The organism is Testudinibacter aquarius, assembly GCF_004342725.1.
Classification (GTDB): domain Bacteria; phylum Pseudomonadota; class Gammaproteobacteria; order Enterobacterales; family Pasteurellaceae; genus Chelonobacter; species Chelonobacter aquarius.
On the sequence record NZ_SMCP01000014.1, the window covers coordinates 1 to 57,671 of the forward strand.

General features: G+C 47.1%; 52 protein-coding genes (1 of these 52 running past the window's edge). 29 read left to right on the forward strand and 23 right to left on the reverse strand.

Annotated elements, in window-relative coordinates; genetic code table 11:
- Nucleotides 1–308: 308 nt before the first annotated feature.
- The 3 genes from malM to malK form a co-directional block, all read right to left on the reverse strand.
- The gene (malM, locus tag EDC16_RS11600) at nt 309–1,163 is read right to left on the reverse strand and encodes a maltose operon protein MalM (RefSeq protein ID WP_132968017.1); all 855 of its coding nucleotides are present in this window, start codon (nt 1,161–1,163) and stop codon (nt 309–311) included.
- A gap of 65 nt (nt 1,164–1,228) precedes the next feature.
- Nucleotides 1,229–2,512 carry a maltoporin gene (locus tag EDC16_RS11605; protein WP_132968018.1) on the reverse strand — a complete coding sequence of 428 codons (1,284 nt, stop codon included), beginning with the start codon at nt 2,510–2,512 and terminating at the stop codon, nt 1,229–1,231.
- 171 nt (nt 2,513–2,683) lie between these two features.
- The gene (malK, locus tag EDC16_RS11610; protein ID WP_132968019.1) at nt 2,684–3,802 is read right to left on the reverse strand and encodes a maltose/maltodextrin ABC transporter ATP-binding protein MalK; all 1,119 of its coding nucleotides are present in this window, start codon (nt 3,800–3,802) and stop codon (nt 2,684–2,686) included.
- Nucleotides 3,803–4,176: 374 nt separating this feature from the next.
- Here malK and malE point away from each other — a divergent pair, with 374 nt between their 5' ends.
- The 6 genes from malE to EDC16_RS11640 all read left to right on the forward strand — a co-directional run bounded on the left by malE (nt 4,177) and on the right by EDC16_RS11640 (nt 9,445).
- Nucleotides 4,177–5,364 carry a maltose/maltodextrin ABC transporter substrate-binding protein MalE gene (gene malE / locus EDC16_RS11615; protein WP_132968073.1) on the forward strand — a complete coding sequence of 396 codons (1,188 nt, stop codon included), beginning with the start codon at nt 4,177–4,179 and terminating at the stop codon, nt 5,362–5,364.
- Between the two features lie 83 nt (nt 5,365–5,447).
- Complete coding sequence (malF, locus tag EDC16_RS11620; RefSeq protein ID WP_132968020.1) at nt 5,448–7,034, forward strand: maltose ABC transporter permease MalF; 1,587 nt, start codon at nt 5,448–5,450, stop codon at nt 7,032–7,034.
- Nucleotides 7,035–7,044: 10 nt separating this feature from the next.
- Nucleotides 7,045–7,935, forward strand: coding sequence for a maltose ABC transporter permease MalG (gene malG, locus EDC16_RS11625; protein ID WP_132968021.1), 891 nt, complete (start codon nt 7,045–7,047; stop codon nt 7,933–7,935).
- Between the two features lie 453 nt (nt 7,936–8,388).
- Nucleotides 8,389–8,748: a hypothetical protein gene (locus EDC16_RS11630; protein ID WP_132968022.1), complete on the forward strand. Its 360-nt coding sequence runs from the start codon at nt 8,389–8,391 to the stop codon at nt 8,746–8,748.
- 98 nt (nt 8,749–8,846) lie between these two features.
- Nucleotides 8,847–9,101, forward strand: coding sequence for a type II toxin-antitoxin system HicA family toxin (locus tag EDC16_RS11635; protein ID WP_132968023.1), 255 nt, complete (start codon nt 8,847–8,849; stop codon nt 9,099–9,101).
- Nucleotides 9,071–9,445: a type II toxin-antitoxin system HicB family antitoxin gene (locus EDC16_RS11640; RefSeq protein WP_232517238.1), complete on the forward strand. Its 375-nt coding sequence runs from the start codon at nt 9,071–9,073 to the stop codon at nt 9,443–9,445. The genes EDC16_RS11635 and EDC16_RS11640 overlap by 31 nt, the downstream gene beginning before the upstream one ends.
- Nucleotides 9,446–9,493: 48 nt before the next feature.
- Here EDC16_RS11640 and malT read toward each other — a convergent pair whose 3' ends face one another.
- The gene (gene malT / locus EDC16_RS11645; RefSeq protein WP_132968024.1) at nt 9,494–12,208 is read right to left on the reverse strand and encodes an HTH-type transcriptional regulator MalT; all 2,715 of its coding nucleotides are present in this window, start codon (nt 12,206–12,208) and stop codon (nt 9,494–9,496) included.
- 192 nt (nt 12,209–12,400) lie between these two features.
- Here malT and malP point away from each other — a divergent pair, with 192 nt between their 5' ends.
- The 5 genes from malP (at nt 12,401) to EDC16_RS11670 (ending at nt 18,323) form a co-directional block, all read left to right on the forward strand.
- Nucleotides 12,401–14,815 carry a maltodextrin phosphorylase gene (gene malP, locus EDC16_RS11650; RefSeq protein ID WP_132968025.1) on the forward strand — a complete coding sequence of 805 codons (2,415 nt, stop codon included), beginning with the start codon at nt 12,401–12,403 and terminating at the stop codon, nt 14,813–14,815.
- 10 nt (nt 14,816–14,825) lie between these two features.
- Nucleotides 14,826–16,922: a 4-alpha-glucanotransferase gene (gene malQ, locus EDC16_RS11655; RefSeq protein ID WP_132968026.1), complete on the forward strand. Its 2,097-nt coding sequence runs from the start codon at nt 14,826–14,828 to the stop codon at nt 16,920–16,922.
- A 147-nt stretch (nt 16,923–17,069) separates the two neighbouring features.
- Nucleotides 17,070–17,369, forward strand: coding sequence for a tetratricopeptide repeat protein (locus EDC16_RS11660; RefSeq protein ID WP_132968027.1), 300 nt, complete (start codon nt 17,070–17,072; stop codon nt 17,367–17,369).
- Between the two features lie 2 nt (nt 17,370–17,371).
- On the forward strand, nt 17,372–17,575 hold the full coding sequence (locus tag EDC16_RS12945; RefSeq protein WP_368656011.1) for an SEL1-like repeat protein: 204 nt from the start codon (nt 17,372–17,374) through the stop codon (nt 17,573–17,575).
- A gap of 85 nt (nt 17,576–17,660) precedes the next feature.
- Complete coding sequence (locus tag EDC16_RS11670) at nt 17,661–18,323, forward strand: NAD(P)H-dependent oxidoreductase (RefSeq protein WP_132968028.1); 663 nt, start codon at nt 17,661–17,663, stop codon at nt 18,321–18,323.
- A gap of 31 nt (nt 18,324–18,354) precedes the next feature.
- Here the strand turns inward: EDC16_RS11670 and EDC16_RS11675 are convergent, their stop codons facing one another.
- The 10 genes from EDC16_RS11675 to dmsD all read right to left on the reverse strand — a co-directional run bounded on the left by EDC16_RS11675 (nt 18,355) and on the right by dmsD (nt 28,091).
- Complete coding sequence (locus EDC16_RS11675; protein WP_132968029.1) at nt 18,355–19,449, reverse strand: aminotransferase class V-fold PLP-dependent enzyme; 1,095 nt, start codon at nt 19,447–19,449, stop codon at nt 18,355–18,357.
- A gap of 37 nt (nt 19,450–19,486) precedes the next feature.
- Nucleotides 19,487–20,365, reverse strand: a complete 879-nt coding sequence (locus tag EDC16_RS11680) for a phosphotriesterase family protein (protein ID WP_132968030.1) — start codon at nt 20,363–20,365, stop codon at nt 19,487–19,489.
- A gap of 8 nt (nt 20,366–20,373) precedes the next feature.
- On the reverse strand, nt 20,374–21,714 hold the full coding sequence (locus EDC16_RS11685) for a YhfT family protein (RefSeq protein ID WP_132968031.1): 1,341 nt from the start codon (nt 21,712–21,714) through the stop codon (nt 20,374–20,376).
- Between the two features lie 31 nt (nt 21,715–21,745).
- Nucleotides 21,746–22,105, reverse strand: coding sequence for a DUF2620 domain-containing protein (locus tag EDC16_RS11690; protein WP_132968032.1), 360 nt, complete (start codon nt 22,103–22,105; stop codon nt 21,746–21,748).
- An 8-nt stretch (nt 22,106–22,113) separates the two neighbouring features.
- A complete protein-coding gene (locus EDC16_RS11695) occupies nt 22,114–23,340 on the reverse strand; it encodes a phosphopentomutase (protein ID WP_132968033.1) in 1,227 nt (408 codons plus the stop codon).
- Nucleotides 23,334–24,503, reverse strand: a complete 1,170-nt coding sequence (locus tag EDC16_RS11700; RefSeq protein ID WP_132968034.1) for a YhfX family PLP-dependent enzyme — start codon at nt 24,501–24,503, stop codon at nt 23,334–23,336. The genes EDC16_RS11695 and EDC16_RS11700 overlap by 7 nt, the downstream gene beginning before the upstream one ends.
- Before the next feature lie 2 nt (nt 24,504–24,505).
- Complete coding sequence (locus EDC16_RS11705) at nt 24,506–24,907, reverse strand: hypothetical protein (RefSeq protein WP_132968035.1); 402 nt, start codon at nt 24,905–24,907, stop codon at nt 24,506–24,508.
- 138 nt (nt 24,908–25,045) lie between these two features.
- Nucleotides 25,046–25,615, reverse strand: coding sequence for a ferredoxin-type protein NapF (gene napF, locus EDC16_RS11710; protein ID WP_132968036.1), 570 nt, complete (start codon nt 25,613–25,615; stop codon nt 25,046–25,048).
- 565 nt (nt 25,616–26,180) lie between these two features.
- Nucleotides 26,181–27,314, reverse strand: coding sequence for a Fic family protein (locus EDC16_RS11715; protein ID WP_132968037.1), 1,134 nt, complete (start codon nt 27,312–27,314; stop codon nt 26,181–26,183).
- A 159-nt stretch (nt 27,315–27,473) separates the two neighbouring features.
- Entirely contained in the window at nt 27,474–28,091 is a 618-nt protein-coding gene (gene dmsD, locus EDC16_RS11720; RefSeq protein WP_132968038.1) for a Tat proofreading chaperone DmsD, read from the reverse strand.
- Between the two features lie 120 nt (nt 28,092–28,211).
- Between dmsD and EDC16_RS11725 the strand changes: the two genes are divergently transcribed.
- The 3 genes from EDC16_RS11725 (at nt 28,212) to EDC16_RS11735 (ending at nt 29,721) form a co-directional block, all read left to right on the forward strand.
- Nucleotides 28,212–28,571 carry a DUF488 domain-containing protein gene (locus tag EDC16_RS11725; RefSeq protein ID WP_132968039.1) on the forward strand — a complete coding sequence of 120 codons (360 nt, stop codon included), beginning with the start codon at nt 28,212–28,214 and terminating at the stop codon, nt 28,569–28,571.
- A gap of 470 nt (nt 28,572–29,041) precedes the next feature.
- The gene (locus EDC16_RS11730; RefSeq protein ID WP_132968040.1) at nt 29,042–29,347 is read left to right on the forward strand and encodes a type II toxin-antitoxin system HigB family toxin; all 306 of its coding nucleotides are present in this window, start codon (nt 29,042–29,044) and stop codon (nt 29,345–29,347) included.
- A gap of 5 nt (nt 29,348–29,352) precedes the next feature.
- Nucleotides 29,353–29,721, forward strand: a complete 369-nt coding sequence (locus EDC16_RS11735) for a helix-turn-helix domain-containing protein (RefSeq protein WP_132968041.1) — start codon at nt 29,353–29,355, stop codon at nt 29,719–29,721.
- A 49-nt stretch (nt 29,722–29,770) separates the two neighbouring features.
- Here the strand turns inward: EDC16_RS11735 and EDC16_RS11740 are convergent, their stop codons facing one another.
- The 3 genes from EDC16_RS11740 to argF form a co-directional block, all read right to left on the reverse strand.
- A complete protein-coding gene (locus tag EDC16_RS11740) occupies nt 29,771–31,105 on the reverse strand; it encodes an NAD(P)/FAD-dependent oxidoreductase (RefSeq protein ID WP_132968042.1) in 1,335 nt (444 codons plus the stop codon).
- A 199-nt stretch (nt 31,106–31,304) separates the two neighbouring features.
- On the reverse strand, nt 31,305–31,694 hold the full coding sequence (locus EDC16_RS11745) for a RidA family protein (RefSeq protein WP_132968043.1): 390 nt from the start codon (nt 31,692–31,694) through the stop codon (nt 31,305–31,307).
- A 65-nt stretch (nt 31,695–31,759) separates the two neighbouring features.
- Complete coding sequence (argF, locus tag EDC16_RS11750) at nt 31,760–32,764, reverse strand: ornithine carbamoyltransferase (RefSeq protein WP_132968044.1); 1,005 nt, start codon at nt 32,762–32,764, stop codon at nt 31,760–31,762.
- A 244-nt stretch (nt 32,765–33,008) separates the two neighbouring features.
- On the opposite strand from argF, the gene EDC16_RS11755 reads away from it, so the two are divergent.
- The 10 genes from EDC16_RS11755 to purT all read left to right on the forward strand — a co-directional run bounded on the left by EDC16_RS11755 (nt 33,009) and on the right by purT (nt 44,908).
- Nucleotides 33,009–34,022, forward strand: a complete 1,014-nt coding sequence (locus EDC16_RS11755) for a Fe(3+) ABC transporter substrate-binding protein (protein ID WP_132968045.1) — start codon at nt 33,009–33,011, stop codon at nt 34,020–34,022.
- Between the two features lie 86 nt (nt 34,023–34,108).
- On the forward strand, nt 34,109–35,779 hold the full coding sequence (locus EDC16_RS11760) for an ABC transporter permease (protein ID WP_132968046.1): 1,671 nt from the start codon (nt 34,109–34,111) through the stop codon (nt 35,777–35,779).
- A gap of 16 nt (nt 35,780–35,795) precedes the next feature.
- Nucleotides 35,796–36,830 carry an ABC transporter ATP-binding protein gene (locus EDC16_RS11765; protein WP_132968047.1) on the forward strand — a complete coding sequence of 345 codons (1,035 nt, stop codon included), beginning with the start codon at nt 35,796–35,798 and terminating at the stop codon, nt 36,828–36,830.
- Nucleotides 36,831–37,010: 180 nt separating this feature from the next.
- Complete coding sequence (locus EDC16_RS11770; protein WP_132968048.1) at nt 37,011–39,524, forward strand: class I adenylate cyclase; 2,514 nt, start codon at nt 37,011–37,013, stop codon at nt 39,522–39,524.
- 60 nt (nt 39,525–39,584) lie between these two features.
- Nucleotides 39,585–40,214 (forward strand): response regulator, encoded by a 630-nt coding sequence (locus EDC16_RS11775; protein ID WP_132968049.1) that lies wholly within the window; start codon nt 39,585–39,587, stop codon nt 40,212–40,214.
- 49 nt (nt 40,215–40,263) lie between these two features.
- Nucleotides 40,264–40,869 (forward strand): beta-phosphoglucomutase family hydrolase, encoded by a 606-nt coding sequence (locus tag EDC16_RS11780; RefSeq protein ID WP_132968076.1) that lies wholly within the window; start codon nt 40,264–40,266, stop codon nt 40,867–40,869.
- Nucleotides 40,866–41,351, forward strand: coding sequence for a YqaA family protein (locus tag EDC16_RS11785; protein WP_132968050.1), 486 nt, complete (start codon nt 40,866–40,868; stop codon nt 41,349–41,351). Before EDC16_RS11780 ends, EDC16_RS11785 begins: the two co-directional genes overlap by 4 nt.
- 17 nt (nt 41,352–41,368) lie before the next feature.
- Complete coding sequence (gene gshA / locus EDC16_RS11790; protein ID WP_132968051.1) at nt 41,369–42,964, forward strand: glutamate--cysteine ligase; 1,596 nt, start codon at nt 41,369–41,371, stop codon at nt 42,962–42,964.
- Nucleotides 42,965–43,160: 196 nt separating this feature from the next.
- Nucleotides 43,161–43,667, forward strand: a complete 507-nt coding sequence (gene luxS / locus EDC16_RS11795) for an S-ribosylhomocysteine lyase (protein ID WP_132968052.1) — start codon at nt 43,161–43,163, stop codon at nt 43,665–43,667.
- A gap of 59 nt (nt 43,668–43,726) precedes the next feature.
- On the forward strand, nt 43,727–44,908 hold the full coding sequence (gene purT, locus EDC16_RS11800) for a formate-dependent phosphoribosylglycinamide formyltransferase (RefSeq protein WP_132968053.1): 1,182 nt from the start codon (nt 43,727–43,729) through the stop codon (nt 44,906–44,908).
- Nucleotides 44,909–44,988: 80 nt separating this feature from the next.
- Here purT and EDC16_RS11805 read toward each other — a convergent pair whose 3' ends face one another.
- Nucleotides 44,989–45,870, reverse strand: a complete 882-nt coding sequence (locus tag EDC16_RS11805) for a DUF808 domain-containing protein (protein ID WP_132968054.1) — start codon at nt 45,868–45,870, stop codon at nt 44,989–44,991.
- Nucleotides 45,871–46,020: 150 nt separating this feature from the next.
- On the opposite strand from EDC16_RS11805, the gene EDC16_RS11810 reads away from it, so the two are divergent.
- From EDC16_RS11810 to EDC16_RS11830, 5 genes are all read left to right on the forward strand, one after another.
- Nucleotides 46,021–46,902 (forward strand): homocysteine S-methyltransferase family protein, encoded by an 882-nt coding sequence (locus tag EDC16_RS11810; RefSeq protein WP_132968055.1) that lies wholly within the window; start codon nt 46,021–46,023, stop codon nt 46,900–46,902.
- Between the two features lie 118 nt (nt 46,903–47,020).
- A complete protein-coding gene (locus EDC16_RS11815) occupies nt 47,021–48,508 on the forward strand; it encodes an ABC transporter substrate-binding protein (protein ID WP_132968056.1) in 1,488 nt (495 codons plus the stop codon).
- A 48-nt stretch (nt 48,509–48,556) separates the two neighbouring features.
- Nucleotides 48,557–49,513, forward strand: a complete 957-nt coding sequence (locus tag EDC16_RS11820) for an ABC transporter permease (RefSeq protein ID WP_132968057.1) — start codon at nt 48,557–48,559, stop codon at nt 49,511–49,513.
- 12 nt (nt 49,514–49,525) lie between these two features.
- Nucleotides 49,526–50,383: an ABC transporter permease gene (locus EDC16_RS11825; RefSeq protein WP_132968058.1), complete on the forward strand. Its 858-nt coding sequence runs from the start codon at nt 49,526–49,528 to the stop codon at nt 50,381–50,383.
- On the forward strand, nt 50,380–52,401 hold the full coding sequence (locus EDC16_RS11830) for a dipeptide ABC transporter ATP-binding protein (protein WP_132968059.1): 2,022 nt from the start codon (nt 50,380–50,382) through the stop codon (nt 52,399–52,401). Before EDC16_RS11825 ends, EDC16_RS11830 begins: the two co-directional genes overlap by 4 nt.
- Before the next feature lie 89 nt (nt 52,402–52,490).
- On the opposite strand, the gene fruA is transcribed toward EDC16_RS11830, so the two are convergent.
- The 5 genes from fruA to EDC16_RS11855 form a co-directional block, all read right to left on the reverse strand.
- The gene (gene fruA / locus EDC16_RS11835) at nt 52,491–54,167 is read right to left on the reverse strand and encodes a PTS fructose transporter subunit IIBC (RefSeq protein ID WP_132968060.1); all 1,677 of its coding nucleotides are present in this window, start codon (nt 54,165–54,167) and stop codon (nt 52,491–52,493) included.
- 4 nt (nt 54,168–54,171) lie between these two features.
- On the reverse strand, nt 54,172–55,113 hold the full coding sequence (fruK, locus tag EDC16_RS11840) for a 1-phosphofructokinase (protein WP_132968061.1): 942 nt from the start codon (nt 55,111–55,113) through the stop codon (nt 54,172–54,174).
- A 2-nt stretch (nt 55,114–55,115) separates the two neighbouring features.
- Nucleotides 55,116–56,633 (reverse strand): fused PTS fructose transporter subunit IIA/HPr protein, encoded by a 1,518-nt coding sequence (fruB, locus tag EDC16_RS11845; protein ID WP_132968062.1) that lies wholly within the window; start codon nt 56,631–56,633, stop codon nt 55,116–55,118.
- A gap of 241 nt (nt 56,634–56,874) precedes the next feature.
- On the reverse strand, nt 56,875–57,297 hold the full coding sequence (locus EDC16_RS11850) for a hypothetical protein (protein ID WP_232517257.1): 423 nt from the start codon (nt 57,295–57,297) through the stop codon (nt 56,875–56,877).
- A 75-nt stretch (nt 57,298–57,372) separates the two neighbouring features.
- A protein-coding gene (locus EDC16_RS11855; RefSeq protein WP_232517258.1) for an Abi family protein crosses the window boundary here: on the reverse strand, nt 57,373–57,671 show its 3' portion. 799 nt of this gene lie beyond the right edge of the window; only the last 299 of its 1,098 coding nucleotides appear in the window; the start codon falls outside the window, past its right edge; it ends in the stop codon at nt 57,373–57,375.

Below are 57,671 nucleotides of genomic sequence, written 5' to 3' on the forward strand. Positions count from 1 at the left end.
TCAGAAGTGAAATGCTGTAATGCCGATGGTAGTGTGGGGTCTCCCCATGTGAGAGTAGGACACCGCCGGATTTTACCGAACACGAAAAATACAAAAAATACGAAAGTAAGTAAAGTGAGAACCCCTAGCAGTGATGTTAGGGGTTTTTTGCGTTTGTGGCTACTATGCCAATTGAGGCCAATGAGGCTAATCGTGGTTAAAGTGCGGTTTTGAGAGCGCTGTGGAGTGTCGTTCGATTACAAAAATACCCCACAGTAGTCACAGTGGGGTGAACAAGGCAAAATGAAAAAGGAAGATGATAGTTAAAACTATTTTTGTGATACCAATCCGATAAATGTTTTACGCGGCGAGCTGAGACCGAGCTGTTCGGCTTCATTAACTAAATTCATCGCTCGGTTAACATCATTGTTTTTCATTGCATTGCGAATTGCATTATTAAAATATTGTTCGGTTTCTTGTTCCACGGGTTTTGTTAATGGTTTCCCGGTTTTTGTATTGCGACCGACAGCTTGTGGTTCGACTGTGCTTTTAGCTTTAAATTCAGGCAGTGCCAAGCCGATAAACTGGGCACTTTGTTTTCCGTCAACCTCGATATGAATTTTCCCGTTAAGGCTGTGCTTGGCTTGCAAATCATCAATTGCCGGTGGTTGGTTGCCGCGGGCTTTAGCATACAGCTTTGCCGGATGTGGCACAGTGGTACTGCCTTGCAGATCTTCACTAGTGGTATAAACTAACAAATAGATGTAATCCTGATTCGGTGTTGGGGTCAGTTGCAGTGCTTTGCTTAAGCGGTTGCTTTGCAATCCGCTCTCGTTTTGAAACTGGAAAGTATTTGCCGGATAAGTGGCTGCTAGATTGAAATTGGCATCCAAAACGGCGACATTCGGGACAAAAATATGGTCGTTGTCTTCAACCGAGCTGCTAATCGTAATATCCAACGTTCCCTGATTGGCAGGTAGACGGTAAGCGGCGATCGGGCTGTCAATACCGCTGAGATTGCGTTGTTGGGCATCAAGTGTGGTCGTTTGTTGTTGTGACAAGCCAATTTCTTGCCAAGCCAGTTTGCTGACTACTTGTGGATTGATGTGTGGTTGTGCTGCATAGCTTGCAGCGGAACAGAATAAACCGAAACTTAATACGGTTGAGCTAATCCATTTTTTCATATTGACCTCAGATTTTGATAAAAAAGAACCGCTCTTTGAAGGTCCAAAGAGCGGTAGAAAGTGAATTACCACCAAGCTTCGAATTGAACACCGTAGACAAATTCATGATCATTGGCTTTTGCAGTACCGACACGATCACCGAATTTATCATTCCAGTCGGCATAAGTGCCGAATACGCGAATGGCAGGGCGTGCCCAGATGCTGTCACCGGCTTGCCATTGTTGGGCTAAGGTGACTTTTTTTAGGTCATTCTTTTTACCGCTGGCTTGGTCTTTAACGCGATCATAGCCAAATTCAACTAATGTACTCATGGTATTATTCCATTTATACATCGGGCGGATGCCGGCAGAGTACCAAGTGTTACCTTTATTGTTATCTAAGTCGGTTTTTTGGTAGATTAAAGCATACATTGCTTCGATGCGATCACTGAATTTCACTACTCCTTGGTCAATTAAACGTAGCATATGACCATTGTTATTAATCGAACCACCTTGCGAATGCCCGGTATTCCAAGAAGTCATCGAATCGGTCGCATATTGCACAGTGAATTTGTTGAAGCCACCGAAAAATTCATTTTGAGTATGTTCCGCCGTCAACATATAGCCACGTTTGCTGGCACCATTGGCAAATGTTGCACCGTCTTTGGTGTGTGCATTACCGAAATCAACACCAAATTCCAGTTTTCCGTTTTTATTGACATTGAGATCGGCTAAACGGACATCAAACACATCATTGTAAACATCGGCTTTATTTCTTTCGGTGATATACTCAATTTTCCCTGTGCTGGAATTGAAGCGGTAGAAACTAGAATAGCCGAACGCATCGGCACCACCGGCCTCGGTGTTGCGGGTGACCGCCAATGACAATTTCCCAAAGCCCAGATCGATATTTTCCACCCCGGCACCCGGACCGGAAATATCCCAATAGTAGAAATCGTTCATATGTACGTCGTGACGTTGATAAAAACGTTTACCTGCCCATAGTGTCGCGCCTGGCAGTGAATCGGCAAAGTTTTTAAATTGAACGTTGACTTCGCGCAATGCCGGATTGGTGGATTCCCAATCATTTTGTTGGCTGACGGAATAAGCAACATTAGTATCTAGATAGATGCTTTTCTCACCCTGCTTGAATAATTCCTGCCCTAATTTCAGTTCGGCATAGGTTTCGGCTTCATTACCCAAACGATACTTCGCCGGAGCACCGGTTGCGGTGAAAGTAGTTTGTTCTCCGCCGCCGGATGTCCAACCGATGCCGGAACGGGCATAACCGTGGAAATCAACCGCACTTGCCGTACCGGCAAGCAACGTGCTGCCGATGGCAATGGTGAGCAATGTTTTTTTACTGTTCATAATGTTGGCCTCTTTTATAGGTTAAAGTTACTACATTTTAAGTGGCTTATTTTCCCTGAAGCACTATCAGTGCAATAAGCCGGATTTTACAGACAAAAGTATCCCGTCCGACTATGTTTAAAATAGTCGGAATAGTTAAAATGGATTTAAAAACAGAGCGTTATTGGGTGATTACACGCCGATTTCTTTATATAGCCGTCGGCAGGCAGTACCATCATCTTTAAATAAATGGCAGCGTTCCGGTACAATCCCGATATCCATCACCTGCCCTTCTTCGACCAGCACTACATCGTTTTGACGGTAGACCAAGGTCGGTTGTTTGATTTCCGGAATTTCTAGATGGATTTGGGTTTCGTTGCCTAGCAATTCGACCACGGTGACGATGCCTTTCAATTTGATCTCCGCCTTGTCTGCCGGAATCAGATGTTCTGGGCGCACGCCTAAGGAAAGATTTTCACCGACCTTGACCCCGGTTCCTTCCACCGGAATCCAAAAATGATGATGATGAGCATCCGGCAGTTCAATTTGTACCCGTTGCTTTTCAACAGCGGTGACTTTCACCGGTAAGAAGTTCATTTTAGGTGAGCCGATAAACCCGGCGACAAAGCGATTCGTCGGATAGTGATACAGCTCCAACGGTTTACCGACTTGAGCGATGCCACCGGCGTTCAACACCACAATTTTATCTGCCAAGGTCATGGCTTCGATTTGATCGTGGGTAACATAAATCATAGTGCGGTTGAGTTTTTTATGCAGTTTTGAAATCTCGACTCGCATTTGTACCCGTAATGCGGCGTCTAGATTGGAAAGCGGTTCGTCAAGCAGAAAGACTTGTGGTTGCGAAACTAAGGTTCGTCCGATTGCCACCCGTTGCCGTTGTCCGCCGGACAAGGCTTTGGGTTTACGATCTAACAAATGTGCCAATTGCAGAATTTCGGCAACTTGATTAACACGTTTGTTGCGCTCTTCTTGGTTGACCCCAGCTAGTTTTAAACCGAATGACATATTTTCCGCCACATCCAAGTGCGGGTACAGCGCATAAGATTGGAATACCATGCCGATGCCGCGCTTGGCCGGGGGCACATTGTTCATCAGGGTATCACCGATATACAGCTCACCGGAGGTGATGTCTTCCAAGCCGGCAATCATGCGTAATAGTGTCGATTTTCCGCAGCCGGAAGGTCCGACAAACACCACAAATTCGCCTTCTTCGATCTCTAAATTAATATCTTTGGAAATGTGGATATCACCATAAGATTTATAGACTTTGCGTAAAGAAAGACTCGACATAATTTTTCCCCTGTGCAGGTTTTTATTCTATTATATTTGCTATAACCCAATAGTTAATGGTGGTTAGTATGCCGAGAGAAAGCAAGAAAAAAATCATCCTTTGCAGAATTTTTTTAGGCGGAGGTGAAAAATAGGTCTAAAACAAAGAATATTTTTTATACGTTTATATTGTGATCAAGATCAGGTTTATACGCTTATTTTTTGTGATTACTATCGCAAAAAGTGCGGTTTATGTGATCAGGATCACCGTTTGTGCGGCAAGGGAGGAGTAACAGGGATGATGCCCTCCTGATATTAAAACGGCAATATTAGTGAAAATACTGGCGACAACCTGTGTTATTCAAATCATTTTATTCAAATAAGGACTGGTTATGATCAAAAATAAATATTTAACCCTGACACTAAGTGCGGTTGCCGCATTAGTCGTTTCAAGCAGCAGTCTGGCAAAGCTGGAAGCCGGTAAACTTGTCATTTGGATCAATGGTGACAAAGGATATGACGGTTTGGCGGAAGTGGGTAAAAAATTCGAAGCCGAGACCGGTATTCCGGTGTTGGTCGAACATCCGGATAAACTGGAAGAGAAATATCCGCAAGTCGCTTCAACCGGCGACGGCCCGGATATTGTTTTTTGGGCGCATGACCGTTTTGGCGGCTACGCACAAGCCGGATTATTGTCGGAGTTACACCCAAGCCAAGCATTTAAAGATAAGTTCGTTCCTTTTGCGTGGGATGCTGTCAGTTACAACGGTAAAATCATCGGTTATCCAGTGGCAATAGAAGCCCTATCGCTGATTTATAATAAAGATTTGCTGCCAGAAGCACCAAAAACCTGGGAAGAGGTAACGGCATTGGATGCAAAACTGAAAAAAGAAGGCAAAAATGCAGTGATGTGGAATTTGGCAGAACCGTATTTCACTTGGCCGATTATCGCAGCAGATGGCGGATATGCGTTTAAGTATGAAAACGGGCAGTACAACACTGCTGATATTGGAGTCAACAATGAAGGCTCGCAGCGTGGTTTGCAATTTGTGGTCGATTTGGTGAAAAATAAGGTGATCAATGCCGATACCGATTATGCCATTGCTGAAGCTTCTTTTAACAAAGGACAAACTGCATTGACGATTAACGGTCCTTGGGCATGGGGCAATATTGAAAAGAGCGGTATCAATTACGGCGTAGCCGTGCTGCCGACCTTGAATGGTCAGCCGTCAAAACCCTTTGTCGGTGTCTTGAGCGCAGGCATCAACTCCGCCAGCCCGAATCAGGATTTAGCGGTCGAATTTTTGGAAAATTACCTGTTGACCAATGAGGGGCTGGATAGCGTCAATAAAGACAAACCGTTGGGTGCGGTGGCGTTGACCTCTTATCAAACCGAATTGGCAAAAGACAGTCGGATTGCTGCCACGATGCAGAATGCGGAAAACGGCGAAATTATGCCGAATATTCCGCAAATGTCTGCATTCTGGTATGCGGAGCGCAGTGCGATTATCAATGCGGTCAACCAACGGCAAAGCGTCAAACAAGCGTTGGATGATGCGGCAGGACGGATTAAAGCGCAGTAAAAATCGGGTGTAATTATTTTTTGTTTTAACCGCACTTTGCCTTTTTAACAAAACAAAGTGCGGTCTATTGTTCAGGTGGTGTTATGCAACCAACAATCCCTCAACCAATCCCACAGCCAATCCCTCAACCAGGTACATATTCTGCGGATGGTGCTTTCGCCAAGTATCTTAAATGGGGAGTGATTGCCCTTGTGCTGCTGATCGATTTTTATCTGGTCTCCGTAATGTATCTGCAAGGCGAAATTCTGTTTGCGATTTTGACCTTGGTGGTGATCAGTTCCGGTATTTATGTGTTTGCCAACCCTAAAACCTATGCGTGGCGCTATGTTTATCCCGGCATTATGGGCATGGGCATTTTCATTCTGTTTCCGCTGATCTGCACTATTGTGATTGCGTTCACCAATTACAGCGGTACCAACCAGCTGGCATTTGAAAGAGCGGTCAGCGTGCTGTCGCAGCAACGCTATTTCTCCGGTGAAAAATACGACTTCAAGCTGTTTGCGCAAGCGGATAACCAGTGGCAAATAGAAGTGACATCGGCGCAGGGCGAGAACTATCTTTCCAATGATTTTCGCTTTGGCAGTGAAACGATCGCACTACACCTCGAAAGTGCGGTCAGCGCACAGCCTGCGGTGCCGCTAAAAACCGTGATTGCAAACCGCAATCTGTTGCAGCAAAGCCGCTTGGTTCTGCCAAACGGCGCTGAACTGAGCATGAGTTCGCTACGCCAATTTGCCCAGCAAAGCCCGCGTTATCAGTATAATAATGAAAACGCAGAGCTGATTAATCTGGAAAACGGCAAACGTTATAAAGCCAATAACGAAATCGGTTTTTTTCAACTGATTGATAACCAAGGCAATTGGCAAGCGGAAACGTTGGAGCCGGGTTATACGGTGCTGACCGGTTGGAGCAACTTCATTAAAATCTTCAGCGATGAGGGCATTCAAAAACCGTTTATCCAGATTTTTATCTGGACGATCCTCTTTTCGGTGTTGACGGTCTTGTTCACCGTGATTATCGGCATGATTTTAGCTTGTGTTGTGCAGTGGGAGCCGTTGCGAGGCAAAGGGGTTTACCGCTTGTTGCTGATTCTGCCTTATGCCGTACCGGCGTTTATCTCAATTCTGATTTTTAAAGGCTTGTTCAACCAAAGTTTCGGTGAAATCAACCTGATTTTAAATCAGGTGTTTGGCATTCGCCCGGAATGGTTCAATAGCCCGACGTTAGCCAAAGTGATGTTGGTGATTGTCAATACTTGGTTAGGCTATCCGTATATGATGATTTTATGTATGGGTTTGCTGAAAGCGATTCCGCAAGATTTGTACGAAGCCTCGGCGATGGATGGTGCCAGCACCTGGCAGAATTTCAGCAAAATCACAGTGCCGTTGCTGATCAAACCACTCACGCCACTCATGATTGCTTCGTTTGCGTTTAATTTCAATAATTTCGTGTTGATTCAATTGTTGACCAACGGACGTCCGGATATGATCGGCACCTCAACCCCGGCAGGTCACACCGACTTATTGGTCAGCTACACCTACCGCATCGCCTTTGAAGGCAGCGGCGCACAAGATTTCGGTTTGGCGGCGGCGATCGCCACGATTATCTTCCTGTTGGTTGGCGGTTTGGCGCTGCTCAATCTGAAAGCCACTAAGTTAAAACTGGATTAGGAGAAACAATATGGCAATGGTGCAACCTAAATCGATGCGTTACCGTTTGTGGGCAACCCATCTGTTGTTAATCGGCTTTTTGGCGCTTATCCTGTTTCCGCTGCTGATGGTGATTGGGATTTCATTGCGGCCGGGCAATTTGGCGATCGGTGATCTGATTCCACAACAAATTTCGTGGGAACATTGGCAGCTGGCGTTGGGTATGGAAGTGACCAATGCGGACGGCTCAATCAGCAAACCCCCGTTTCCGGTGCTGCTGTGGCTGTGGAATTCGGTCAAAATCGCCAGCATTAGTGCGGTCGGGATTGTCGCGCTGTCCACCACTTGCGCTTATGCCTTTGCCCGCATGAAATTTAAAGGCAAAAAAACCATTTTGCAAGGCATGCTGATCTTTCAAATGTTCCCGGCGGTGCTGTCGCTGGTGGCGTTGTATGCCTTATTTGACCGCTTGGGCATCTATGTGCCGTTTTTGGGATTGAACACCCATGGTGGGGTGATCTTCGCCTATCTGGGCGGCATTGCGCTGCATGTCTGGACGATTAAAGGCTATTTCGAAACCATCGACGGCTCGTTGGAAGAAGCAGCGGCACTGGACGGTGCGACGCCGTGGCAGGCGTTCCGCTTGGTTCTTTTGCCGTTGTCGGTGCCGATTTTGGCGGTGGTGTTTATCCTGTCGTTTATTGCTGCCATCACTGAATTTCCGGTGGCGTCACTGCTGCTGCGTGATGTCAACAGCTACACCTTGGCGGTCGGCATGCAGCAATATCTCTATCCGCAAAATTACCTGTGGGGCGATTTTGCCGCCGCCGCCGTGTTGTCGGCCATCCCGATCACCATCGTGTTTTTACTGGCGCAACGCTGGCTGGTCGGTGGTCTAACTGCTGGCGGGGTCAAAGGCTAGGCTTAGGCCGGGACTGATTGTTCAACCGCACTTTTTGTTGATGACCAAAGTGCGGTTTTTTCAGATAAAAATAGGGTCTGTTGATGTTTGTTTATAATTTGAGCTATAGACACTTTTTTGCCACTCTTTTTGCAAATAAATAAGGCAAAAGTTGTGAAGTTTAGTGGTTCTAAACGAACGGCTTTTAACGCCGCTGTAGTACGAAAAGTAATGGCGAAAAAGCGTCATAGTCCTGCGGATTGTGTTTAAAATAAGCACACTCGTCGTTGCAACCCTCATCAATATAGTCCCACTATTGATTTCGGCTTACGCCTAGATTGTGCTTATTTTAAACGACAACTCAAAATATAAACAAACATCAACAGACCCTAATAAACTTGTGATCTCTATCAGTTTTTTCAACGGCTTTTTTGTTATAACTATTGGTCAATGAAAATAAACAAGAGGCTTTAAATGAAAGCGGTAAAACACATTCCAGCACAAGATATTAATCCCAACAATATCGAAACACTGATCGATTTACAGGAAAATTTTTGTATTGTCGACGCGCAGCAGCCGGCTCAGTTGCACAATTTGATTGTACGCAGCTTGAATAATAAAAAAATCAGCTATAAATTGATGACCGGCAATGTTGATCTGTTAATCAATGAGCCGTTTAACCTCGGACACACCCAAGGCAGCAGCGGCTTTTTTTCCGGACTGTTTTATTATGTTTGGCTGAAAATTCATAATCTCACCGTCGGCAAAAAGCCACATATTGCTCTCAATTTTGAAACCGCTAAAAATCAAATTTCCCTGACGTTTGTGGTGTGATGGCTTAAATTTACGCTAAACCGAACTTTTGATGTAACGTATAAAGTTTTCCTTTAAATAGTACTAAAACATGGTACTATTCGCTTGGATGGAATAGTATGAAAAAGAGATCAAAATTAACATTGCAGCTTATTTTTAAACGCCCTGTTAGTGGCAACATTCGTTGGAAAGATATTGAATCTTTGTTTTTAGATCTCGGTGCTGAAATTGAGGAAAGAGAGGGATCGCGTATAGCTGTTATTCTCTTTCAACAAGTGAACGTTTTTCATCGTCCACATCCCAACCCTGATACCGATAAAGGTGCGGTTGCCAGTGTAAGAAAATGGCTAGAAGAGAATGGAGTAATCCCTTGATTAATATAATGACAATTGAAGGACATAAGGCTGTTATCGCTTATGATGATGAAATTGGGCTGTTTCGCGGTGAATTTAGCGGCTTAAATGGCGGTGCGGATTTTTATGCAGAAGATGTGGAGAACTTGCGCAAAGAAGGGGAAATTTCACTACGGGAATTTTTAGCAGTTTGTAAAGAGAAAGGTATTGAACCGTATAAACACTATTCTGGGCGTTTTAATTTACGCTTGGAACCAGCGTTGCATGCAGAGATTGCCGCATTTGCTAATGCTGAAAATTTGAGCCTGAACGAATGGGTGATAAAACGTTTAAAAACAGATATTCAGCAATTAGATAACAAGTGATAGCGCTAAACCGCACTTTCACTTATTTATTGCAAAGTGCGGTAGCAATCAGTTGGAATAGCCCATTAAGGTTAATAAATGCCGGGTGTATTCAATCGATTCGGCGCGGTTGTTGACGCCGATTTTTTGATACAGGTTGCGGATATGGGTTTTGATGGTGGTGGCGGCGACTTGCAGTTCGGTGGCGATTTGTTCGTTGCTGTAGCCGGAGTAGATCAAGCCCAGTACCTGCCATTCCCGTTGGGTCAATGGGCTGATGCGCAGCAATTCCGGCACTTGCGGATTTTGCAGCAGTTTTTCAACAAAGGTTTCATCGAAATGGGCGAATTTATGCCGATAGTACTGGTTGATGCTGCGCAAAATAAATTGTGCTTTATGGGTTAACAATTCGTCTAAAATGTTTAATTGCAACAGTTGGCGCAGCTGTTGTGCCATGATTTCGCCTTCAATCACAAAAATACTGATAAAATTAGTCTGTTTGCTGAGCTCCAGCGCTTCAAGCAGACTTTTTTGTGCGGCGACCGCATTGCCTTGTAGGAAACAAATGCGGTTGTACAGCACCAAATCTTTATTTAACTCACTGATAAAGTTATAAGTCCTGGCAGTGCTGATCAATTTCTCGCTGAGCAGTAATGCGTCTGCATATTGCTGCAAAATAATGTTGGCACGCACGATATTTCGCCATTGGCGGTGCGAAAAATGGTTGGTATCTTGTGCCGGTCGGTCGCTTTGCAGCAGCCAAGAGCGGGTTTGCTGCCGGTCGTCTTTCATCTGCCAACACAGCAGTTCGGCTTCATTGTGGTGCGACAGCCAATCATTGTGATAATGGTGGGTTTGCAGCAGGTTGCGTTGGTGGCGCAGGATTCGTTCGGCATTGTCCAGATTGCCACGGGTAATTGAAATTTTTGCCAATAGCGATAGGCACTGTAATTTATCCGCTTCGTTGGCCAACACCTCCAATCCGGCTTCTGCCATCGCTTCGGCTTTGTCCAGTGAATACCATTCCCATAAGATATGCCCTTTCAGACGCAATAAAAATTCATACATCGGCAGTTTTTGCAGATGTTGTTTTTTTACCAGCAGCGTGGCCTTGTCCAGAATATCGTAGGCGGTTTGCAGAAACCCCTGCGCCAGCAGAATTTCCGCCTGCTGCAACAGCGACCACAAAATATGGTGATAGGCTTGGTTTTGTTGCGCCAGTTTTTCCGCCTCACGCATCATTTTCAGCGCTTGGTTCAGCTGGCCGCGACAATGTTGTGCTTCGCCGATCACTGCGGTGGCGACAATATGAGCGTACTGTTTTTCTTGCGGCAGATATTGCAAGGCGGTGGTTGCCAGTTGCAATGCGGTTTGATCATCACCGGCATTGATTGCTACTTGCGCCCGCAGCGCATCGAATTCTGCTTGTAGTTGCCGATCAATGTCGATATTTTGCTGCTGGATCGCTGCGCTAAATTTTTGCAACAGTCCGCCCACTTCATGGTGTTTGTGCTGGCTTTGCAGCAACCAGGCTTGCAACAGCACCAAACGGGGATAGGTTGCCAATTGCTGAAATTGCACCGCACTTAGGCTCTCTTCCAATAATTTCAGTTCACCTTGGTGATAGAGCTGCCAGCCGATTTGTTGCAACAGTGCCAACAGGGTTTCCGGCTGTTGCAGTTGCATGGCGTGGTACAGCGCTTCGGTGCCATAGCCGATTTCCAACCAAGCATCGGCGGCTTGTTGATGTAAATGTTGCAGTTCCGGCAGTGTCAGTTCGCGTGAATGGGTTAAAAACGAGGCGAACAGCGGGTGAAAACGCCACCACTGCTCTTGTTGATCGATATTGATCGGATAGACAAACAAGCCCTGTTTCACCAAATTATCCAAGCGTAGTCGGCTGTCGGATAAGCCGGTGATCTTCTCCACTAAAAACTCATTCATCGAACGCAACAGTGAACAGCGCAGTAAAAACAGGCGAGTATCCGCATCAAGATTGTGAAACACTTCATCGTTCAAATATTCGCTGATGTGGTTGCTGTTGATTTTGGTGATTGACTTTGCCGCTTCGTGTAACGATGTTTGATGTTGGCGGGCATACAAATTGACCAGTTGCAGTGCGGTCGGCCAGCCTTCGACCTGATCGCAAAGCCGATGAATTTCCTGTTCTGACAGTGCTTCTTGCTCAGGTTCCGGATCGATTCGTCCCTGAAAAAACTGGCGACTTTCGTCATGCGTGAACGGCAATTGAGTGATGTCCAGCTCCAACAGCAGCTCTTGCACGCGCAGATTGGCAAGATTCAGCGGCGGCATACTGCGTGAAATCAAAATCAGGGTCATGTTTTGTGGCTGGTTTTTAATCCAGAATTTAAGTCCTTCGTGGATGTCATGGTTATCAATCAAGTGGTAATCGTCAATCACCACAAAAAAGTGCGGTTTGAAGCGATTGCTTTCCACTAATAATTGGCTCAATGCCGCCAGAAAATTGGTTTGTGCCGGATTGGTGGTGGAGCAGTTTTCCTGATGGGTTGCCCGTGCCAAAGCGGCACGAAAATAGGCGATAAAACGCTCACTTTCATTGTCGCTTTCATCAAGCGAATACCAGCCGAGATTTTGCTGGTTCTCTGCCCACTGTGACAGCAACGTAGTTTTGCCGTAACCGGCAGGGGCATTGATCAACACTAACGGATACTGTGCTGCTTGTTCCAATACCGCCAGCAAACGCGAGCGGACAACGACATGCTGTAAACGTGACGAATGGCTGAGCTTAGACGGAATAAGCATTATTTTTCCTGAATAGTGTGGTAAAAAAGTAATGATAAAAGCTATTTTCGGTGGCGACAAGCGCTAATCCGCTTACGCCTCAATTATCCTCCTACAAAGATTGCAACAAGGAGGAGTAAAAATCATCAGGTTGTTGCATAATAGCGTTAAATCATTTATTGACGTTTTATTACTATTTAGGAGACAGGTTTCATGTCAGTGACACAAACAATTGCGTTCAATCATCAACAGTTTGATTTGGCGATTAAAAAACAGTGCCGTTATTTAGGTTTCGACAACCCGCAGCAATTAACGTTAGCCCAGTGGTATCACGCCTTGTCGCAAGCGGTGTTGGATCTCTCCTATTGTGAAAGCAAGCCGTTAGCGTCTGAACAGCGCCATGTCAATTATCTCTCGATGGAGTTTTTAATCGGGCGTTTGACCGGTAATAATTTGCTGAATTTGGGCTGGTATCAGCCGGTGCGCTCGTACTTGCAACAATATCAAATCGAATTGACGGATTTATTGGAACAGGAGCGCGATCCGGCGCTCGGCAACGGTGGTTTGGGGCGTTTGGCGGCATGTTATTTGGATTCGATGGCGGCAATTGAGCAGCCGGCGACCGGTTACGGTTTGCATTACCAGTACGGCTTGTTCAAACAGTCGTTTGCCGAGGGGCGCCAAGTGGAAAACGGCGACAGTTGGTCACGCAATCAATATCCATGGCAGGCTTACAACAGTGGCAGAAGCTGCCAAATTGGTTTTGGCGGCAAAAGCAAACGGCTGGACGGCGATAAACACCAATGGCAACCGGCCTTGCTGATCAAAGGTGAAGCCTATGACTTGCCGGTATTCGGTTACCAAAACGGCGTGGTACAACCGCTGCGTTTGTGGCAGGCGGATAACGAACAGTCGTTTGATTTGGCTTTGTTCAACGACGGCAAATACCTGAAATCAGAAAAACAGGTGGTCGATGCCGCCAGTCTAACCAAGGTGTTATACCCGAACGATAACCATCAAAACGGGCAGAAATTGCGCTTGATGCAGCAATATTTCCATTGCGCCTGTTCGGTGGCGGATATTTTGGATCGCCATTTCAGTCAGGGCTACAGCTTGCAACAACTGCCGCAACAGCAAGTGATTCAGCTGAACGACACCCACCCGACCTTGGCGATTGTCGAGTTGCTGCGTCTGTTATTGGATAAATACAATTTGTCGTGGCACGAAGCGTGGGATATTTGCAACCGCACTTTTGCTTACACCAACCACACCTTGCTGCCGGAAGCCTTGGAACAGTGGGATCAACGCTTGTTCAAACGCCTGTTGCCACGCCATTTCCAAATTGTGGATAAAATCAATAGCTTCTTCCAACAGCAAGTAGCGGAGCGTTTTGGCGATGACAACGAAGTTTGGCAAAAAGTCGCCATTTTGTATGATTATCGTGTCAGAATGGCGAATTTGTGTGTGGTGGCATGCTATGCGGTCAACGGGGTGGCGCAAATCCATTCGGATTTAATCGTCAGTGATCTGTTCCCGGAATACCACCAACTGTTCCCGAACAAATTTTGCAATGTCACCAACGGTATCACACCACGCCGCTGGATTCGTTTGGCGAATCCTAACCTCGCTGATCTGCTTGACCGCACTTTGCCAAATAGCGGCAACCGTGACTGGGCGCGCGATCTGTCGTTGATTGGTGATGTTGAAAAGCACGTCAACGACAGCGGTTTTCGTGAAGAATACCTGAAAATCAAGCAAGGCAACAAGCAGATTCTGGCGGAGGAGATCGAGCGCAGTTTAGGGTTGCAGGTCAATTGCGAGGCGATTTTTGATATTCAAATCAAACGTTTCCACGAATACAAACGCCAACATTTGAACCTGCTGAATATTATCCACAGCTATCAGCAGCTGAAAGATAACCCGAATAGGGATTATACCCCACGCCTGTTTGTGTTTGCCGGCAAAGCGGCGCCGGGCTATTATTTGGCGAAAAACATTATTCATGCCATCAACAATGTGGCGCAGGTGATCAATAACGATAAAAGCGTGAAAGATAAGCTGCAAGTGGCGTTTTTGCCGGATTACCGCGTCAGTTTGGCGGAAAAAATCATCCCGGCAGCTGACATTTCCGAGCAGATTTCGATGGCAGGTAAAGAGGCATCCGGCACCGGCAATATGAAATTGTCGCTCAACGGCGCACTCACGCTGGGTACGCTGGACGGCGCCAATGTGGAGATTGCGGAAATGGTCGGTGCCGACAACATCTTTATTTTCGGGCATACGGTGGAGAGTGTGCGTGCCTTGCTGCAAGCAGGCTATGATCCGAAAAGCTACTATAAACAGAATAAAGCCTTGAAAAGTGCGGTCGATTTCTTAACCAAAGGTAAAGTCTGTGGCGGCGATAAAACGATGTTCCGTATGTTGTTGGACAGCTTGTTGCAACGTGATCCGTTCTTGGTGTTTGCCGATTTTGACAGCTATGTGGCGGCGCAGCAGCAGGTCGGGTTGCGCTATCAGGATCAGCAAAGCTGGTTGAGCAGCGCGATTTTGAACACCGCACGTTTGGGGGCGTTCAGCTCTGATCGCTCAATTCGTGATTATCAACAGCGGATTTGGCTGCCAAAATAGGATGGGTATCATGACGAAACTTCAAGCAAAACGGCAATTGGAACGGCAGTTTGCTAACGCCGGGATTCATCGCTATTTTTTTGATGAGCGTGGTTTGCGCAAATATGCGCCAAGTGCGGTCAAACAGCAGATCTTAGCCAGTTTTGGCGGCAATGTTCCGCAAAATATGGCTACAGGCTTGCTGCCGACGGTGAAGGTGTTTTACCACAACAGCCCGGCGTATTTGCGCTTAAATCAGCATAACGGACAGCGTTATCATGGCGAATGGCAACTGCAATTGGAAAACGGTGACACACTGGTTGGCAAAGTGAAAAACAATGTGCTGAACTTTCCGCGTGATTTACCACTCGGCTATCATCAACTCAGCCTAAAGTGCGGTCAAATCCAGGCGGACAGCTCGATTATTGTGGCGCCTCGTCAGTGTTATCAACTGCCGCAAATTCAAAATAAGCAAAAACTGTGGGGCAGTTGTGTTCAACTTTATACCCTAAAATCGGAAACGAACTGGGGTATTGGCGACTTTGGCGATTTGCAGCAATTTTTAGCCAAATTTCAGCAAAACGGCGGCGATTTTGTCGGTTTAAACCCAATTCATTCACTGTTTCCTGCCAATCCGGAAGGCGCCAGTCCATACAGCCCTTCTTCACGCAACTGGTTGAATATTATCTATATCGATGTGGCAAGCCTGCCGGAATTCCGGCAAAGTGCAGCAGCGCAGCACTGGTTTCAATCGGCGGAAGTGCAACAGCAGTTGGCTGATTTGCGCCAGCGGGATTGGATCGATTACAGTGCGGTGATGGCGCTGAAATTGCAGGGTTTGCAACTGGCGTTTGCTGAATTTGAACAACAGGCTGCCAGCGAACGCCAACGGCAGTTTCAGCAGTTTGTGCAACAAGGTGGAGAAAGTTTGCAAGTGCAAGCGACTTTTGATGCGCTGCATGCGGATCTTAGTCGTCGTTCGGAGAATCAATGGGGCTGGGATTGTTGGGCAGCAGAATATCAGGATTATCATTCAGCAGCGGTCAGCGAATTTCAACACAGCCATGTTGAGCAAGTGCGGTTTTATGCCTGGCTGCAATGGTGTGCCGCAGAGCAGATCGAGGCGTGTTACCAATTTTGCCGTCAGCAACAGATGCCAATCGGGTTATATCGTGATTTGGCGGTGGGCGTGACCCCGAACGGCGCAGAAACCTGGTGGAATAAATCACTGTTTTGTTTGACTGCTTCGGTTGGCGCACCACCGGATATTTTGGGACCACAGGGGCAAAACTGGGGCTTGGCGCCGATGAATCCGCATGTGTTGCAACAACAAGCTTACCGCCCGTTTATCGAGATGATCCGTGCCAATATGCAAAGTTGCGGTGCATTGCGTATCGACCATATTATGTGTTTGTTGCGCTTGTGGTGGGTGAAGTGCGGTGACAGTGCGAAAAACGGCGCTTATATCGGCTATCCGGTGGACGATTTGATTGCGATTCTGGCGCTGGAAAGCCAACGTCAGCAGTGTATGATTATCGGTGAGGATTTGGGTACCGTGCCGAAGGCGATTGTCAGCAAACTGAAAAACGCCGGTATTTTTTCGTATAAAATTTTCTATTTTGAGTTTGATCAGCAAGGGCAAAGCCGAGCCTTGGCGGAGTATCCGTATCAGGCGATGACGACGTTAAGTACCCACGATCTACCGACGGTCAACGGCTACTGGCGTGGACACGATTTTGAGTTGGGGCAGCAATATCAGGTTTATCCCGACCCGAAAATTTTGGCAAGATTGCAACAAGATCGGGTCAACGCCAAGCAGAAAATTTTGCAACGCTTGCAACAGGCGCAGCTTGAGATTCCGCCCGGGGTTGATGCCAGTCTTAGTTCTGATTGTCCGCTGGAATTCAACCACGCTCTGCAACGCTATGTGGCAGCGGTCAACAGCGCATTATTTGGTTTGCAGCCGGAAGATTGGCTCGGCATGACCGAACCGGTCAACATTCCCGGCACCAGCACCCAATACCCAAACTGGCGCAGACGCTTAAACCGCACTTTAGATGATATTTTTGCTGATCCGGCAGTATTAGCGTTGCTACAAACCGTTAGCCATGCCCGTAAAATGGTTTGAGTTACAAACTTGCACTATCAGTAGTATTATATTACCGAACAGATGATTGGAAATTGAGCCAATACGTAATTTACTCTCGACTTCACAAAGGAGACAGCATGTTATTAACCCCCCCCACAGCGATTCGCACGTCTGTGCGCTACATTCATGACCGCACTTAGCCTGTTCTTTGTCGTCCTGCCTGTAGCCGCCGCAACGCCAGAGGAAATCACAGAGCAAGGTCTTTCCGCCCAAAGAAATGGCGACTACGACCTCGCTAAATTCTATTACGAAGAGGCCGCCGCACAAGGATATGACGAGGCACAAAACAAACTCGGGTACATGTACCAACAAGGACTAGGGGTCAAAACAGACTACGCGCGCGCCAAATTCTATTACGAACAGGCTGCTGCACAAGGAAATGCTGACCACACAACTATCTCGGGTTCATCTATGAAAATGGACTAGGAATCAAAAAAGACTACGCCCGTGCCAAATCTTATTATGAGCAGGCCGCTGCACAAGGAGATCCCAATGCGGTACACAATCTCGGGGTTCTGTATGTCCAAGGACTAGGTGTCAAACTAGACTACGCCCGCGCCAAATCTTATTATGAACAGGCTGCCGCCCAGGGCGATAAGGACGCTGCCGAAGCATTACGCGAGTATTTCTAAGGGGTTTAACCCGATGGATAATTGGGGTATCGGTGGCAAAACTGTCACCGAGTGGTGGAAAATAACTTAAACCAAGGAAATCAGGATGAGCAATATCACAAAACAACAGGTGTTAGATGGCTTTTATTTTCGGGCGGCGACTCGCCGTTATGATCCGCTGAAGAGAGTCAGCCGTGAGGACTTTGAGTATATTTTAGAGCTGGCACGCTTGTCGCCCAGTTCGGTCGGCTCAGAACCCTGGAAGTTTCTGGTGCTGCAAAATCCCGAACTGCGACAACAATTGAAACCGGTGAGCTGGGGCATGGCAACGCAGTTGGATGATGCCAGTTATCTGCTGGTGATTTTGGCGAAGAAAAATGCCCGTTACGATTCGGACTTTTTCCGCCAAGGCCTGCTGAGACGTGGTTTAAATCCAGAGCAGATCAGCAAAACCTTAGCAAGATATCAACAGTTTCAGGCTACGGATATTGACGTGCTCGACAGTGAACGCGCGTTGTTCGACTGGACCAGCAAGCAAACTTATATTGCGTTGGCCAATATGATGAGCGGTGCGGCATTAATCGGGATTGACAGTTGTCCGATTGAGGGCTTCAACTACGCCGAAGTCAACCGCATTTTGGCAGAAAATGGTGCTTTTGATGCCGAAGAGTGGGGTGTTTCGGTGATGGTAACCTTTGGTTATCGTGCCAAAGCACCGAACGCTAAATATCGCAAACCGATTGAGGATGTGGTGACTTGGATTGAATAAGCAACCGCACTTGTTATGGTGCTGGTTCGGGCTATTGTTCGGTTGCGGCGGCATAGCTTTGTTGTAAAATTCGCAGCACAGTATTGGCGCCGGCGCGGTTCGGGTTGATACGAATCATACGTTTTTCCAAGCCTGGATCCGCATGACGGAACGTGCCGGAGATTTGGTAGAACAGTGGCGGAATCTCATATTTGGATTCGGCACCGACCGGATAAGGCAAGGCGCCGAATTTAGGCGCTTGCTGCAATAGTGCTGCTGCAATTTCCGCATAAAACTCAACGATCAATACTTTTGACTGCGCATTAATCAAAAAGGCGGATTTCACCATCGGAAATTCTGCACTATTCAGACGCTCGACCAATTCCTGATTAACTTGCGCTTGCACGGCGTGCATCACCGGAGCAACAGTCATGCCACGCAACACCGCCAGTGCTTGATGCCCCTGAACCTGGCTGCCACCTGAATAGTGGTTGCGACGAATTTTCTCAATTTCCGTCTGCTTGCCGAGCACCACGCCGATCCCCTCCGGTCCAAACAATTTAAAGGTAGAAAAGGTCGATAGCGTTGCTCCCAGCTCGCAGCCGATTGCGGCGACTTTCAGCACCGCATAATTATCATCAATCAGTGTTGCAATCTGGTGTTGGTTGCAGCAGTGGATAATATCCGCCAAGCGATAACGGTCTTGTGGTTGTTGGCGCGTGTGTTGAATCAAAACCGCGTGCGGGCGCTGTTGTTGCAGTGCCTGCTCAAGTGCGGTCAGTTGATTGAAATCGGCACGCAAAACCGCTAAACCCATTTGCTCGAACGTGGTTTGCGTGGTCGGATAAATCGGCGCTTGATGCACCAACACCGAGTCGCCGCAGCGCAGCAGTGCCGCCAATCCTTCGCGAATCGCGCCGCTGCCGGCGCCGTGAACCAATACTGCATCTTCGCTATGGAAAAACCGAGCTAAAACCTGTTCCACTTTGCGTGTGATTGCCGGTTGGTTGAAACCGCACTTTAAGCCGAGATCGCCACCACACAGAAATTCACCGTCGATGAAATAGTGGCTGATTGCATCTACCAGGGCGAACTGTTTTTGTGTGGCTTCGGTGATGCTCAGGCTGTCGAGTGGGTAAACGGTCATGTTTTTTCCTCAAAATATAAACAAATATTAGCAGACCCTAAAGTGCGGTCTGACGTGCCAAAATCCGATTCGGGTTGTGCTGCAAAATCACCTCAATATCCTGCTCGGTGACACCGCGTTCGAATAACATCGGCAAAAAATGCGTAAACAGATAGGCATAGCCGATACCGCCATTGGCTTTCAAGTGTGATTTTCGGGTGATATCAACGGACAGTAGCAGTTGTTGCTGATAGCCTTTGGCAACGGCTTCACTGAATAAGTCAGCCCGCAGTTCGTCGCTGAGATAGCTAAGTTTACCGATGGTATCAAACTCCACAATAGCGCCACGATCCAGCAGTTGCTGTAGATAATCACGATCACCTGCCAGATCGGTGTGGCCGATGATCACCTGCTCCGCACTCAGCCCCATATTGGTAAACAAGTCCAACTGTTCATGTCCAAAACGCCCTAGTGAAGTGTGGGTCGTAATCATTTTGCCGGTGGCAAGTGAGGCGAGGGCGGCAGCTTGCAGCAGTTTACTTTCTGCTTCACTAATTCCGTCAAAACCGCTGCCGACTTCGCCGATGATACCTGCTTTGCGCGCGCTTGCCTCGATGCCGATTTCAATTTCTTCGATAAAATGGTGTGCAATGTCGTCAATCGTTTTTTGATAAAACCAGTCCGGCAAAAACGGCTCTTTATAACAGCCGGTGGCAGATACAATCTCCACGCCGCTGTGCTGCTGGATTTGCTCGACATAGGCAAGATTGCGCCCCATGCCGATATTGGTGACATCGACGATTCTCTCTACACCTAATGTTTTCAGCTGTTTGAACTCGGCGACCATCAGATCAAAGGCATTGAGCAGACAGTCGTCGTCTTGTTTCACAGCTGAGAGATCGAGATAAATATGTTCGTGCATCAAGGTATAACCCATGTGAACTCCTAATTTAAACCGATTAACATTAAAATATTGGCGGTGATGCCGACAATAATCGTAGCAACCGGGCCAATCGCCATTTCTACCAACGGTCGTTTAGAAGTGCGGTTGAGCAAATAGATACCGGCTACAATCATAAAGCCCATGCCGGGCAGAATTGCGTTAGAAGCAATCATGCCGCCGACCAGCAGCGAAACTTCCAACATTTTGGTAATTGCGGTACGAATATGGTCGCCGCAGGCTTTGACGCCGGGATATTTATCCAGCCACAGTGCCAGATTTGCGAGGAATTTTACCTCTAAAATCATAATCACACAGCCTGCGATAAAGGCGAGAATCGGATTGTCGATAGCCAGACCGGCGACAAAAATAAACTTCATGCCGTCAGGTGAATAAACGCCGGTTGCGATGGCGGTGGTACCGACCAGGGGTATAAAACCGACTGCTCTTGCCAACGCAACCAGGGTGGCGCTGGTTTGTTGATCTTGTGCCATCAATTGCAAAGAGACCGGACCTTCTGCCAACAGGCTAAAAGACATGGTGGCGGCAACCGCAGTCAAACCGCCGCTGAGTGCCAGTAACCAAGTGTGTTTTTGAATCCGTTTTACCCGCTCGGAAAACAATCCGACCAACATTTCGTTACTGCCTTTTTGCCCTTCTGCCAATGGTTTGGCTTTTTCGCGCATCGCAAAATAGAACATCGCAATCATCGAAAACAGCAGCGCCACGCCGTTCGGATCAATTTTGACTGGTTTGGTGTCGGCTGCGCCAAACTGAATTTCACCGACAGTTTTGGTTAAAGCATAGCCGATAATGGTGGCGATCAGTACCCAAATTCCTTTTTTATAACCGTATTGGTAGGAGACCACCAACGCCGGGAAAATTGCAAAACAGGCGATGATCGGATCGCCGACTTTGCTCAGGGCGCTAATAAAATTAACCGGCATTAAGGCAAACAGCTCAACCACGGATTTTAATCCGACCATTAAGGCAATTGCATACAAAGCACCGAGAATGCCGGATAATATAAAGCCTTTTTTGCTGTCGCTGGTCCAAGTACCAATCACATCGGTGCCCAACAACAGACTGTGAACCAAAATAATCGGTGCTGTGAGCGAAAAAGGAATCCCGAAGCCGATTACCAAACCGAAACTTAAGGCAAAGCTGGTTGCGGCAAGGGCTTTGCGGCTCATACGTCCCTCAATATATTCCGGCACCAGCGGTCGCAAACCGTCATGGAAAACGGCAATGCCTCGATTTGCCATCATCGCTGAAATTGCGCCGATAGCCGCCATTAATGCCAGATTTTGTAATGGGATCTCCATTAATTTAGCCAAGAATTCCATGGGTTACTCCTTAAATGAGGTGAGTCGGAGATCACAACAATTTAACCACCACCGGTACAATTCGTTCAATATCCTGTGCAGTAAAGCCAAACGCCACCTTGCCGTCGGCAACAGCTTGAGCAATTTCTGCGTCGGACAAAATTTTGCCGGGCATTCCCAGTGTAGCGCAGCGGTTGGCGCCGATGATTGCAATCGCCATTGCCAGCGCGCCACCGCCGCCAGTATTGCATGCGCCGAAATAGTACTCCGCCTGCCCGGTTTGAATTGCCATTGCGGCTTCAATATCGTTTAAAACATTCACTTCCGCCTCGATTTGTGCTGCCGCCAAGGCGTTGCGCAAGGTGGTCGCCAAAAGTTCTTTCTCGATTTGTCCGCCTACTACAATTTTCATATTTTCTCCTACTCAGTGTTATCAACTAAAAGTGCGGTAAAGGACTGTCCATTTTGTGGAGCTTCGGCGTCAAAAAACGCACAGACCGAAGCGCCGACATCGGACAGGCTAGCGCGTTCGCCCAAATTAAAGCCTGCTTTGCCGGGTTGATACACCAACAGCGGTACTTTTTCACGAGTGTGCAGGCTGTGACCGACCGTCGGGTCATTGCCGTGATCTGCCAACACGACTAAGCAGTCGTGCTCGCCGATACAGGGTAAGATCTTGGCTAACCAACGATCAACCAGTTGCAGTCGATCAGCGTAGCGATCGATATTTTGCGCATGACCGGCGAGGTCAGTTTCTTGAATATTGGTACAGATAAAAGTGCTTTGCGCTGCTTGAATATGCTCTAAGGTGAGCTGTAAAATCTGCTCAGAATCGACCAAACGGGGATAATTGATACCTTGCGGATTTTGTACCACATCGGCAACTTTGCCGATCAATACTGTTGCAATGCCTTTTTGTTGCAGCAGATAAGGCGCTTGGGTTTTACGATCGACGCCATAGCCGAGATGGGCGACTTGAAAGCCACGTTCGTAGGCGCCGGATTTGGGGGCATTGACCCCGATATAGTGTTGTTGTTTGCATTCGATTGCATCCAGAATTTGCTGGCTGTACGCCAGTTCGCCACCAAAGGCAATCACGCGCCCGACTTTCACTATTTCCCGCACTTGCTGTCCGACAGCTAAAATGGTGTCAAAACCGACAGCACTAATATTGCCGGTAATGTTGTAAACCTGCCCTAAATCCGCCTCTAAATTATCACCGACCGCAATGTGTCCGTTGACCCAAAGCAGTGACAGACCGTCTCGGCTCAGGCGTTCAACCTGATAGCCGGTGGCGGTTAGATGCGCTGCTACTTGATCAATCACCTGATTGAACGGCATCACCAACGGTGCAAGCGGCAAGGTTCCCATAATTTCCTGATGCCCCATAAAGGTGTCTGCCCCTTGATGTTGCAACAGCGCTTTGCCGAAAATTGCCTCAGAGGAGAAATCCATTTGATTATAGGGTTTGCCCAACACATTGATTAAACCCAGTCGTGCTAAGGTTGGCAGTTGCAACCGTGGTTTTTGCTGCAAAATATGTTCACAGGTGTTAGCGCCGATGTCTTGTGACCGCACTTGGGCAACATCGGGCATTTCACCAACCCCGAAGCCGTCGATCACGATCACAATAAATTTTTTTAGCATAAGGCTGACTCCCGTGCATTGCCTTGACTGTCAAAGATACCGATTAATTCCGGGTTGCCATTGCTGTCATGGCTAATTAAGGCGACATCGCTGCGGGTGACAAAAATTTGGGTTCGAAAACACATCACCACCGGCGCACCGATCGGAAAAATACCGTCCAGCACCAAGTGGTAATCAATATTACCCACCTCAAACGGCAGCATTTTGCTTGGTTGCAACGTTTGTCCCACCAGTGCGTTTTCAAGATGCCCTCGCGGGTAATAGCCGCCGCCAAAACAGTACGAATGCTGATCAAAATGATGCGAAATTTCAGAGAGATACAGCATGGCAACTTTTTCCGGCTGCTCCCCGTTTTGATTGATCGGAATCGTGCCGGCTAATGCGTGTCCCGGCTCCGCATGGGTTGCGCCACCATTTTTCAATAACGGTATTGAAGCACAACAGGTTAAAGAGGGCGCATTGATTTGCGTTAATTCACATTGATTGTTTTGTAAAATATTCGCTGCCTGCAATAAAGAATTAAAATTGGGCGTAGTCGTGATTCCATCTGGACTATTGGTTGATAAATCCGCTAATAAACAGGGAAAATGGGTAACCCCGACAACACGAATATTGGCTAATGCGTTTATTTTTTTAAGCGTATCCGGCAATTCAGTGAGTAAAAAACCGCTTTCCTGCCCTTGATAAAAAATATCCTGTGGAGTGCAGATTTTGAGCATTATTGGCTGAGTAATATTTAATTTCTGGGCGACTTGTGAAATTTGTGCTGCCTTTTCCAACGAATAAACTGTCATCACTTGCGGTTTATTTTTGATGATCTGCTGTAACATCATCGTCGGGCATTGCACCAAATGCCCAACGTGGGCGACCGGCAGATGATGGCGGTAATATTGGCGTGCTTCTTTATAATCAACTGCTACAATACCGTCAAATCCCAGTTTTAATAACTCACGGCATAAATAGGGATTTCTGCCGAACTGCTTGCCCATAATATATAACGATAAGCTGTGTTGTTTGGCACAGGCAACCAATTTTTTGCCGTTTTCCAGCACTTGATCGACATCGATCACATAAGTATCAGGCAGAATTTTTCCTGCTTGCCAGAGGGCTATTGCACTGTCGATTAGACGCGGATTTTGTTTTTGTAATGCGCTCAAAAACATGGCTAAGCCTCACTTTTTTGCCGACTCGGCTGGAAACACTGGGGCTGGGCGAGCATTAAGCTATATAAATTGGCAATCAGATAGCTCTCTTCGGCGGCGGGAATAGTCAAATCGGGTAAACTCTCGTCAATAATACCTAAGACAATTTGATGGTGAGCCATTAAGTTCTGGTAGTGTTCACTACTTTCGATTTCAGTCAATACTTCGTGCGTCAAGGCGTGCTGTTCTGGCGTATGATTAATCAGTCGCATTAATGCCATCGCCAAATGGGTCAGCAACATTTCCACTTGCGGCGTTTCGCAATCGAGTTGCCACTGTTTAAATTGGTTTTTGACCGTATAAATAATTTGGTAAACCGCACTATTAATCAGGTTGGCATTCTTTAATAAATCAAAGCGTTGCATAGCGACCTCTAAGATTTTATTCAAATAATTATTGAGTTGGTAACGTATCGCTTGAATGGATTGAATATAGCAAATAACAATCGGGAAATCTTGTGGAAATTTGTTTTTCCTGCCGGAAAAATCGATAAAAAACAGACCCTAGGTTAAAACAGAAGATGGCTTTAATTTCAATTCAATGTAGTGCGACGGGCAGCTGATTTTGCATTCGCCGCAGCCGTTGCAGCTTTCTGTGTCCAAAATGATTTTTTGGCTGGCGCGATCAAACGAAATGGCATTTGTTGCACAGCTGGTTTCACACAGCGTGCAGCTGCGTCCTTTTTGGCGTAAGCACAGATGACTAAAGTGCGGTCGCAGCTCGGTGTCTGACCGCACTTCGTGATGTAATGCACCGGTTTGGCAGGTTTCAGTACATTTCCCGCACAAATCACAACTGCAAAAATCAATTTCAAGCAGCGCTTTTTGATTTTGCAAACGGATTAAACCATACGGACAAGCGGACACACAGTCACCACAGCCATTGCAAAATTTTAAAAACAACGGCTCGGCAACGGCTTGTGGCGGACGAGTGGCTTGTCGCTGATAGACTTCACTACTGATTTGCTGCTGTGCCTTTTGACCGGCATTAAACACCCCACGCAGCAAGCCACGACGCGAGATATGGTTGTGCTGTAGAAAAGCTTGGTAGTAGCGCTCGTTTTTTTTAGTCACGGCTTATCCCTATGTAAGGTCTGTTGATCTTTGTTTATAATTTGAGCTATAGACACTTTTTCGCCACTCTTTTTGCAAATAAATAGGCAAAAGTTGTGAAGTTTAGTCATTCTAAACGAGCAGCTTTTAACACCGCTGTAGTAGCGGGAAGTAATGGCGAAAAAGCGTCATAGTCCTGCGGATTGTGTTTAAAATGAGCTCACTCGTCGTTGTAATCCTCATCAATAGTCCCGCTATTGATTTCGGCTTACGCCTAGCTTGTACTCATTTTAAACGACAACTCAAAATATAAACAAAGATCAACAGACCCTACTATATTTAAAAATTGTTTTTGTAGTTGGATAAAATTTGCCCTACTGTAGCAACTTAGGATCGAAAATATGTTGTATCGGTTTTATCTCAAATTAGACCCCACAATCTTACACATAAAGATTTATATGTAATGTTTGGTACTTTAAACTTACACATAAAATAGATTATCTCCATTTTACGGTCTGAACTTAGGGGGTGTTTATAATTTGAGCTATAAACAAATATTAACAGCGCCTAATACAGATAAGTACTTTTAAGTCTCAAATAAGTCTAAATAACGAGAAAACATAAACACTCGGTTGCGTTGATAGCCTGTAATTTCTTGTAAAATACCATCTTCAGCCATCTTATTCAGCAATGAGGAGGCAGTTTGATGGCTACTCTTTATCAACTTACTTGCTTGAGTCACGGTAATAGCAGGACGACGATAGAGATGGCGTAAGAGTAATTGAACATTTTCAGCCCGTTTTCCATAAGCAAAAGCTCTTTGGTCAATTTCTCGTCGCAATGCCAAAATATTCTCAAATGTTTGTTTGCCCTTGCTTGCCGTTTCAATGACTGCCGACAGAAAGAATTTAACCCAATGTGTCATGTCATTAGAAATCCGTACACGCATCAATGCGTCATAATAGCTAGCACGGTTTCGTTCAAAAAAGTCTGAAAGATATAACGAAGGTTTACGCAATAAACCTTTTCCGACCAAATAAAGTGCAATTAAAAGCCGCCCTATTCTACCATTGCCGTCAAGAAAAGGATGAATTGTTTCAAAATGATAGTGACTAATCGCAATACGAATTAAGTCAGGTACATTGATCTGATCGTTATGCCAAAATAATTCTAGATCGCTCATTAAAATAGGCACTTCATTTGGGTGAGGAGGGATAAATACAGCATTGGTCAAATTGCTTCCTCCGATCCAATTTTGTGATGTTCTGAACTCTCCCGGAGTTTTGTGTTCACCACGCACGCCTTGCATTAAAATAGCATGCGTCTGTTTCAACAAACGATTTGATAGTGGCAAGCGTTGCAATTCATCAATGGCATCATTGATTGCTTGAATATAATTTTGTACTTCTTGCCAATCATCACGTTTCTCCGGTGCCAGTTGGCTACTGTCTAAAACAGCTTCATCAATATGGGTTTGCGTTCCTTCAATGCGTGATGAATTATTCGCTTCCTTAGTAATATGCATCTGAATAAATAAATCGACGTCAGGTACTATTAGGGTAAAGGCATCCAGCTCTGCCAACGTGCGTGAGGCACGTTCTAATAAGGTATTGATTTGTGAATCTTCCCATATCCATTCTCGATTGACTGTCACAGGTAAAAAACTTTTATATTGGTATTGCTGTTGCCATTCACCTGCTTTAAAGGTTTCAAATTTCACAAATACTCCTGACAATATATTTAATTATGTTTTATATTTTGAATTAATTGGCGGTATAGCTTTATAAACATAAGTATATCATTTTTCAGAATTTCAATTACTTTTTGAGGAATACCAAAAGCTATTGAGGATATATAAGTAAAATATGATACAGAATTATTAGCGATACCACCGCACTTTCGGTACTTCAAGTTGCAACTGTTGCTGCCAGTTGTCTAACAATGCTTGGCTCAACAGTCCTAAACCGCGGTAGAAAGTGTGGTGCTGTTCGGCGATCAGCAGTTCGAGAAAGCGCCCTGACCATGTCAGCAAATGTTGCTGTAAAAATTCATTGAGTTGCTCCGGTTGGTTTTCCGCCAGCCATGCTGCCATCATCAACATCAAACCAAAGTGGTCTTCCGGCTCGTTTTGTGCCAGCTCCAGATTGATGTGGTAGGTCTGCATAAAATCACGCAATTCCAGCAATGAACTGCCAAAAATTACCGTCTCTTTGTCCAGATAAACCGATCCCCAAGGTGGCGCCGGTAGCGAATTCGGACCAATAAACAACGCTTGAAAATCCTCATTCAACTGCGCTTGCCCTTGAGCAATTCCCTGGGTCAAGCAGTGCTGAATCTGCTCCCGTTTTGCTTGGCTTAAAAAATCGCAACTTACCTGCCATTCGCCATGCTGAAATAGTGCTAATAGCGACTGGTTTTGCACCTGCTCCGGTGCATGATAAAACAGCGAACCTAAAATTCGCCCAAATTGAGAAATGGAGGTTAAAACTGTGTTCATACTATTTCATTTAATGATGTTAATGATGGAATCAGATTAGCATAAATCGACAAAAAACGGTTGTGTTGCGTCAAATTCAAGCAATAATGAGATTAATACTTTATTTTTGGAGATTATACGATGTACTACCTTAAACGCGTCTATACCTTTGATGAAAATGATTTTCCGGCACTGTTGGCAGACAGGCTTTGGCCGCGCGGGATTGCCAAAGTGCGGTTGGATGGGGTGTTGTGGCTGAAAGCGGTGACACCGTCCAATGAACTGCGGCAATGGCTGCACCAAGATCCGCTTGCGCATTATGATGAATTTTGCCGTCGTTATCGGCAAGAGCTGAGCGCGGAGGCGGTGCAAGCCGATTTACAACAACTGCGCCAACTGCACGCGCAGTATGATCGTTTGACATTGCTGACAGCGGCAAAAGTGATTGAACACAGCCATTTGCCGGTGTTGCAGAGCGTGTTGCAAGGTGAAATTGAATAGGGTCTGTTGATGTTTGTTTATAATTTGAGCTATAGACACTTTTTCGCCACTCTTTTTGCAAATAAATAAGGCAAAAGTTGTGAAGTTTAGTCATTCTAAACGAACGATTTTTAACGCCGCTGTAGTACCAAAAGTAGTGGCGAAAAAGCGTCATAGTCCTATGGATTGTGTTTAAAATAAGCACACTCGTCGTTGCAACCCTCATCAATAGTCCCACTATTGATTTCGGCTTACGCCTAGATTGTGCTTATTTTAAACGACAACTCAAAATATAAACAAACATCAACAGACCCTAATCAACTTTCTAATTTTACGCTATTTAATTTGAGGATAAAAAATATTTTTGCGATCCGCCATCCGATTTTTCCGCTGATTAATCGCTAAGTTTGCAGCGGTAAGTAGTCTGTAGTGACAATACAATACTTGTCATAATCCCATTTTGGGACTAGACTGACCAAGGATTAATCGCAGTGAAAATATTGAAAGTCGCAACATTAAAGCATTTTTGGCAGAATTATCCCACTGCCGAGCAACCATTGAAACTGTGGGTTGAAGAGGTTAAAAAAGCAAATTGGCGGAGTCCGAATGATGTAAAAGCCACATATGGCAATGCCAGTATTCTAAAAAATAATAGGGTGGTATTTAACATTAAAGGGAATGATTTTAGGTTAGTGACCTCAATTTTTTATCCTGTTGGCTGGATATATATAAAATTTATTGGGACACATCAGCAGTACGATAAAATTGATGCCAATATTGTCGAAATCAAGGATTAAGAAGCATGGATATTAAACCACTTAGAACTGAACAAGATTACCAAGAAGCATTGGCGATTATTTCACCCATGTTTGATCATCAACCTGAAATAGGCTCTGCTGAATTTGATAAAATGGAAATTCTGGTGTTATTGATTGAAGCCTATGAAGCCAAGCACTATCCGATTGAGCCGCCGGATCCGATTGAAGCCATTAAATTTCGTATGGAGCAAGAGGGATTGACCGCAAAAGATTTGGTGCCGGCAATTGGGCAGCTGAATCGGGTGTATGAAGTGTTGAATAAAAAACGCAAGTTAACCTTGGGAATGATCCGCAAGTTGCACCAACAATTTGGTTTTCCGCTGGAGCATTTGATTCGGGCTTATGAGTTGTAAAACCGCACTTTTAAGCTAGAAGGGGAGCAAAGTGCGGTGACGGAATGGATCAATGCAGTTTCATTGATGGGCGGATAAAACGGTTGATTCGTCCGACCAGCATGATTAAGCCGGTTTTGAAGCAGCCGTGTAGCGCGACTTGGTGCATGCGATACAGTGAAACATAGACAAAACGGGCAATTCGACCTTCAACGGTCATTGAGCCTTTCATTAAGTTCCCCATCAAACTACCGACGGTGCTGAATTTTGATAACGAAACCAGTGAGCCGTGATCGTAATAAGTGAAAATTCTCATTGGTTTGTTTTCCAACAATGCCAGAATATTTTTGCCGCAAGTGGTTGCCATTTGGTGTGCCGCTTGTGCTCGTGGCGGCACGGGTTTGCCGTCTTTTTGCAACAGTGAAGCGCAATCGCCAATGGCAAAAATATGTTCGTCCAGCGTAGTTTGTAAGGTCTCTTTAACCGCTAATTGATTGAGCCGATTGACTTCCAAACCGTCGAATTGTTGCGTCACATCTGAAGCGCGAATGCCTGCCGCCCACACCATCAAATCTGCCGGAATGGTTTCGCCGCTTTTGGTTTGCAGCCCTGCCGCATTGGCTTCGGTAATCATGGTGTTGGTGCGCACATCAACGCCCAATTTTTGCAATTCATAATGGGCGGCGGCAGAAATGTGATCCGGCAGCGCCGGTAGGATTTTATTGCCAGCTTCGACCAAGGTGACTTTCAAACAGCTGTTGTCGATTTTGCCGAAACCGTAGGAGGAGAGGTGTTTTGCGGTGTTATACAATTCCGCAGACAGCTCGACTCCGGTTGCCCCGGCGCCGACAATCGCAATGTTGACATTGTTAGGATCGACCAACGGTAGTTTCTGTTCTAACTCAACCATGTCCGGCGAAGTGCGGTTTTCGGAGAATTTTAAAAATAAACCGAGCATTTTGTGTTGGAAGCGGTGCGCCTGTTCCGGACTGTCGAGGAAAATACAGTGTTCGGCAACGCCTTTGGTATTGAAATCATTGGATTTACTGCCGATCGCCAACACTAAAATATCGTAGGGAATTTTACGCTCCGAAACCAGCAAATCGCCATTGTCGTCACAAATTGGCGCTAAGGTAACATTGCGCTTTTCGCGTGAAAGTGCGGTAATACTACCTTGTTGAAAGGAGAAACCGTGGTTTTTGGCGTGGGCACGATAGCTTAAGGCATCGACACCATCATCCAGTGAGCCGGTCGCCACTTCGTGCAGCAATGGCTTCCATAAATGGGTTTGGTTGCGGTCGACTAGCGTGACGCTGGCTTTTTTCTTGCGTCCCAGTTTGTGCCCGAGAAAGGTTGCCAGCTCCAGCCCGCCGGCACCACCGCCGACAATGACAATTTTTTGCATAATAAATACTCTCAAAAGTTAAAAAATCATAAATCGGATTTTGCGCTTTTGTTATATTTTTTTCAATTAATTTAATCGCAAGTCAAGCATTTATTCTAAGAACACAGCGTTTAAGCCAGAAAGGTTATTTAAGTGCGGTTTTTGAGTGGTGGGTTTAGGGGCGGATCTGAAATCCGCCCATGGTATGCGAACAAAAGGATTATTTTCTAACCGCTATTGCTTCGATTTCGACGCCCACATCTTTTGGCAAACGGGCCACCTCAACACAAGAACGCGCTGGAAAATTGGGGTGGTTGTTTTCTTTGAAGAAGGCTTCATATTCTGCATTTAGCGTAGTGAATTGATTTAGATCTTTCACAAAAACCGTCGTTTTAACAATGTCCTTAACCTGTAATCCGGCTTGTTCGATAATCGCTTTGACGTTTTCCAGTGATTGGCGAGTTTGCGCTTGGATATTTTGTGGCACTTCGCCGTTGCTCGGATTGACCGGAATTTGACCGGAAGTCAGCACCAGATTACCCAAGTCCACGGCTTGAACGTAAGGACCGATGGCGGCTGGGGCTTTTTCGGTATGGATAATTTTTGTCATTTCTATTTTCCTATTTTCATTTTTAAGGGGGTAATAAACACGTAAAGTGCGGTTTTGCAGCGTGATTAATCGCCTAATGTGGCCACCATCACGGCTTTAATGGTGTGCATGCGGTTTTCTGCCTGATCGAATACGATAGAAGCCTCTGATTCAAACACCTCGTCACTGACTTCCAGTCCATTCATACCGTATTTCTGCAACATTTCTTTGCCAACAACGGTTTGATCGTCGTGAAACGCCGGCAGACAATGCAGGAATTTCACGTGTCGATTGGCGGTCAGCGCTAATAATTGACGGTTAACTTGATAGGGTTTCATCAGCTCAATCCGCTGTTGCCATGCTTGCGGTGGCTCTCCCATTGAAACCCAGACGTCGGTATACAGGAAATCCACGCCTTTCACGCCGTCGTTAATGTTTTCAGTACAATGGATTTTTGCACCGGTTTTTGCTGCAATTTCAGCGGCTTGATCTAATAATGCCTGATCAGGCCAGAACTGTTTTGGTGCGACTAAGCGTAGATCCAATCCCATCAATGCTGCGCCTTCGACAAACGAGTTACCCATATTGTTGCGTGCATCGCCGAGATAGGCTAGTTTCATTTGGTTTAAGCGCTTGCCGTTGCCGTGTTCCAGCATAGTTAAAAAATCAGCGAGGATTTGAGTCGGGTGGAATTCATTGGTTAAGCCGTTCCATACAGGCACACCGGAATAATTCGCCAAAGTTTCTACCAATTCTTGTCCATAACCGCGATATTGGATGCCATCATACATTCTACCCAGCACGCGGGCGGTGTCTTTCATCGATTCTTTATGTCCAATTTGTGAGCCACTGGGTCCGATGTAGGAGACATTGGCCCCCTGATCAAACGCCGCCACTTCAAAAGCACAGCGAGTGCGGGTTGAGGTTTTTTCGAAAATCAGGGCAATATTTTTGCCACGTAAACGCGGTTGTTCGGTGCCGCTGTACTTGGCTTTTTTCAGCTCAGCGGATAAGGTGAGCAGAAATTGAATTTCCGTCGGGCTAAAATCCATTAAGCGCAGAAAATGGCGGTTGCGTAAGTTAAACGGCATGATTGACCTCTTGTTTTGAATGGAAAAGCGGATTGGCTTGATTCTACCCGAATTACAGCGTGAGTGCAGTTAGAAAAATGACAGCAGAGCAAAAATACCTTGTTGAATAGGAGACGTTGTATAGAGAAACTGTGATCAAGATCATTTTTTTAAAAAGATGATAATTATTCGCTTTTTCATCGGGGGTGATTGGTTTATACTGGCGTGGAATTTCTAAACCGATAAATAAATATGGAGAAAAATAATGAAAAAAAGTCATGTTGCAATTGCATTGGGGTTTTCTGCGGTAATGGCGGCTTCTGCAGTTGCGTCAGAGGTTAATGTTTATTCTTATCGTCAACCCTATTTAATTGAACCGATCCTGAAAAATTTTGAAAAAGAGAGCGGAATCAAAGTAAATTTGATTTTTGACGACAAAGGATTGGTTGAGCGTATTAAACGCGAAGGCGAATTAAGCCCTGCTGATGTGGTGTTGACAGTTGATATCAAACGCGTGATGGATGTAGTGAATGCCGGTCTGGCACAACCAATTCACAGCCATGCGTTGGAAGAAAATATTCCGGCACAATATCGTGATTCGAAAGAGCAGTGGTTTGCCTTGACCACACGTGCGCGCGTGATTTACAGCTCTAAAGATCGTGTGGGCAAACTGCCGGCGGATTTCACTTACTACGATTTAGCCAAACCGGAATATAAAGGTAAAGTGTGTGTGCGTTCCGGTAAAAATGCCTACAATGTTTCGCTGGTTGCCTCCATGATCGCCCATGACGGCGAAGCCAAAGCAAAAGCTTGGTTAGAAGGTTTAAAAGCGAATTTGGCGCAAAAACCACAAGGTGGTGACCGTGACCAAGTGAAAGCCATCAAAGAAGGTGTGTGTGATTATGCGATTGGCAACAGCTACTACTACGGTAAAATGCTGGATGATGACAAGCAACGCAGCTGGGCAGAAGCAGCTTATCTCAACTTCCCTAACCAAGATTCCTATGGTACCCATGTCAATATCAGCGGTGTGGTAGTGGCCAAACATGCCCCGAATAAAGCCAATGCGGTCAAACTGGTCGAGTATTTAAGCGGCAACAGTGCACAGCAAGCCTATGCAGAATTAAACCACGAATATCCAGTGAAACCGGGTGTGCCGTTCTCTGCTCAAGTGCAGTCTTGGGGAACGTTCAACGCGGATAAATTACCGTTGGAAACCATTGCTGAAAATTACGATAAAGCATTAAAATTAGTGGACGAAGTGAAATTTGATCTATAATAACTAACTTTTATAGGCATGATAAAAAAAGAGCGGTGTTGACCGCTCTTTTGTGCTTGTAGTCATCGTAGTTGCTCGTAACAATCATGAATAAATTTTGGCGGATTAGCTGGTTTTTCACAGCGGTGGTGATCATCGCTTTTTTTCTATTGCCGATTGCGGCAATTTTATATCAATCCACTTTTTCGCAAGGGGAAAGTGTTTCGCACCTGTGGAATACGGTGCTGTTCGATTACCTCAAAAATTCGCTGTTGCTGGTGGGCGGCACGGTGATCCTCAGCTTGATTTTTGCGTTGCCTTGTAGTTGGATTGTTTCCACCTTTCAGTTTAAAGGACAGGGTGTGTTGCAGTGGGTGATGTGCTTACCGCTGGCGATGCCGCCGTATTTGGTCGGTTATCTTTACACCGATTTATTGGATTTTGCCGGGCCGGTGCAAGGGGCTTTGCGCCAACTGTTTGGCTGGAGTAGTGGGCAAGACTACTGGTTTCCGCCGATCCGTACCTTGGGCGGAGCGTGCCTGGTTTTGGCGCTGGTGTTATATCCTTATATCTTTTTATTGACTCGCATTGCATTATTGGAACAGTCGGAAAACCTGAATCATAGCGCCAAAATTTTGGGTGTAAGCGGTTGGCGATTGATTAAAAAAGTGACGTTTCCGTTGGTGCGCCCGGCAATGGCCATCGGCACGGCATTGGTGGCGATGGAGACCTTAGGCGATTTTGGTACGGTGTCTTACTTTGCGGTGCCAACGTTGACCACTGCGGTTTATGACACCTGGTTCGGCTTGGGCGATTTGGGTACTGCATCGCAAATTTCGCTATTGATGTTGTTTTTGATTTTTCTGTTGCTAAGCCTCGAACGCTACAGTCGCCGCAAACAAAAACTGTACCAAAGAGGCTATGAGCGTCGTCAGTCGCTACGCCCGCTTCACGGCTGGAAACTCTGGCTAGCGCAGAGTTACTGCTGGGGCTTGGTCAGTTTTGCCTTTTTTATTCCACTGGCAAAGCTGTTGTATTGGTCATACCATTATTTTGAGCAGTCTTGGGATGATCGCTTTTGGCACTATGCGTACAATAGTCTGTCGGTTTCGATCACCGCAGCACTGATTAGCGTGTTGCTGGCGCTGTTATTACTGTTTTTTAAACGCCTAAACCAGCAGCGCCTGACTCAGCGACAAAATCGTAGCGGACAATATTTGGCACGCTACGGTCTGCCGCTCTCTTCATTGGGCTATGCCGTGCCGGGGACGGTGCTGGCAATTGGCTTAATGATTCCTTTTACTACCGCTGACCATTGGTTGAATGATCTGATGCGCTGGCTGGATCGCCCACTGGTCGGGCTGGTATTCAGCGGTTCGATGTTTGCCTTGGTGTCGGCATATATCATTCGTTTTTCAGCGATGAGCATCGGCAGTGTTGAAACTTCATTGAACAAAATTGCACCGTCGCTTGACATGGCATCGCGTACTTTGGGCTATAACGGCTTGAAAATGTTGCTGCGAGTCCACTTTCCGTTATTGAGCAAAGGCTTGCTGACCGCACTGATGTTGGTTTTTCTGGAAAGTATGAAAGAGTTGAACGCTTCATTACTGTTGCGCCCCTTTAATTTTGATACCCTCGCAACGCATGTTTTTACCTTAACCTCGGATGAACAGTTAGAGCAAGCTTCGCTATCAGCGGTATTTTTGGTATTGGTCGGATTGGTGCCGGTGATTATTTTGACCCGTTCGCTGTTAGCGGATAAGTCTGCCAGATAAAAGAGAAATAAGTTGAATGAAATCGTTACAGATTAACCATCTTCAAGTGTGTTACGCACAGCAAACCATTTTGCAGGATTTGAATTTGCAGATTCAAGATGATGATATTCTTTGTTTGCTGGGTGCCAGCGGTTGTGGCAAAACCACGTTGTTGAAAGCGATAGCCGGTTTAGTGCCGCTGACACAGGGAACGATTGTGCTCAATCAACGGGATTTATCGCAAGTTCCGGTAGAACAGCGCAAAATTGGTATGATTTTTCAAGATTACGCCTTGTTTCCCCATTTAACGGTAGCGCAAAATATTGCGTTTGGACTGGGTAAAACGCCTAAAACAGCACAAGCTGAGATTGTGGCGGAAATGGCTGCATTGGTGCAACTTTCTGCATTTTTACAACGTTATCCGCACGAACTTTCCGGTGGGCAGCAGCAACGCGTAGCAATCGCACGTTCGTTGGCGTGTAAACCGGATCTGTTGTTGCTAGACGAACCGTTTTCCAATATCGACAGCCAAGTGCGCTATCAATTGATTGAAGAGATGAAAGGGATTTTGAAGCAGCAACAAGTCTCGGCGGTGTTTGTGACCCATAGCAAAGAAGAGGCGTTTGTATTTGCCGATAAACTGGCGCTGATGGAGCAGGGTAAAATTGTACAGTTTGGCGAGCCGGTTGAGCTGTATCAGCGCCCACATAGTCGCTTCGTTGCGGATTTTCTCGGCAGTGGTAGCTATTTGCCTTGCCGTTTGTCTGATCCACAAACGCTGGAGTCTGAATTGGGGCAATTGCGCGGGCAAAGTGTACTAACCTTGGCAAACGGGCAACCGATTGATCGGCTGAAACCGCTCTTTTGTTTGTTGCGCCCACAAATGCTGCAACTTTCCATTACGGGCAAGCCAAATGCAACCATTATTGGACGACACTTTTTGGGGCATACGTTTGAATATCAATTGAAAGTCGGTGAACAGCAGTTGTCTGTCTATGCACAGGATAATTTGGCGATTGGAAGACAAGTGCGGTTAGCGGCACAATCGGATTTGATCAATCTATTTCACTAGTATGATCTGAGACTTAAAACACGCAGTCGCAATGACAACTGACATGACAATTAATTAGTTTATTAAAAAATTTGACTTAGCTTTACCTGATCAGGTTTAAGTGATAGGCTTAACCTTGGATTAACATAATGTGACATAAGTCACATTTACTAAATGTTTTGATTGTTGTGAGATGGTTTTTTGAGTAGTTATCTTAAATCTGCTAAACAGTTAGTGGCGGCATTGGACAAGACGCGTTATCAGAAATCCTTGGTAGGCACCTCGGATGAGTTTCAACATGTCTTTCAGTTACTCACCTTGTTGCTGAATACCAACCATACGTTATTACCGGGCTTTGTCAATGATGCGCCGGCTGGCATTGTGGATTTCAAAGCAACACGTTATCAGCTTAAATATCTGAAGCAAATTTTTGTCGATGACGATTTCACGCAATTCTCAGCTTCAATCACGCAACCGACCGAAACCCCACTCATTCGTGGCGTGTATGCGATGGGTAGTACCGGTTCGATGACACAAAACAGCCAGTCTGATCTGGATATTTGGGTCTGCCACCAACCGCACTTGACGCTTGTTCAGCGTAATAAACTGTTGCAAAAAACCTTGCTGATTCAAAAATGGGCAAATTCGTTAAATATTGAAGTCAATTTTTACCTGCTGGATGAAAATCATTTCCGCAATATCACCTATTCCGAAACACTGAGCACTGAACATTGCGGCAGCAGTCAGTATATGTTGTTGCTAGACGAATTTTACCGTTCGGCAATCCGCTTGGCCGGCAAACCATTGCTGTGGCTGCATATGCCGGTCAACAATGAAGAGCATTATGACACCTTAGTCGAAAAATGGGTGCAGGAAGGCAAAATCAAACCGAATGATTGGGTTGATTTTGGCAGCTTAGGAATGTTGTCCGCCAATGAATATTTTGGTGCGACTTTGTGGCATCTGTTCAAAGCGGTGGATTCACCGTATAAATCGGTGATTAAGGTGTTATTGCTGGAGGCTCTGATGGCGGAATATCCGGAGCCACAACTGATTTCCAAGCAATTTAAACAGCAATTGTTATCAGCGACACCGGTTGATCACCACTTTGACCCTTATCTGGCAATGTTACAACAAGTCAGCAGTTATCTTTTGCGCATCAATGATCTGCATCGGCTGGATTTAGTGCGTCGTTGTTTCTATATTAAAGCCAATCGTGATTTTGCTGGCGTACAGAATTCGGATAATTGGCGCTATCAGCAGTTGCAACAGCTGATTGCTGATTGGGGTTGGTTGCCACAGGATATTCGCTCCCTGAATGGCCATGCAAGTTGGAAAATTAAGCAGGTCAAAGCGTTTTATCACAGTCTGGTCGGCATTTTGATGCAAGGCTACCGCAATCTGATTATCTTTGCCCGCAAACAAAAAATTTCGGCAGACTTGATGCCGGAAGACATCAGCATTCTGACGCGCAAGCTGTATACCGCATTTGAAGTGCTGCCGGAGAAAGTTACGCTATTTAATCGCGAAATTGCCGACAACATCACTGAGAAAGAGTTGATGTTTGTCGAAGTTCGTCATTCAAGTGCGGTTAAAGACGGCTGGTATCTTATCAATTGCTGTCTGAAGCAAGTCTCCAGCTCGAATGAGCGTTATGTGGAATATGCCGAAAATCTTAGCCAATTGGTGGCTTGGGCCTATTTTAACGGTTTGCTTGGAGCCAAAACCCATCTGTATATTCGCAGCCAAACCATCGGGTTGGGTAAGATTCAGCAATTTGTCACCGATTTGCGTTTGTCACTCGCACAACAAACCGCTCCCCCAAGTAATGAGGAACTAAGCCATCCGTGTGAATTGCGTGACCTGTTTGTTGCCGTAAATCTTAGTCATGATCCAACCGAATCGATTGATGGCAACCAACGACGCAGTGTGTCGTCCAACGATTTGTTCAACTTTGGACCAAAGCAACAGAGCTTGGTTGGCAGCATCGATTTGATCTATCGCAACCGCTGGAATGAGATCCGCACGTTGCATTTTGCCGGCGAACATGCCATTTTAAACTGCTTGAAAGTGCTGGCACATAAAATCCATCGTGGCGCTAATCCATTGGAGTCGGTACAAGTCTTCTGCTACAGCAAACGCTATCGTGCTGAAATGCTGACCGTAACCGAGAAGTTGATTAAAAAATGTATTAATACTCAAGTCGGTGTGATTTTAAATAAACGTTCGGTCAACCGATTGCAAGTGGGTGGCAAGGTTTGGAATTTCTCCTATGAAAGCCGTGACTTAAAAATTGAAGAAGGTGGCGTTGTGCGCTGCGAAACGGCGAATAAGCATGATCTTGAATCAGTTCGCAATACAGATACGCAAGTGAAGCATCATAAATACCATTTTCCACTAGAAATCGGCGAATTCGCTAGTGAAGGGTTTTTGCAATTTTTCTTTGAAGATAATAGTAACGGTAGCTTTAATGTTTATATTTTGGATGAATACAACAATCCGGAAGTGTACTACTATTGCCACGATGAGAAGCAGAATAAAATCAAAGAAATTAATAAAATGTATACCATGAGCCGTTTTGGCGGTGAAGATCGTTTTGAAGGCTACAGTTTTAACTATCCGCAATTCTACCAATTGATCACGACCAACAGCGGTGAAAACAAAGTTGTGCCGTTCCACAGCCAGCAACATTTGCAATATTATGATCCAAGATAGCGTTAATTTGCTCAAAAAACGCTATAATAAAAGCCATTTTATCGGCTAGTGGGGAAATTTATGTCGCAATCATACCGTATTCTTATCATCGATGATCACCCGTTAATGCGACGTGGGATCAGACAGCTGCTTGAATTAGAACCTGACTTTCAAGTGATTGGCGAAGCCAGCAACGGGCAGGAAGGGATTCGTTTGGCGCAACAGCAAGAGCCGGATGTGATCATTTTGGATCTCAACATGAAAGGGTTGACCGGTTTGGAAACTTTGCAGCAGTTGCGGCAAAAAGGCGTGACAGCCCATATCGGGATTTTGACGGTATCCGATGCTAAGGCCGATATTTTTGCGTTGGTTGATGCCGGTGCAGACGGTTATTTATTGAAAGACAGTGAACCGGATCTGCTGTTACAACAGATTAAACAATTGGCGCATGGCGAAATTGTTTATAGTCCTGAGATTCAATACCAATTACAGCAACGTAAAATCTCTCCTGAACCACTGCTTTCGCTGACCGAACGTGAAAGTGCGGTGTTGGAGCGGGTTGCCAAAGGCATGTCGAATAAGCAGATCGCCGAGATGCTGTTTATTTCGGAAGAGACGGTCAAAGTGCATATCCGTAATATGCTGCGCAAATTGAATGTGAACTCGCGCGTGGCGGCAACAGTGCTGTATTTGCAATATAAAGGCGTGTAACTACGCCCTGAGTCAAGCTTGAATAGAGATTGGATTTATGACGGATTTGATATTAAGCCCAACGATTATCAGCGGCTACCAAGGGCTGATTTTCGATATGGACGGCACGCTGATCGATACCATGCCGGGGCATGAACAGGCTTGGGTTGAAACCGGTGAATATTTTGGTTATCCATTAAATGGCGAACTGATGTACCAACTGAGCGGGGCAACCACTTACATTATTGCCGAAGCGATTATGCGCGATGGTGGCATGCCGCTGCACCTGCTGGAACAGGTGGTGCAGAAAAAACGTGAGTTGGGGGTGCAGCGAGTGTTGCAAAGTGCGGTATTGCTGCCGGCTTTTGAAATTGTGCGTTATTTCAACGGAAAAATCCCAATGGCGTTGGGCACTGGCGCACATCGCTCAATGACTGAGATTTTAATCGAAAAATTTGATTTAGCCCGTTATTTCTCCGCTATCGTCACTTCTGACGATGTGCTCAATCATAAACCCGCAGCAGATACTTTTTTGCGTTGTGCCGAGTTGCTCGGGGTGGCGCCGCACGGTTGTCTGGTGTTTGAAGACGGCGATTTTGGGATTACGGCAAGTCATGCTGGCGCGATGGACGTGTTTGATGTGCGCGACAACCGCTTATTAAAAGCTGAGCGATGAGCGACGCTTTGTCTGGTGAATGGCTGAATTGGTTGCCGGCTTGGGTGGCGCAAAGTCAGTTGTTACTGATGTTTGTCAGTGCTTTTTTAAGCGCAACCTTATTGCCTGGCAATTCGGAAGTGGTTTTTAGCGGTTTGCTGTTATTAAACCGTTTCTCTTTTGAAAACAATATACTGGCAATCTTCAATCTATGGTGGGTTGCCACTGTCGGCAATAGCCTCGGCAGTATGACCAGCTATGCAGTGGGGCGCATGGTCAGCATGCCGGAATGGCAGCATTTAAATCGGCGACAGCAGCAAGGGCTACAACTGCTTGCCCGCTACGGCAGTGTTTCTTTATTGTTCAGTTGGCTGCCGATTATCGGCGATTTGTTATGTGTGGCAAGTGGTTGGCTACGTTTGCACTGGCTGCCTAGTTTGATTTTTATTACGTTAGGGAAAGGACTGCGTTATTTTTTATTGATCGCCCTGAGCCAGCTTTAAGAAACGAGGAAAGCACCGTGTTACCAAACCTAGATACCGCACTTTTATGGCTACAACAGCACCCGCAAGCAGTACAGCACTTCAAACGTGGCTTGGAACGGGAAACATTACGTTTTCTGCCGGATAAACATTTGGCATTGACACCGCATCCTACACAGTTAGGTTCGGCATTATGCCACCCGTGGATCACCACTGATTTTGCCGAAAGCCTGATGGAATTTGTCACGCCGGTGCGGGAAAAAGCCGGTGAACTGACCGATTTTTTATGGGATCTGCACCGTTTCAGCTTGCAACACATGGGCAAAGAGCGGTTTTGGCCAATGAGCATGCCGTGTTTTATCAATAATGAAAGCGACATTGTGTTGGCGCAGTACGGCAGCTCCAATCTGGCACAATATAAAACCTTGTATCGCGAAGGCTTGAGAAATCGCTATGGCGCATTGATGCAGACCATTGCCGGGATTCACTACAATTTTTCGTTTGATCAACCGTATTGGCAGCGCCGCTTCCCCGAACTGACTGAAGCGCAACAACAAGATCAGTTGTCAGTACGCTATTTCAACCTGATCCGCAACTACCTGCGCTATGGATGGGTGATCCCATACCTGTTTGGCGCTTCACCGGCAATTTGCAGCTGCTTTCTGCAAGGACGCCAAACCCAGATTCCGTTTGAACAGTCTGCGCATGGCTTTTTATACCTGCCATATGCCACCTCGTTACGCTTGAGTGATTTGGGTTACACCACGGATACGCAATCCAATCTGGGGATTAATTATAACCAATTGAGCCAATATACCGCCTCGTTGCGTGCTGCCACTCGCCGCCCTGAACCGCAATTTCAAGCGATTGACCAAGCGATCAACCAAGCGGATGGGCAATCAGGCAAACAGAAAGCTAAAACATATCGCCAACTGAACGCCAATGTGTTGCAAAGCGAAGCTGAGTTTTATGCCCAAATCCGTCCGAAGCGGGTCACCCTGCCGGGAGAAAGAGCGGTCGCCGCATTGGAGCGTGGTGGAATTCAATATGTGGAAGTGCGGTCACTGGACGTCAATCCGTATTCTGCCGTCGGCATCAGCGAACAGCAAATCTATTTTCTGGATCTGTTTATGTTGTGGTGTGAATTGGCCGAGGCGCCACCGTTGGGCGACAGCGAACAGCAGTGTTGCCGCAAAAACTGGAATAAAGTCATTTTGGCAGGGCGTAAACCGCAGCAGACTATCGGTGTCGGCTGTGATGAGAATGAATATTCACTGCAAGCGATGGGTGAAGCGATTTTTGATGATCTGCTGCAATTGGCAGCGGTGGTCGATTGTGTCGGGCAGGAGCAGGGATATGTCCAAATTTGCCGTGAGTTGCGCCAAGCGTTTGCTGATCCTAATTTGACTTTATCAGCAAAAGTATTAGCCGATTGTCAGCAGCTGGGCATCGCTGCTTTCGCTGAGCGACAAGCCGAGAAATTTAAACAGGCGTTTTTATCACAGCCTTATCGCACGCTCAGCGAACAGCAATTGCAACAAGCGGTTCAGGATTCAGTGCGGCAACAACAGGCGATTGAACAAGCGGATGAAGTCAGTTTTGAGCAGTATTTAGCGTTACAAAATCAGGCGTAGGGTACTAGGGTCTGTTGATCTTTGTTTAGAATTTTGCCATAAAAAAAGCGCTCTACAAGAGAGCGCGAAATAACCTAAGGAACCAACTTAATTATTAGAAAACAACTGCAAGTTGCTTGTATAATAAGACCAAACAGCCGATAGAAAGTTCAAATTATTTTTTAAATTTTTAGATTTTTAGCATTGAGGAGAAATTATGCCGTTACTTGATAGTTTTACTGTGGACCACACCAAAATGAAGGCGCCGGCGGTGCGTGTCGCCAAAACTATGAGCACCCCGAAAGGTGATGATATCACGGTGTTTGATTTGCGTTTTTGCCGCCCGAATCTTGAAAGTATGCCGATGACAGGGGTGCACACGCTCGAGCATCTGTTTGCCGGGTTTATGCGTGACCATTTGAACAGCGAGCAGGTGGAAATTATCGATATTTCGCCGATGGGCTGCCGCACCGGCTTTTACATGAGTTTGATCGGTACGCCAAGTGAGCAGCAAGTTGCCGAAGCATGGAAAAAATCGATGCAAGATGTGTTGAAGGTGGTTGATCAAAAAGATATTCCTGAATTGAATGAATATCAATGCGGCACCTATACCGATCACTCATTGCCACAAGCGCAGGAGATTGCCCGCCGTGTGTTGGCGGCCACTATTGGCGTTAATCACAATGCCGATTTGGCGCTTGATCCCGCCTTACTGCAACATTAATCGTCTATAAACCGAGCCCTCTGCTCGGTTTTTTCTATTTAGCGAACAAGGAAAAAGCTATGACTACTATCGGAACAGCGTTAACGCCCGTTGCCACCAAAGTGATGCTGCTGGGCGCCGGCGAATTGGGTAAAGAAGTCGTGATTGAATTGCAACGCTTAGGGGTGGAGGTGATTGCCGTTGATCGTTATCAAAATGCGCCGGCACAACAAGTGGCACACCGTGCCTACACGATTTCGATGTTGGACGGTGCAGCCCTGAAAGCATTGGTGGAAAAAGAACAGCCGGATTATATCGTGCCGGAAGTAGAGGCGATAGCCACTGATACGCTGCTGGAACTGGAACAGCAAGGTTTTAATGTGATTCCGACCGCAAAAGCGACCAGCTTAACCATGAACCGTGAAGGCATTCGCCGCCTTGCCGCAGAAGAACTCGGCATTCCAACTTCGAATTACCGCTTTGTGGACAATTTTGCTGCATTACAAAGTGCGGTGGCAGAAATTGGGCTGCCTTGCGTGATTAAGCCGATTATGAGCTCCTCCGGGCATGGGCAAAGTGTGATTAAATCCGAGCAGCAGCTGGAGGCGGCGTGGCAATATACACAGCAAGGCGGGCGAGCCGGTGGCGGTCGGGTGATTGTAGAAGGTTTTGTCAAATTCGATTATGAAATCACCTTGCTGACGGTGCGGCATATTGGCGGCACGACTTTCCTGCCGCCGATTGGACACACTCAAATTGACGGCGATTACCGCGAATCGTGGCAGCCACAAGCGATGTCAGCGACCGCACTTGAAAAAGCACAAAGCATAGCGGGCAAAATTACGGCGGGCTTGGGTGGTCGAGGAATTTTCGGGGTGGAGTTGTTTGTGTGTGGCGATGACGTGATTTTCAATGAAGTCTCACCGCGCCCACACGATACCGGCATGGTGACCTTGATTTCACAGGAACTCTCTGAATTTACGCTGCATGCCCGCGCGATTCTCGGCTTACCGATTCCGCCGATTAATCTGATCAGCCCGTCGGCATCCAAAGCCATTGTAGTCGAAGGACAATCCACGCAAGTGCGGTTTGGCAATTTAGAACAAGTGCTGGCACAACCCAACACCAATTTACGCCTGTTCGGCAAAGGCGAAGTTAACGGTCACCGCCGTTTGGGCGTGATTTTAGCCCGCGATGAAAGCGTGGAAACGGCGCTGGCAAAAGTCAGAACGGCATATAATAAGTTGGTGGTTGAGTTGTAAGGTTGATGTTACGCAGAAAGTGCGGCTTGGCTGAGGCTGATACCGCACTTTTGTATTTTCTGGTAGTGAGCTGTAGCTAATTAGTGGGTGGCTTTGCGCTTAAACACAGAACTGACGCTAGCCACGACAAGCAGTACCACCGCACCGCAAACCACACCGATAATCAGGCTCGCGAGGTTAAACGCCCAGCCGTCGAGCCAGTTCATCTGCTCTAGCCAGTGGTGCAGAATGCCTAGATTGTGGGCGATGATACCGCCACCGACCAAAAACATGGCGAGCGTGCCGACCACACTGAGCAGGCGCATAAAGTGTGGCATCACAAAAATAATGCCTCTGCCGAGGGCTTGGCTGACCGCACTTTGCTTGCGCATTAACCAAAATCCTAAGTCGTCTAGTTTGACGATGCCACCAACCAGGCCGTACACCAGCACGGTCATCCCCAATGCAATTGCTGACAAGACCAGTGTTTGCGTCAGCAGGTTATAGTCGCTGACCATGCCCAGCGCAATGGTGACGATTTCTGCCGACAGGATAAAGTCAGTGCGAATAGCCCCCTTGATCTTGTCTTTTTCTTGTTCCGGGGTCATCTCGCCGCTGACCTCACTTTCTACTTCAGTGTCGTGCTTGTGCAGCAGCTTGTGAAAAATCTTTTCCACGCCTTCAAAACAGAGATAGGCACCGCCAATCATCAATAAATACGGAATCGCCACCGGAAAAAAGGATGAAATCAGCAAGGCCAGCGGTACCAAAATCACTTTATTCCAAAACGAGCCTTTCGCCACTGCCCAGACCACCGGCAGCTCACGTTCGGCACGCACGCCAGCGACTTGGTTGGCATTCAGCGCTAGATCATCACCGACCACACCGGCGGTTTTCTTGGCAGCGACTTTGGTCATCAGCGCCACATCGTCCAATACGGCGGTGATATCATCTAATAGGGTAAACAGTGAAGCAAATGCCATGATCGTCTCTTTTGGTTGTAAACAGGTGTAAAAATCGAATGCACTATAGCAAACCGTATTGAGAAAGCAATAAAGAAATTTTTAGGCTGTGTTGCTATTTAGCGAGTGCTGTTCTACTATTTTAACGCAAATGTAACAGTGAGGCAGAAGATGAATTTTACACTACTCGATGGTGGCATGGGGCGTGAATTGTTGCGCATCGGTGCGCCGTTTCAACAGCCGGAATGGTCGGCATTGGCGCTGATTGAAGCACCGCATTGGGTCACGCAGGCGCACCGCAATTTTTTGGACGCCGGTGCGGATATTATTACCACTAACAGCTACGCTTGCGTACCGTTTCATTTGGGCGAAGCGTGCTTTGTGCAGCAGGGGGCGGAACTGGTTGCACTGGCTGCGCGTTTGGCGCGTGAAGCCGCCGAAGCCTATCCAAACCGCCTTGTTGCCGCCAGCTTGCCGCCGGTGGCCGGCAGCTATCGCCCGGATCTGTTTGATACGCAACAGGCCAGTGCGGTGTGGCAGATGTTTATCGCACAGCAACAGGCGTATGCCGATGTTTGGTTGGGCGAAACCATGTCCTCATCAAACGAGGCCGCATTGTTGTTGCAATTATTGGCAAACCAAACTAAGCCGATCTGGATTTCCTTTACCCTCGATGATAGTGCATTGGACACGCCAACCTTGCGTTCGGGCGAAACACTAATTGAGACATTAGAGAAACTCAACCTAAACCAAGTGGAAGCGGTTTTGTTTAACTGTTCGATTCCGGAAGTGATGCAAAGTGCGGTTAGGAGATTAAAACAATGGCTGGAAAACCAATCGCTTAAAATAAAAATCGGCGTTTATGCCAACGGTTTTTCGCCGCAGACGAACAAAGGCGCCGCCAACCAAGGGTTGAGTGAATTGCGCGACCTGTCGGCAGATGAATACCGCACTTATGCCGAAACCTGGCAACAGGCGGGGGCGGAGATTATCGGCGGTTGTTGTGGCATCACTCCGCAGCATATTGCGTGCCTGAATCAATTACGGCAATAAGTTATAACCATAAGTTATGATGAGCCCGGTGAGAAAGTGTGATTTCGATATAGCCGTATAGAATGCTATATGCTATTCTCTCTAACCAAATTTACACTCCCAATACAGGTTATTACTTATGAAATTTTTTGTTGCCGCTGCGGTAGTATTGACCGCACTTTCCGCCTCGGTGCAGGCAGAAACCTTGCGTATTCCGCATGAACTGGGTTACGGCGGCGCCGAATCGCTCGATCCGATCTCGCCAACTCCGTTTTCCTATTTATCGCAAACGGTATTCAGCCGTTTGGTGCGTCAAGGCGAGCATGAGCAAGCGGTGCCGGATTTGGCAACTGAATGGTCAGCCAGCGCAGATGCCAAAACTTGGACCTTTAAATTGCGCCAAGGGGTCACATTCCACAACGGCAATGCCTTCGATGCGGAAGATGTGGTGTTTTCCTTAATGCGGATTAAATCGGAAAGTATCGATAGCCCGGCGCGCGCCGGTTTGGAGATTGTGGAATCGGTGACCGCACTGGATCCGTTGACGGTGCAAGTTAATCTGACATCAGCGCATGCGGATTTCCCGATTTTGTTAATGGATTATCGTGTACGAATATTAGACAAAGAGAGCTGTCACAACGAGATGAGCAAGTTGTGCGAAAGTGAAAACGGCACCGGGCCTTATCAAATCGTCAAACTGGATCCGGCAGGCACAACCCAACTCACCCGTTTTAACGCTTACTGGGAAGGGCCAGCCAAAACCGAAAATTTGGATATTATTGCGATTCCGGATCAGCAAGCGCGCGTATCGGCGATGCAAGCCGGGCAGATTGACATGCTGTTTTCCGTCACAGCACAGCAACAACCGCTGTTTGCCGATAAAACACGTTATACGATTCAAAACGTACCGACCGGGCGCTGGGCGGGGTTAATCATGCGCACCGATACTGCGCCGTTCGACAACCCGAAAGTGCGTCAGGCAATGCGGATTTTTGCCGATCGTGAAGCGTTCGGTAAATTGGTGATGGGCGAAAACGGTTATATCATCAGTTGTGATACCCCGGTGTGGTCAGGCGATCAATATGCGACCGACTTGCAATGTGCAGCCGATATCGACGGGGCGAAAAAATTGTTGGCGCAAGCCGGTTATCCTAACGGTATTGAGGTGACCTTATACTATTCCGATGTGGATTACGGCACGTTGCGTTTGGCGGAAGTGTATCAACAACAAGCTAAAGCTGCCGGCATCAACGTAAAACTGGCGCTCACGCCGGCAGACGGCTATTGGACCGATACTTGGATGGTTGAGCCGTTTTTTGTGACTTCTTGGTTCCAACGTCCTGCCGATCAGGTGTTCAACGAAATCTATCGCGGCGGCGCAAAATGGAATGAAAGCCATTGGAATAATGCCGCCTTCGATCAGAAATTGGATGCAGCACGGCAAGAGCTGGATTTTGCCAAACGCAAAGCGATTTATCGTGATCTGCAACAACAATTGTTTGCTGAAGGTGGCGCATTTATTCCGTTCCACCAAAATGCGGTGCGGGTGATCTCCGCCAAACTGTTCGGCTTGGCGGCGGATACCGAAGAGATGGCAATCCGCTTCCAAGATATTGAAAAAAAATAACCGTTGATTTTGCCGCCCAAGCCTCTGTTATGGCGGCAAACCGCACTTATGATTAAAACGATTCTACAACGCCTGTTTTTCGCCCTGTTCACCCTGATTTTCGTCTCAGGCTTGGTTTTTAGTGTGGTTGAACTACTGCCCGGCAACGTCTGCACCGCCTATCTGCAACGGGCGGCGCAGGGAGTGCGCTTGCAACAGTGTATTCAACAGCAAGGCTTGGACAAACCGGCATTGGCACGTTACCAACAATGGGTCGGCGGCATTGCCGAAGGGGATTTCGGCACGTCGCTGAAACGGCGCAAACCGATCAGCGAATTGGTGCAAGAGCGGTTTCGCAATACCGCACTTTTATCCGGCTTTGCGGCGGCGATCGGTATTCCGCTGGCGTTGCTGTTCGGCTTTTGGGCGGGGATTCGGCGCGATAAACCGGCGGATTTGGTGATTTCCAGCGTGGCCATGTTGGCAATGACGATTCCTGAATTTGTCAGTGCGGCGCTGCTGATTTTTGTGTTTGCGGTGTGGCTCAACTGGTTTCCGGCCATTACCACCGTGCCACCGAATGCACCGATAGCGGATTTGTTGCCGAACCTGGTATTGCCGGTGCTGGTGCTGGCGTTTGTGATGACGGCACATATTTTGCGCATGACCAGGGCGGCGGTGATTGAGGTGATGGCGTCGGATTTCATCCAAATGGCGAAACTGAAAGGCGTACCGGCAGGTCGCATTTTTTGGCGACACCTTGCGCCGTCTGCGCTGATTCCGGCGATTAACGTGGTGGCGTTGACAATTGCCTGGCTGCTGGGCGGTGTGGTGGTGATCGAGCAGGTGTTTAACTATCCGGGCATGGGCACGCTGATGTTACAGGCAATTTATGACCGCGATCTGCCGTTGGTGCAAGCGATTGCGCTGATTTTTGCCATCATCTACATTGTGGTCAACTTGCTGGCAGATCTGCTGATTTTGCTGCTTGATCCACGTCTGCGCCATGCGAAGACCGCACTTTAACGGAAATCTGCCATGTTTCATTCTTTCAAACCTACTTTACAACGCATGGTTTCTCGTCCGTCAGGGGTGCTGGGTTTAAGCCTGACTGTCGCCTATATTCTGTTATCACTGCTCGCACCATGGCTGGCGCCTTATGATCCGACGGCTCAGCAGGCTGATTTAATTCAGCAGGCGCCGTCGTGGATACACTTAATGGGAACGGATAGTTTGGGGCGTGATATGTTCAGCCGGGTGCTATACGGTGGACGTTTGGCGCTGGTGGTCACCGCCTGTGCTGCGGCGATAGCGGTATTGTGGGGCGGCTTTGTCGGCATCTTGCTTGGCGTGCTCGGCGGTAAAACCGATGAAATCAGCATGCGTTTGGTCGATGCCTTTCTGTCGATTCCGTGGCTGCTGTTTTTGTTATTGGTGGCTTCAGTCACACAAGGTGGCGCTTGGACGGTGGTGCCGATTCTGGGTTTCTTTTATGGCGTGGCGGTGATTCGAGTGTCACGTGCTGCCACCCTGCAAGTGGTGTCACGGGATTTTATCACCGCAGCAAAAGCGCGCGGCGAACGTTTGAGCACTTTGATTTGGCACGAAGTGCTGCCGAATGTGGCGGATATTTTATTGGTCGAAGGGGCGATGCGCTGGAGTTGGATGTTATTGGCGTTTTCTTCATTGTCGTTTCTTGGCTTCGGCGCCACGCCGCCAACCCCGGATTGGGGCTTGATGATTGCCAACGAGCGCGGTTTTATCTCGATTACGCCATGGGCGGTGGTCTATCCCTGCATTGCGTTGTCCGGTTTGATTATCGGTATTAATTTGCTGGCAGACGCACTGGGCAAGGCGCTGGGCGTTGATCGGGCAAAAGAGCAGGTAACACGATGAGTGCCGAATTGATTAAAGTCGATAATCTGAATTTGGGTTTTAGTAAGGATAACCGCCAACAGCCGATTTTGCGCCGTATTTCGCTAAGCATTAAAGCCGGTGAAACGATCGGCATTGTCGGCGAATCAGGCTCCGGTAAATCCACTTTGGCGCTGGCCTTAATGGGCTATCTCAAGAGCGGTTTGACCCGTTTTGAGGGGGAAGTTTATTTTGCCAAACAGCCGCTTTTCAGTTTGAAAGCCAAACAATTAAACCGCTTGCGTGGCGGACAAATTGCCTTGATTCCGCAAAATGCCGGGCAGGCGTTGACGCCAACTTTAACCATCGGTGCGCAAATTGATGAAAGCCTGAAACTGCATACTCGTCTTGATCGGCAGCAACGGCACCGCAAAGTGATTGAGCTGCTAAATTTGGTGCGTTTGCCGTCGGCACAAACGTTGTTGAAGCGTTATCCGCACCAGCTTTCCGGCGGTCAGCAACAACGGGTGGCGATTGCGATGGCATTAGCGTGCGGTGCAAAAGCCTTGTTGCTGGACGAGCCGACCACCGGGCTGGATGTGACCACGCAAGCGCATATTTTGGAGTTTTTACACGAGCTTGCCGAGCAAACTCAAGTGGCAATGGTGTATGTCAGCCATGATTTGGGCGTGATTGCCCGGGTTTGCCAGCGAGTAGTGGTGATGTATGCCGGTGAAATTGTGGAGCAAGGCGACAGTGAGCAGCTGCTGAGCCAACCGCGACATCCGTATACTCAAGCCTTGCTACAGGCGATTCCACGCATGCAGAGCAAGCGCATTCCATTAGCGTTGCAAGGGTTTCCGCCGCCAGTGGGCGAAGTGCGGTCAGGTTGTGCTTTTGCGCCACGTTGTGCTAATGCTACAGAGGTCTGTCGTCAAACAGCTCCGTTGCTTCGCCAAGCTGACCCCAGTCAAGCAGAGAAAAGCGAAGTGCGTTGTCATTTTGATATTATCGCACCGAGGTTGCCGTTGGCAGCAACCGCAGAAACCACCGCACTGACGACAGACGCAGCGACCCCTCTATTGACGGTGAGTGATCTGGCAATCAGTTATCAACCTCGCAGTTGGCTGGATCGGTTGCGACAGCGTTCACTATTTGCAACCGTTGCCGGGATTAATTTTAGTTTGCAGCCAGGAAAAACGCTGGCGTTAGTCGGTGAGTCCGGTTCAGGAAAATCAACGATATTGCGGGCGATTGCCGGCTTGCAAGCTCCGTTGCAAGGTTCGGTGCAACTCGGGCAAACCAGCCTGGCGGCAACGGTCAAACAGCGTAGCCTACAGCAATTGCAAGCCTTACAGATGATTTTTCAAAATGCCGACAGTGCGTTAAACCCACGGCATACGATTGCAGAAATTTTATCGGCACCACTAAAACGCTACTTTCAACTCAGCGGAACCGCACTTCAGCAACGTTGTGAACAGCTGATGGAAGCGGTGCGTTTGCCGAAAAGCTATTTACCACGCTTTCCGGCACAGCTGTCCGGCGGTGAAAAGCAGCGGATCGGAATTGCCCGCGCTTTTGCTGCCGAACCGCAATTGATTTTGTGTGACGAAGTGACATCAGCGCTAGATGTCTCGATTCAAGCCGCCATTTTGACTTTGCTGAAACAGTTGCAGGCGGAGAAGAACACGGCGTATATTTTGGTGTCGCATGATTTGGCGGTGGTGCGCGCCTTTGCCGATCAGATTGCGGTGTTGTATCAAGGGCGAATTTGTGAAATCGGCAGCAGCGAACAGATTTTCAGCCCGCCGTTTCATCCTTATACCGAAGTTTTGCTGGGCGCAATTTTAGAGCCGCAACCAAACAATGCACCAAAACTGTTGCGTGACGACAGTATCCTCGAGACTCCAGCGCCACAAGGCTGTCCGTTTCAACACCGTTGCCCCAAAAAAATTATTGGTATATGTGAGATTCAATCACCACCAAACCGCACTTTTGCCGACGGGCACCAAATTTTTTGCCACCGTAGCCAACCTGAATTAATGATTCCGATTTTCTGACCAGTACAGATCCTAAGCTTACACACCTTAATCGGTAAATAAAAAACCCCAGCCGCTGGCTGAGGTTTTTCGTTGTTATTTGAAAACGATTATACCAATTTCTCTTCGTTTGGTTTAATCGCAGCATACAGGAAGCCGGTGAGGGCAGTACCTGCGATAATGGCCACGAGATATAACAACACCGGTTGAATGGCACCTGGGATTGCCAACACAAAGATACCACCGTGTGGCGCCATCAATTTTGCACCGAACAGCATCGAAAGTGCACCGGTTAAGGCTCCGCCAGCCATACAACTTGGGATCACACGCATTGGGTCACGAGCGGCGAATGGGATTGCGCCTTCGGAGATAAAGCACAGACCTAACACGAATGACGCTTTGCCGCCTTCACGCTCGCTGGCATTGAATTTTTTACGCGCCAGGAAAGTGGCTAAGCCCATGCCCAGTGCCGGCACCATACCTGCCGCCATCACCGCGGCCATTGGCAAATAGGACGAGGATGCTAACAAGCCGACGCCAAAGGTATAAGCCGCTTTGTTGACTGGGCCGCCCATGTCGAAGCACATCATTGCGCCTAGGATAATCCCCAACAGAATCGCACTGCCGGATTGCATCCCGGTCAAAAATTCGGTCATGCTGCGCATAATCCATGCAACCGGTTCACCGACGATATAAATCATCACCAAGCCAACAACCAAAGTCGCGATAAACGGAATGATTAAAATCGGTTTTAACGCATTCATGGTTGGAGGTAGTTTCACATGATCGGCAATCGCTTTAGCGACATAGCCGGCAAGGAAACCGGAGATAATCCCACCCAGGAAACCAGCACCAATTGAACTAGCCAGCATTCCACCGACCAAACCCGGTGTTAAGCCCGGGCGATCAGCAATCGAGTAGGCGATATAGCCGGACAACACCGGAATCATCAAACCGAAAGCACTGCCGCCGCCAATTTTCATCAGCGCTGCTGCCAAGGTGCCTTCTTCTTTGAAGGCTTCGATGCCGAAGACAAATGACAGCGCGATGATTAATCCCCCGGCAACCACCACCGGCAGCATATGTGATACCCCGGTCATCAAGTGGCTGTACACGCCTTTTTTCTCGGTTTTAGCTTCTTGCTTAACCGCACTTGGTGCAGTTGCAGTGAAGATTTTGGCTTCGTTAAAGGCTTTGTCGAACTCTTGCGCAGTTTTTTTCAAGGCCAAACCGGTAGACGTGCGGTACATCAATTTCCCATCAAACTTGCTTAAATCCACGTCGATGTCTGCTGCCACGAACACCAAATCAGCCGCAGCCACTTCTTCGGCACTGATTGGATTGCCGGCGCCCACTTGACCACGGGTTTCCACTTTCACATTCCAACCTTGTTGTTTGGCGTAGGCTTCGATCGCTTCTGCCGACATAAACGTGTGCGCAACGCCGGTCGGGCAAGCGGTGACAGCAACGATATTTTTCACGCTATTGCTGGATACGTTGACCGCACTGGTGCTTGGGGCAACATAATCGCTTGCCTTGGTGAGTGCTGCGGCAACGGTGCTTTCCGGTGCGGCAAAGGCGCTGTTCAAGTTTGCCAGATAGACTTTTTTACCGGCCAGTTGCGGATCATTCGGTAAATTGTCACCCAATACCAGCGCAATATCGGCATCGGCGGCACGTTCAACCACCTTGTGTCCGGCATTTGCAGCGGCGGCAGCGAATACTTGGCGCACCAAAAAGGTTTTCGCCTTGCCTAAAGCGGCATCTTCTACCAGTAGAATGTTCATGTGATTATCCTTCTATTACGTTAATTTGAACTTGTTGCAAAATGTCATCAACTAAAGTGCGGTCGCTGATGCCGACGTTACTTTGTGAAACGGCAAAGGCAGAAACAGCGCTAGCAAAAGCCAATGTCTGCGCTTGTTGCCAACCTTGACTGATACCATAAATCAAACCGGCGACCATTGAGTCACCTGCGCCAACGGTGCTGACCACGTTTTCGCATTTTGGCGGGCGTGCCTGCACCACGGCTTGATCGCTGAGCCAGACTGAACCTTCAGCGCCCATCGAAATAATCACATTGGCAATGCCTTGTGCTTTCAATTGTTTGGCGGCGGCGATAATTTGTTCTAAGTTGTGCAGTGGTTTACCGATCCAAGCCTCTAATTCGCGATGATTCGGTTTCACCAGCCACGGATTGGCTTTTAGTCCGGCGGTTAAGGCGGCGTGGCTGCTGTCCAACACCACTTTCACACCATGCTGACCCAATTGGTTTAACCAGGCGGTAAACTGCTCCGGGCTGACGCCACGCGGCAGGCTGCCGCAAACGGCAATGACATCAAAATCTTGGCTCCAATTTAAAGAGTCTGCGACGAATTTTGCCCAGCTGGCATCATCAATTTGGTAGCCCAAAAAATTCAGGTCGGTGACATCAGCCTCTGTTTCAGTGATTTTTACGTTGATACGCGTCTTACCGGGAACACGCTGGAATTTATCGTCCAGTTTCAACGTCTTAAACAGTTGGCTGAAGTCACCTTGATTCTCTTCACCAAGAAAACCGCTGACGGCCACCGCAACATCCAAGTCGTGCAACACTTTTGCTACGTTGATGCCTTTGCCTGCCGGAAACAGCCCCAAGGTTTCAACGGTATTGACTTCGCCCAACTCGATGCGTTTTAAACGCCCGACCAAATCGTAAGCCGTATTCAGGGTGATCGTTGCAATCTTTGCCATGATTATTCCCCCAAACCAGCGGCAATTGCAGCGCCGATAGCGTCAATCGCCCGTTGCGCATCTTCCCCTTTGGCGACAAAGCGTAGTTGGTGTCCTTTCAAGGCACCGAGTGCCACGACTTTCATCATACTTTTGGCACTGACCGCTGCAGATTGGCGATCCAGATTTTCAACGGTAATCGCAGACTGGAATTTTTTCGCTTCTTGCACCAACAAGGCGCAAGGGCGAGCGTGCAAACCGTGTTCGTTTTTCAAGCTGAACGTGCCTTCAATTTGTCCGTCACTATTTACTGCGTCTGTGGCAGGGGTGGTGCTTGCTGTTGCAACCGCACTTGTCACCTCTTCAATGCTGTCCGCTTGTTGTGGTGTGATGCCAGCCCCTTCGCCCAAACCGTCGGCAATGGCTTTGCCAATGGCTTCGATAGCCGCTTTGGCATCATCACCTGCAGCAGTGAAGCGTAAACGGTGACCGGCGACGACGCCCAGTGCCACCAATTTCATCAAGCTTTTGGCATTCACGGCAGCGGTCGGACGATCTAAATTCTCAACCGTGACTTTTGCGGCAAAAGGTTTCACGGTGCTGACTAATAACGCACCCGGGCGGGCGTGTAAACCGTGTTCGTTACGCACGGTAAAAGTGCCGACAACTTGCTGCACCGCACTTGTTGTGCTTTGTGTGTTATCGGCTTCGACAGATTTTCCGTCCAGCAAGGCGATGATTTGCTCGGCGCTACTTGCTTGTAAAAGTGCGGTTTGTGTTTCGGCGGTTAATAGGAGTGCTAAAACTGAATTTAATTGATCATCAACGGCGGCAACCGTTATGACGGCTTGTACCGCGTCACCGTTGGCATTATTGAACGCTTGTTTGGCACGACTGAACGCCACAGCGTTAAATTGATTGCCTTGCGCATTGTCATTCAACACAATCCCATTACCGATGACCAATCCTTGATCGGCAATCACTTGGCTGACAAAGCGTGGGTCAACCGCACTTTTGGCCTCCAGTTTGCCGGCATTGATTGCGGTTAAGGTGAGGGTGCTGTTGGTCTCGACATCAAGGGTGATAAAATCCAGCTGCAATGCCGGTTCTTTTTTCTCGCCCATTAAAATCGCGCGAAACTCAGCTTTGTCTTGCAGCGTCACCAACGAAGCGGCCGTGTCGTCGTCGCCCAGCACATGGGTCAATTGACGCAACAAGGCTAGATGCTCGTCAGAGCGGGCGGCAATGCCGATCACGATATAAGCCGTATTACCTTCGCCCCATTCAATTCCATTTGGAAATTGAAAAATTTGAACACCTGTTTTTTTGACCATATCGCGGGTTTCCAGCGTGCCGTGTGGAATCGCAATACCGTTGCCTAAAAAAGTTGAAGTTTGCTGTTCGCGTGCCAGCATTCCTTGTAGATAACCCGCGGCGACATAGCCGCCTTGCACCAACGCATTGGCAGCCATTTCGATCGCTTGTTGTTTATTATCGGCGGTTGCTGATAAATGAATGTTATGTTCCGGTAAGTTAAACATTCAATGCTCCTGTTGTAGATAGTTTTAAGAAAAAGAAAATTCTCTCTTCCAACGGTTACCAATAAATCAAAAGTATGGCACTTATTATTTGATGAAACGTTTCAGCAAAAAGAGAAAAAAACTTTGCTGCCCCATTTTGAACAGTGAAGCAGCAAGTATCATCTATCGGCTATTATTCGCCATTCTGATTTTCAGTTCAAAATAAAAATCACTAAAAAGTGACCTAAATCACATTTTGTTGCTATTTTCGACAATTTTGTAGAAATTGCTCGGTTCCTGTCGTCAAATATGGATCGTTTTCGTCACGCACGCGATCACGGCGTAAATCACGCATCGCATCATAAATGCCTTGGGTCAGGCTGGGCTTGTTCAACAACGACCAGCAATTTTGATTTAAACGTGAAAAGTTGTTTTGCAACTCGCCGGCAAATACAATACCGCTGCGAAAAGCATACAAATCACTGTCTTGCAGCTGGTTATACAGCTGATCGCGAATGCTGGCGATGCTGGTTTTGATATCACCACGATACCAAGCCTGTGCGCCACGAGTGAAATCATCCACTTCATAATTCTCGCCTACAATCCCTTGAAAAGACTGCACCGTGGCTTGATAGGCGATAGCATAGGATTTGGCATCACGCTGCGAATCAGGTAAATCGATCACTGCTTTGTTGCTACAAGCTGTCAGACCAGCAATTATGAGGTATAGGGGGATTCGTGTCTTTATCATCAATTTCCCTTATTTGAGTTTAAGTGCAAATGTCCAAAAATCATCATTATGCCATTCTTCGGGCATTCCCATATTGGATTTTGCGATTTTTGGATATTTAGCCATGAGCTGTTTCAAGCGTTGTGCCCATTGAGAATTTGGACTGATTTTATACAATAAGGTTTGTAAGGCAACCAATACCATATAAATGCGTTTTTCAGCATGAATTGCCGGATTTGCTAGAATAACTGCTTGCTGCAGCCATATGATGCTTTTTGATGTTGGAATTTTAATACTTCTACCAAATTCTTTGTTCCATAAGCGATTAT

Excerpts from the sequence above, each read along its gene's own strand:
- malM (WP_132968017.1), bottom strand. The coding sequence starts at position 1,163 with ATGAAAAAATGGATTAGCTCAACCGTATTAAGTTTCGGTTTATTCTGT.
- EDC16_RS11605 (WP_132968018.1), bottom strand. The coding sequence starts at position 2,512 with ATGAACAGTAAAAAAACATTGCTCACCATTGCCATCGGCAGCACGTTG.
- malK (WP_132968019.1), bottom strand. The coding sequence starts at position 3,802 with ATGTCGAGTCTTTCTTTACGCAAAGTCTATAAATCTTATGGTGATATC.
- malF (WP_132968020.1), top strand. The coding sequence starts at position 5,448 with ATGCAACCAACAATCCCTCAACCAATCCCACAGCCAATCCCTCAACCA.
- malG (WP_132968021.1), top strand. The coding sequence starts at position 7,045 with ATGGCAATGGTGCAACCTAAATCGATGCGTTACCGTTTGTGGGCAACC.
- EDC16_RS11630 (WP_132968022.1), top strand. The coding sequence starts at position 8,389 with ATGAAAGCGGTAAAACACATTCCAGCACAAGATATTAATCCCAACAAT.
- EDC16_RS11635 (WP_132968023.1), top strand. The coding sequence starts at position 8,847 with ATGAAAAAGAGATCAAAATTAACATTGCAGCTTATTTTTAAACGCCCT.
- EDC16_RS11640 (WP_232517238.1), top strand. The coding sequence starts at position 9,071 with ATGGCTAGAAGAGAATGGAGTAATCCCTTGATTAATATAATGACAATT.
- malT (WP_132968024.1), bottom strand. The coding sequence starts at position 12,208 with ATGCTTATTCCGTCTAAGCTCAGCCATTCGTCACGTTTACAGCATGTC.
- malP (WP_132968025.1), top strand. The coding sequence starts at position 12,401 with ATGTCAGTGACACAAACAATTGCGTTCAATCATCAACAGTTTGATTTG.
- malQ (WP_132968026.1), top strand. The coding sequence starts at position 14,826 with ATGACGAAACTTCAAGCAAAACGGCAATTGGAACGGCAGTTTGCTAAC.
- EDC16_RS11660 (WP_132968027.1), top strand. The coding sequence starts at position 17,070 with ATGACCGCACTTAGCCTGTTCTTTGTCGTCCTGCCTGTAGCCGCCGCA.
- EDC16_RS11670 (WP_132968028.1), top strand. The coding sequence starts at position 17,661 with ATGAGCAATATCACAAAACAACAGGTGTTAGATGGCTTTTATTTTCGG.
- EDC16_RS11675 (WP_132968029.1), bottom strand. The coding sequence starts at position 19,449 with ATGACCGTTTACCCACTCGACAGCCTGAGCATCACCGAAGCCACACAA.
- EDC16_RS11680 (WP_132968030.1), bottom strand. The coding sequence starts at position 20,365 with ATGGGTTATACCTTGATGCACGAACATATTTATCTCGATCTCTCAGCT.
- EDC16_RS11685 (WP_132968031.1), bottom strand. The coding sequence starts at position 21,714 with ATGGAATTCTTGGCTAAATTAATGGAGATCCCATTACAAAATCTGGCA.
- EDC16_RS11690 (WP_132968032.1), bottom strand. The coding sequence starts at position 22,105 with ATGAAAATTGTAGTAGGCGGACAAATCGAGAAAGAACTTTTGGCGACC.
- EDC16_RS11695 (WP_132968033.1), bottom strand. The coding sequence starts at position 23,340 with ATGCTAAAAAAATTTATTGTGATCGTGATCGACGGCTTCGGGGTTGGT.
- EDC16_RS11700 (WP_132968034.1), bottom strand. The coding sequence starts at position 24,503 with ATGTTTTTGAGCGCATTACAAAAACAAAATCCGCGTCTAATCGACAGT.
- EDC16_RS11705 (WP_132968035.1), bottom strand. The coding sequence starts at position 24,907 with ATGCAACGCTTTGATTTATTAAAGAATGCCAACCTGATTAATAGTGCG.
- dmsD (WP_132968038.1), bottom strand. The coding sequence starts at position 28,091 with ATGAACACAGTTTTAACCTCCATTTCTCAATTTGGGCGAATTTTAGGT.
- EDC16_RS11725 (WP_132968039.1), top strand. The coding sequence starts at position 28,212 with ATGTACTACCTTAAACGCGTCTATACCTTTGATGAAAATGATTTTCCG.
- EDC16_RS11735 (WP_132968041.1), top strand. The coding sequence starts at position 29,353 with ATGGATATTAAACCACTTAGAACTGAACAAGATTACCAAGAAGCATTG.
- EDC16_RS11740 (WP_132968042.1), bottom strand. The coding sequence starts at position 31,105 with ATGCAAAAAATTGTCATTGTCGGCGGTGGTGCCGGCGGGCTGGAGCTG.
- EDC16_RS11745 (WP_132968043.1), bottom strand. The coding sequence starts at position 31,694 with ATGACAAAAATTATCCATACCGAAAAAGCCCCAGCCGCCATCGGTCCT.
- argF (WP_132968044.1), bottom strand. The coding sequence starts at position 32,764 with ATGCCGTTTAACTTACGCAACCGCCATTTTCTGCGCTTAATGGATTTT.
- EDC16_RS11755 (WP_132968045.1), top strand. The coding sequence starts at position 33,009 with ATGAAAAAAAGTCATGTTGCAATTGCATTGGGGTTTTCTGCGGTAATG.
- EDC16_RS11760 (WP_132968046.1), top strand. The coding sequence starts at position 34,109 with ATGAATAAATTTTGGCGGATTAGCTGGTTTTTCACAGCGGTGGTGATC.
- EDC16_RS11765 (WP_132968047.1), top strand. The coding sequence starts at position 35,796 with ATGAAATCGTTACAGATTAACCATCTTCAAGTGTGTTACGCACAGCAA.
- EDC16_RS11775 (WP_132968049.1), top strand. The coding sequence starts at position 39,585 with ATGTCGCAATCATACCGTATTCTTATCATCGATGATCACCCGTTAATG.
- EDC16_RS11785 (WP_132968050.1), top strand. The coding sequence starts at position 40,866 with ATGAGCGACGCTTTGTCTGGTGAATGGCTGAATTGGTTGCCGGCTTGG.
- luxS (WP_132968052.1), top strand. The coding sequence starts at position 43,161 with ATGCCGTTACTTGATAGTTTTACTGTGGACCACACCAAAATGAAGGCG.
- purT (WP_132968053.1), top strand. The coding sequence starts at position 43,727 with ATGACTACTATCGGAACAGCGTTAACGCCCGTTGCCACCAAAGTGATG.
- EDC16_RS11805 (WP_132968054.1), bottom strand. The coding sequence starts at position 45,870 with ATGGCATTTGCTTCACTGTTTACCCTATTAGATGATATCACCGCCGTA.
- EDC16_RS11810 (WP_132968055.1), top strand. The coding sequence starts at position 46,021 with ATGAATTTTACACTACTCGATGGTGGCATGGGGCGTGAATTGTTGCGC.
- EDC16_RS11815 (WP_132968056.1), top strand. The coding sequence starts at position 47,021 with ATGAAATTTTTTGTTGCCGCTGCGGTAGTATTGACCGCACTTTCCGCC.
- EDC16_RS11820 (WP_132968057.1), top strand. The coding sequence starts at position 48,557 with ATGATTAAAACGATTCTACAACGCCTGTTTTTCGCCCTGTTCACCCTG.
- EDC16_RS11825 (WP_132968058.1), top strand. The coding sequence starts at position 49,526 with ATGTTTCATTCTTTCAAACCTACTTTACAACGCATGGTTTCTCGTCCG.
- EDC16_RS11830 (WP_132968059.1), top strand. The coding sequence starts at position 50,380 with ATGAGTGCCGAATTGATTAAAGTCGATAATCTGAATTTGGGTTTTAGT.
- fruA (WP_132968060.1), bottom strand. The coding sequence starts at position 54,167 with ATGAACATTCTACTGGTAGAAGATGCCGCTTTAGGCAAGGCGAAAACC.
- fruK (WP_132968061.1), bottom strand. The coding sequence starts at position 55,113 with ATGGCAAAGATTGCAACGATCACCCTGAATACGGCTTACGATTTGGTC.
- fruB (WP_132968062.1), bottom strand. The coding sequence starts at position 56,633 with ATGTTTAACTTACCGGAACATAACATTCATTTATCAGCAACCGCCGAT.